The following is a 55,441-nucleotide window of genomic DNA, read 5'->3' as shown; positions in this document are numbered from 1 at the left end:
GGTCGCGGGTGCCGCGCGCGAGCATCCCTACATCCTCGCCTTCGGCCTGTTGCTGTCCGTCGCGATGATGGGGGTCGCCGCCGATCTGCTCGGCCGCGTGCTCCAGAAGCAGCGCTGGATCGCCTATGTCGGCCTCGCCATCATCATTTACGTCGCCTTCGAGATGATTTATCGGGGCTCGCTCGAGCTCGCGCCTGTCATCGCGAGTCTCTGAGGCGCATTCCTGTCTGCAATCCGGAGCGATCCATGACGTCTGAACCCAAGGCACCTTCGGCGCCGGCCGCGCCAAGGCCGCCGGTCGGCCTGCTACCGAAGCTGATCTTCGGCTCGCGCTGGCTGCAATTGCCGCTCTATGTCGGCCTCATCGTCGCGCAGGCGGTCTATGTGCTGTTGTTCCTGAAGGAGCTCTGGCACCTGGTCCTGCACTCGTTCGACGCCAGCGAGCAGCAGATCATGCTGGTCGTGCTCGGGCTGATCGACGTCGTCATGATCTCGAACCTTCTGATCATGGTGATCGTGGGCGGATACGAGACTTTCGTTTCCCGGCTGAACCTCAGCGGCCATCCCGACGAGCCGGAATGGCTCGGTCACGTCAATGCCAGCGTGCTCAAGATCAAGCTCGCGATGGCGATCATCGGCATCTCCTCGATCTCGCTGCTCAGGACCTTCATCGAGGCCGGTAATCTCGGCACCAACCGCAGCAATTTCACCGAGAGCGGCGTGATGTGGCAGGTCCTGATCCACATGACCTTCATCATCTCGGCGATCGGCATCGCCTGGGTCGACCGTCTCAGCGAGAGCGGCCATCGCAAGGAGGCCGGCCACGCCTGAGCCTTGCGAATGGGGCCGCGCCTTGAGGCGGCGGCCCCGCCACCGTATCGGCGGAGCCTCGCCGAACGTCGTCTTGTAGCTCCTCGCGAGGGATCACAAGCCGCCGATGAGCGGGTGATGTCTGCTTTGAACGACCATCCAGCCCTCTGACGGGAGGTGGCCGGCGGCCGTTCATGGTTTCTGTCCGCAGAGCTCGCGGGATGCCGTCGCCTCCGCTCTGTGGAGAGCGTATTCATTCCGCTGGACTGCCGACGACCGCACCCTGCCTGACGTCTTCGCGGGCGAGGATCAGCAGAAGGCCGACGATGATCAACTCGACCACCGCGAAGGCGACGAAAGCCCCGGTGAACGCGCCGGAAGAGGCGTTGACGATGGCTCCCATCATCCAGGGCGCCACGAAAGCCGACAAGATGCCGAACACCTCCGCATAGCCGATCGCCGCCGGTGCGAGCGCGTCGGAGTATTTTTCGCTGAGCAGCGCGAAGATCGCGCCGCCGCCGAGCAGCGCGACGCCGCTGAGGGCTGCGAACAGCACCAGCACACCGAACGGCATCGGCGTAACGACGCTCCAGAGGAACATCAGTGCGGTCAGGAAGGCGAGCCCCGCGGTGAGCTTGATCATGAACGGCTTGCCGAGCCGGTCGGACATGTAGCCGCCGATCACCAGGAACAGGACCTGCGAGAGCCCCATCACGGTGCCGATCACGGCGCCGGCTTCCGGCGGCATGTGCTGCACGGCGATAAAGGCGGGCACCACCCAGGTCGCCGTGCCGGCGATTGCGAAGGTACAAGCCACGATGCCGAAGCCACCGACTGCGATCCATTTCGAGCGGAAGATTTCGCCAAGCGGCAGGTGCTTCTGAGGCGTCTCATTCCCCCGGGTGAAGTCGGCGATGCCGATCTCGCTCGGGCTGTTGCGAACGACGAGCGCGTTAATCGCAGCGACGATCAGGGTGCCGAACGCCAGTACTGCGAAGAAGGTCCGCCATCCGGTCGCAATGGTCAGGGGAATGCCGAGTGCGAAATCCAGGGTGATGGCGAGGCTGTAGGCCGCAAGGATGATTCCGACCACCGACCCGCGCCGGCTCTGCGGAAACCAGCCGAAGATCAGCTTCATGTTGCCGATGAAAATGCCGGCATCGAAGAAGCCGATCAGGAGCCGCAGCAGCACAAGCTGGGTGTAGGTCTGGACGAACACCTGGAGCATCATCCCGAGACCGGTGCCGGCAAGTCCGATCAGCAGCATGTTGCGCGCCGTCATCGAGCGGCTCACCGGTGACCACACCATCATGCCGATGCCATAGGTCAATGCGAAGATGCCCTGCGCCAGACCGGCCTCGGCGGGATTGAGTTTCAGGCTCTCGGAGACGAAAGGCAGCACGGCCGCGAAGGCGTACCAGTCGGCCGCGAGGAATATCTCGCAGAAGATGGCGAGTGCCAGCATGCACTTTTGCCAGACGGCAATCCGTCGGCGCTCGCTCTCGGAAATGGTGGTCCAGTTGATCGTCATGATCGATCCTCGCGGTTTGAGCTTTCGGCGGGAGACGAGCATCAGGCCGGGGGCGGCAGGAAATTGACCTCGTGCTCGGCGGCACGCCGAACGACTTCCTGCGGATCGGGCAGGTTGTGGATGCGCTCGAACAGCTCCTTGAGCGATCGCGTCGGCGCAACCCAGAACAGGCTGGTCGCGGTTTCGCCGGACTTGTTGAAGATGCCGTGGGGAATGCCTTTGGGCATGCGCACGAGGTCCCCGGCGGTCGCCACCAGGTCCTTCCCGTCAAGCCAGAGATCGTAACGGCCGCTCAGTACGTAGACGAATTCGTCCTGGGTCGGATGAACGTGCGGCGGCACGAAGGTGCCGTCGGGAAACACGGCGTGCCAAGCCATCGACGCCTCGGAGTGCTGCTTCAGCGTGTACGTCTGGCCCAGAATGCTCCAGACGATGTTGCCAAAGCCGTCTTTGGCGGGGGTTACGCCCGGAGGCATCTCGATCATGGTGGTGTCCTTCTGTCTGAGCTACTCGGCTAGAAAATCGGTGACGTGATGCGCGGCGGAGGGCGTTTCCTCGAACACCAGATGTCCCGTGTCCGGCACCAGCGTCACGCGCGCGTGGGGCAGCCCGGCCTTCCAGGCCCCGGCCTGCGCCGTTGGGCGCAGGCGATCCGCGGCGCCCCACAAGACCAGCGTCGGCATCGTGATCCGGTGCAGCCAGTGCGCGAGCTTTGGATTGCCCTGCGGATCGCTGCGGATCAGCTTGGCGAAGCCCGTCACCTCGCGCCCGAGGCGGGCGTCGAACGCAGGATCTGGCGCCGTGGGAAAGTAACGCAGCGCGTTTGACGGATCGTGCGCGAGATAGGCCGGCAAATCCTGTGGCGCGATATCGAACAGGCCGGGGGCCGGTGCGCTCGCAACCACGAGGCCGGCGGGCGCGACCAGCACCAGCTTGCGGACGCGATGCGGCTGGCGGATGGCGAATTCGGCGGCGAGCCACCCGCCGAGCGAAAATCCGGCAAGATCGAACGTCGCGAGTCCCAGCTCGTCGAGCAAGTCCGTGGTCTGGAGGACATGATCCTCGATCGTATCGATCCAGACCGCATCGCCGGAGTCGCCGAAACCGGCCTGATAGGGAATGATGACGGTGTGCCGCTTCGCCCAGTCGCGCGCCATCTCAAAGCCGGTAAACGTTCCGGTACCGTGCAAGAACACCAGCGGGGGGCCGCTTCCGATGGTGTGAACGACGGTGCGCACGCCGTTGATGTCGTATTCCGCGCGAGCAAAGCCGGTGAGGTCGGGCGAGGGTTTGACGGTCTCAAGCATGATGGATGTCTCCGGTTGAAGGCAGCCTGTCTGGGCACCGCAGCGGAAGAGGGGTCATGCGGCCTTGGCTCGGCGGTCGCCGACAAGCGCTGCGAATTGTTCCACGGCGTTGGCAAGGCGAGCGGCAATCATCGGCGCCAAGGGGGCGCCCGGCGCCAGTTCGTCGCTGCTCGCATAGATCGCGGTCGACACCGTGCAGGCCTCGAAGAACCCGAACAACGGACGGAGCTGATGCTCGACCACCAGCGAGTGGCGCAGCCCGCCGCCGACCGCTGTCAGCAGCACCGGGCGATTGCGCAGCACGCCGGGCTTGATCAGGTCAAAGACATGCTTGAACAGGCCGGGATACGAGCCCTGGAACACCGGGCAACCGATCACCAGGCCATCGGCATGCTCGATCGCCTCGACGAGGTCGCGCGCGCGCTCGTCGAGCCCGTTGCGAGTAAACGCAGCGATGCCTTGGCCGGCATCGACGAGGTCGAGGATGTCGGTCTTGAGCGCGTGTTGTGCCAGGAGATCGGCCGCAACGGCTTCAACAAGCACGCGCGACTTTGCCGGGCGCCAGCTGCTGCCGCAGAAGCCAACGATGCGGGATCTGTTCACGCCGACCTCCTGCGCGCTCAGCCAGTCACCCCGAACACCGTCCATTGCGCGCCGGGCCCGGGAAGGCCGAGCAGCGCACGGCCGCATTCCTCGACGATCTGGTCGGCCATCAGGATGTGCTGGGTGCCTGAGTGGATGTCGCGATAGAAGCGCTGCATCGGCGTGTTGTGCAGCGAGGCACCTCGGGCTGCGCGGTGCGCGAAGGTCGAGACGTCGGACAGGACGTCGTGGATGTGCCGCAGCGACAGCTTGATCATTGTCATTTGCGCCAGCGAGGGACTTTCGCCGCCGGTGCAGGTCTCGGAGACCTCCTTCCAGGTTTCGTGCACCAGCGCACGTGCCGCGCGAAAACGAGCCTCGGCCTGCGCGAACTGGAACTTGAAGCTGGCGCTCTCGCACGACTTGCCGAAGGGATCCTGGCGCGGGACGATGACCTTCACGAGTTCGTCGAGCATGCGGCGGCCGACTCCGACCGCCCAGCTCGAGTGCGCCCAGGCGCTATAGCCCGCGAGCCCCAGCGCGCCCTGCACGCCGCCGCGACGTGGCGCGCCTATGTCGAAATCGTAGGTCATGTGTGTCGGCACGAACAGCTCGTCGCCCTCGCTGAGCGTGTAGTCGAAGCTTCCGGTGGCGCGCAGGCCGAGCACGTCCCAATTGCCCATCAGCTTGATGGTCGCCCGCGGATGGTGGGTGACGACGATCTTGGGCTGTCCGTTGGGACCGAACATCATGTCCTTGCCGGAGGCGTCGGTGACGAAGCAGCCGGAATGGACCCATTCGGCATGCTGGATGCCGCTGCCATAGGCCCAGTTGCCGCGGATCATGTAGCCGCCATCGACCGGACGGGCGAAGCCCCGCGGGACGCCGTTGCCGGCGATGGTGATGTCGGCGCCTTTTGCGAAGACCTTCTTGATGCCCTCGTCCTCGACGTAGATCGCGAGCGTCGTGCCTTCCATGTTGTTGCCGATCGCACACCATCCGGCGGACGCATGCGTGTAGGCAAGGCGCTCGATCACGGTCATGGCGTCGTAGGGCAGAAGTTCGGCGCCACCGACCTCGCGGGGAAACAGCATCGTGTAGATGCCGGCCTTGCGAAGCGCGGCGACGACGTCGTCGGTGAGATAGCCCTGCGCCTCGGCCTCGGCCGCGCGGGACTCGACCAGTGGCAGCACGGCGTCAAGGCGCGCGTGGAACTCGGCCGCTGATGGCGTCGTGGAGGGCCTGGCGGCGCGTTGCATGGAAAGGCTCATGGTCGGTATCTCCACGTCAAGCTGTTGCTCCGCCGTGCGATCGGCGGGGAGGATCGGGACCGGCGGGGACGGCGTCCGTCGGCAAGGCTCCGCCGTCGCGTGCCAAGGCTGTTGGCGCGCGGGTGAGCAGGCAATTCGCGATGGTGACGTGACCCCGTCGGAACCGCGTGATGTCGTCACGCGATCACGATGACCGAATGCTAGGGATGAAGTGGGCAGACCGGCAATCCCCCATCATGGGGGGATCGCCGTTGCTGCCGTGCCGTAAAGCTGAGCCGGAGAAGCACGGTTCTGCCGCTTCTTTTCGCTTGACCGGAGAACAGGCGAAGAAGAAATTTTAAGCCTATAACAAATCCCAATGGGCGCACGTCGCGCGAGGAGTGGCGGTGAGGGCCAAGCAGGAGCAGTTGGACGGTCTGCCCGAAGGCCGGCTGGCGGATCGTTTGATGTCGATCGCCGAGAGCCGTTCGGTGCGTGCGCTTGGCGTGGCCTGTTGCTCAGCAATCACCGAACTCACGGGATCGCCGACTGTCGGCCTCTACCTGCTAGACGGGCTCGAGCCTGCCCTGGTCTACAGCCGCTACGTCGCCGACGGCCTGCTCGACAATTACAAGGCCGGCTTCTGGAAGCATGACCCGGTGCTCGACTGCATCATGACCCGCGGCTGCGCGGTCGACGGCGAAACCGTGATCGGCCCGCAGCATTGGCGACATAGCCCGACCTTCGAGATGCTGCATGAATGGGGCTTCGCCTACAATATGGGCGGGCCATTGTGGTGTGGCCAGAAGATCATCGGCGTGCTCTTCACTGCGACGACGGAGACGGGCGCACCCTATACGCCGCGCGCACGACTGCGCATGGAGATGCTATGCCGCGCCGGCTCGCTGGCGCTGACCAACATGATGAATGCGGGCGAGATTGAAACCCACCGTAGCCCGAGCCGTCAGGCCGGGACGCTGTCGGCATCGCTGCCGCCGCGCTCGGCTGATGTCGCCATCAGGGTTTGCCGCGGCCAGACCAACAAGGAGATTGCCCGCGAAATGGGGATCTCCGACCAGACCGTGAAGGAGCACGTCGCCAATCTGTGCCGCCGCTTCGGCGTGCACAACCGGACCGAACTTGCGGCCTGCCTTCTGAGCGCGCGGCAGTAAACCCGCCGACTGCAGCGGGCGTTCGGCCTCCGGATCGATAAAATTGTCTGCAATCGGTTCAGCGGCGGCAAACCCAGCGGACAAGAACCGCGCAGCCTTAAACTTCGATTTTGGAACCGATCTGCATCCTGCCCGCAACAGGGCAGGGCATCGGCATGTCAATTCTCAGGGAGATCATCGCAGCGGTCGCGGGAGTCTACGCGCTCCTGTTCGTCTGCGACGCATTGTTCGGCGTCGGCGAGACTCGTTTCGACGACGCATATTACCGCGCCAGCTTCTACGCGCCGCGGCCGATGGAATTCCGCTTCGCCGGTGACACGCCGCCGGCGGTGCGCGTCAGCGACGCTTTTGCGCAGTTCGCGCCGGGCGAAGCCAAGCCGAACAGGCGCTACTCGTCTCTGACGACGATCATCCGTTGACGTCGCCTCATTCTCCCTGAATCCATTCCGCTACGCCGCGCCATAGCGTGTCGCGGTGATCGGGGCGGAAGAATCCGAAATGGCCGATCGCCTTGGCGCCGACGTCGGACGGCTTGACGTCGAGCACCTCCGGCTTGATCGCCGTGAATCCGCTCGCGAGCAGTTCGACCGCAGGCCGCGTGGCCCAGGGATCGTCGGAGAAGCACAGCGCGCGCAGCTCGCCCTTGAACCTGGTAAAATTCTCCAGCGCCGGCAGTTTGGAATCGAAGAGATAGCGGGGGCTTGAGACCCATTCGGCCCATTGCAGGAAGACGCCCTTGGGCAAATCCTCGCCGACGCCGGCCCAGCCCGGCGCGTAGCCCAGGGCGTGGGCCAGCGGTACCCCAATCAGGTTCATGAAGGCCACCACGCGGTATTTCTCCGGGGAGGTCATCAATCGCCACGTCGCAGCCTGCGAGGCCACGAACGCGGCGCGCGAGATTTCGCCGTTGTTCGCGATCAGTCCGAGCGCCTGGCCGCCGAAGGAATGGCCGACATAGGCAAGCGGCAGGGTGCTGTAGCGCTCGCGCATCCAGCTGACCGCGGCGGTAACGTCGAGTTCGGCCCAGTCGGACATCGAGGCCTTGAAGCCGACCAGCGATTTGGGCCGGTTGTAGCCGACCATCGCCGGAAGCCGGGAGTCGCCGATGCCGCGATAGTCGTAGGTCAGCACGGCGCAGCCGCGATGGGCGAGGTAGGAGGCAAAGCCTCGATAGATCTTGCGCGGCACGGCGGTCGCCGAATTGATCAGGACGGCATGGTGCTTGGCGCCGCGCGGCAGGAACAGGGTGCCGGTCAGCGCATAGCCGTCGGTCGCGGGGAAGCTGATCTCGTCGATGAAAACGTCGTCCAGTGCCGCGTCCATGGGCGGTCAGTGTCCTGCCAGTTTCCCTGCCTGCCCAAGCAAATGCGAATTCAGCTTTGGCCGCAAGGGTTTGCGCTGCGAACTGGATTTACAACTGGCGGCCGGAAGCCAGCCTGTGTATAAGGCGGCCCTCGCAACCCACAGATCAGGTTGTGCTTTTTGCTTCACGGAGAGATTGCGATGTCCGAGCGGTGGACGCCCGAGTCCTGGCGCAGCAAGCCGGTTCTACAGGTGCCCGAATATCCCGACGCCAAGGCCTTGGCCGACGTCGAGGCGCAGCTTGCGACCTTTCCGCCGCTGGTGTTCGCCGGCGAGGCGCGCAATCTGAAGAAGGCCCTGGGGCGCGTTGCGGCCGGCGACGCCTTCCTGCTCCAGGGCGGCGACTGTGCCGAGAGCTTCGCCGAGCACGGCGCCAACAACATCCGCGACTTCTTCCGCGTGCTGCTGCAGATGGCGGTGGTGCTGACCTATGCCGGCGCCGTCCCCGTGGTGAAGGTCGGTCGCATTGCCGGCCAATTCGCAAAACCGCGGTCATCGCCGACCGAGAAAGTCAACGGCGTCGAGCTGCCGAGCTATCGCGGCGACATCGTCAACGACATCGCCTTCACCAGGGAAGCGCGCGTGCCGGATCCGCAGCGCCAGCTGATGGCCTATCGCCAGTCGGCGGCGACGCTGAACCTGCTCCGCGCCTTCGCCACCGGCGGCTTTGCCAATCTCGGCAGCGTGCATCAATGGATGCTCGGCTTCCTCAAGGACTCGCCGCAGTCCCGTCGCTACAAGGAATTGGCCGACCGCATCTCGGACGCGCTCAACTTCATGCGCGCCTGTGGCCTCGATCTCGAAAGCCATCCCGAACTGCGTGCCACCGATTTCTACACCAGTCACGAGGCGCTGCTGCTCGGCTACGAGCAGGCCATGACCCGCGTCGATTCCACGACCGGCGACTGGTACGCGACCTCGGGCCACATGATCTGGATCGGCGACCGCACCCGTCAGCTCGATCACGGCCATGTCGAATATTTCCGCGGCATCAAGAACCCGATCGGGCTCAAATGCGGCCCCTCGCTGAAGCCCGACGAGCTCTTGAAGCTGATCGACGTGCTCAATCCCGACAACGAGCCGGGCCGGCTGACGCTGATCGGACGCTTCGGCTCGGACAAGATCGGCGAGCACCTGCCGAACATGATCCGCGCCGTGAAGCGCGAGGGCCGGGTCGTGGTCTGGTCGTGCGATCCCATGCACGGCAACACCATCACCTCCACGTCCGGCTACAAGACGCGGCCGTTCGACCGCATCCTGTCCGAGGTGAAGTCGTTCTTCGCGATCCACGCGGCCGAAGGCACGCACGCCGGCGGCGTGCATCTGGAGATGACCGGCCAGAACGTCACCGAGTGTCTCGGCGGCGCCCGCGCGATCACGGACGAGGACCTCAACGACCGCTACCACACGGTCTGCGATCCCCGTCTCAATGCCGAGCAATCCATCGACATGGCTTTCCTGATCGCGGAGCTCCTCAAGCAGGAGCGCGCCGGCAAGGCCCAGCCGATTCCGGTCGCAGCGGGGCTCTAAGACCTTGCTGCGGATCTGGAAGGCCACGATCAATTCCCGGAACGGTCTGGCCTTTGCGTTCCGATCGGAGCAGGCCGTCCGCGAAGAGATCTTTGCGCTCCTGCTGTCGGTGCCGCTCGCCTGGTTCATCGGCGCGACCGCGATGCGCGCGGTCGAGCTGGTCTGTTCCGTCGCCTTCGTTCTGGTCGTCGAGCTGCTCAACACCGCGATCGAGAAGCTCGCCGATCGGCTGACGATGGATCACGACAAGCAGATCGGCCGGGTCAAGGACATGGGCTCGGCCGCGGTCGGCGTTGCCTTGCTGATGGCCGGCGCGTTCTGGATCATCGCCATCATCGAGCGGCTGGGGTTCCTCTAGCCTGGGAATGGGAGCGCCATGACCGAACGTCTCAATGAATTCGCGGTCACGCTCGCCCAGCTCAACCCGACCATGGGCGACATCGAGGGCAATGCCGCCAAGGCGCGTGCCGCGCGTGCGCAGGCCAAGTCCGATGGCGCCGATCTCGTGCTGTTTCCGGAATTGTTCATCGCCGGCTATCCGCCGGAGGACCTGGTGCAGAAGCCGGCCTTCCAGGCCGCCTGCCGCGCCGCGATCGAAAGCCTCGCACGCGAGACCGCGGACGGTGGTCCGGCCATGCTGGTCGGCACGCCCTGGGTCGAGGAGGGTAGGCTCTACAATGCCTGCGCGCTGCTCGACGGCGGCCGCATCGCGAGCTTGCGCTACAAGTGCAACCTGCCGAACTACGGCGTGTTCGACGAGAAGCGACTGTTTGCGCGCGGCCCTGCCGCAGGGCCGGTGACCGTGCGTGGCGTGCGCATCGGCGTGCCGATCTGCGAGGACATCTGGCTGGAGGAGTCCGAGGATTACGAGAACGTGGTCGAGACGCTGGCGGAGACCGGCGCCGAGATCATCCTCGTGCCGAACGGCTCGCCTTATGCCCGGGACAAGAACGACGTGCGCCTGTCGGTCGCGGTGGCGCGCGTGACCGAGAGCGGCCTGCCGCTGGTCTATCTGAATCAGGTTTGCGGCCAGGACGAGCTGGTGTTCGACGGCGCCTCCTTTGCGCTCAACGGCGATCTCTCGCTTGCGGCGCAATTGCCGGCCTTCGAGGAAAGCATCGTCACGCTGCGCTTCACTCGTAACGGCGACGACTGGCGCTGCACGGGCCCGATCGCCGAATTGCCCGAGGGCGACCAGGCCGACTACGCCGCCTGCGTGCTGGGCTTGCGCGACTACGTCACCAAGAACGGCTTTCCCGGCGTGCTGCTCGGGATTTCCGGCGGCATCGATTCCGCTCTGTGCGCGGCGATCGCGGTCGACGCGCTCGGCGCCGACCAGGTGCATGGTGTGATGCTGCCTTATCGCTACACGGCCGCACACTCGATCGCCGATGCCGGCGAGCTCGCGGGCCATCTCGGCATCCGCTACGAGGTTTTGCCGATCGCCGAGGCTGTGAACGGCTTCGAGACCATCCTGTCCGGCATCTTCAAGAACCTGCCGCCCGACATCACCGAGGAAAACCTCCAGGCCCGCACGCGCGGCACGCTGCTGATGGCGATCTCCAACAAGACCGGCCTGATGGTGGTGACCACAGGCAACAAGTCGGAGATGTCGGTCGGCTACGCCACGCTCTATGGCGACATGAATGGCGGCTTCAACCCGATCAAGGACATCTACAAGACGCAGGTGTTTCGCCTGGCGGCGTTGCGCAACGGCTGGAAGCCGGAAGGCGCGCTCGGCCCTGCGGGCGAGGTCATTCCGCCCGACATCATCACGCGCCCGCCGACAGCGGAGCTGCGCGAGAACCAGACCGACCAGGACAGGCTGCCGCCCTATGACGTGCTCGACGCCATCCTGGAGCGCCTGGTCGAACGCGAGCAGCCGCTGGACCAGATCATTGCCGCCGGCTTCGACCGCGAGATCGTCACCCGCATCGACCATCTGCTCAACGTCGCCGAATACAAGCGCCGCCAGGCGGCGCCCGGCGTGAAGGTGACGGCGAGGAACTTCGGCCGCGACCGCCGCTATCCCATCACGAACCGGTTTCGCGACAAGGGCGAGGGGGTGTCCGCGCCTGACGAGACGTTGGTTTCGCGCGGCAGCCGGGCGTCGATCGACGCGTTCGAGGGGTGAGCTTTCAAAGATGCTTGCGGGGGCGAGGCAGGCGATCTCGCTACTCATTCCGCTGTCATCATCCGCCTTGTGCGCACTTGCGCACTGGGGCGGATGATCGAGTACTCCGCGGCGGACATTGTGAAAACCAACTTCCGCCGCGGAGTACTCGATGCCCCGCCTGCGCGGGGCATGACAGTTGAGATTGGAGCAGGCGCCTTACGCTACTTCTGCTGCTGCGGCAGGAAGGTCGGGCCGACCGAGCGGATCGGCTTGTTCTCTGAACTCGACGCAGGCGCGCCGGTATCCGCGGGCGGCGTAGCAGCCGGCGCATTCGCCGTCGTCGGCGCGGGAGCTGCGCCCTTCTTCGCATTCGCAGGCGTGCCCCTGTTGAGCCGCTGCTGCTGCATCTTCCTGGCGCTCTCTTCGGTGACGATGATGTCTCCCTGCTGCTCGGCCGCGGCCTTGTCGTCGGCCGATTTCAGCGCATCCGCCCAGGTCTGGCCCGCCGCCTTGCATGAGCAGGACGGGTTGAACTCGCTGCGGAATTTGAAGGCAGTCGGTAGCGCGGTGTAGGGCTGGCCGCCGATGGAGACCGCCGAATTCATGTCTTCACCGGGATTGCGATGGGTATAGAGCACGGCTTCGGCAGCCGGGCACAGCGTCTTGCAGGTCTTCTCGTCGTCGGGGAAGCGCGCCGGCACCGTCGCAAACGAGATCGGGAAATAGGCGCCGTCGCAGGTGCGTACGCACACGGTGCGGTAGGTGCCGGATTGCGGCCCGAGGTCGGAGGGCGGCACGGCTTGCGGATTGTTCGGGTTGTTGCCGCCGCCGAACAGATTGGTGAGGAAGTTGCCGCCGCCTTGTGACTGCGCGGCATTGGCATATTGCGGGCCGCAATTGTTCTGCGCCAGCGCCATCAGCACCGAGCGGCGCTGGTTGTCGCGCTCCGGGCTGGAGCCGCCGGGACCGCCGCCGCGCAGCCGCTCGAGATTGACGGTGATCTGGTCCAGATTGGCGCGCATCTGCTGGATCTGGGTGTTGACCGGGCCGCACTGCGCCGACTGGCCGTTGAACAGCGAGAAGAAGCCGGAGGAATCGCAGCCCATGCGCTTGGCCTGCATGGTGACGCGGTCGAGCTCGGCCTGCTGCTTGGCCTGGGAATCCTGGTAGCGGCGGATCTGCTCTTCGCGCGCGGGGTCACCGCCGCCGCCACGATCGAGCGCGGCGAGCTGGCCTTCCAGCCGCACGCACATTGGGTTCGGTCCCAGCCCGTTCTGGCCGGGCTGAGGCGGCGGGCCGGGTGGTCCGGCCTGCGCGAAAGCGCCGGAGGCAAGCACGACCGCGCTCAGGAGCACGGTGCAGGCAAGGAGGAAGCGGGCACGGGGCAGGGACAACAATTCAGGCATATCCGCCATTCTAGCGAGGTCACGGCCCAATGTGACGTTGGGGGCCGAAGCGCGCCCTCCAATAGCCGCTTCCTGCGGCATCGTCACGTCGTTTCAGGGGCCATAGACTGGGCCTAAGGTCCGCCAGCTCCGAGCGAATTCAGCGCTGGCAGGTGATTGCGACATATTCGTCGCAACGGCCATGAGAGCAGTTTGCGCCGGTTTTGGGGACAGAGCCGGTAATTTCGTCGGGATCGACCCGGCGATAGCTTGATGCCTGGGCAAAATCTCGTGACTGGCAATAGGTGCGCGCGACGGATGCACCGCATGTCTCGCCCTTGGCCAGGCACTGGCCATCCGCCTGATTGGCGATAATGAAGACGCGGGTCTCGGCGAGCGCGCTGGATGACGCGAGGATCGAGGCGCTGAAAATGAGCGCGAGTGCAGATCGCATGAAAATACCGGGGCAAAAAAGGAAGGAACCGCCGGTTCCAGAATGGCCTCAAATGGTTAGGGGATCATGAACCATCAGGGCGAGCCGCGCGCTTTGCGGAGATAAGACGGCGTTTTCGCGGCTCTCTTGACGTGGGGCCGCCTCATAGCCCATATGTCGCCTCATGAACGGTCTCCTCGCCATCTGCGCCATTTGCCGCGAGATTACGAGCTAGCGATTCGCTGGCTGGAGCCGTCTTTTCTCAAATGCATTGAGAGCCTTGGACGCCCGGCCGACAGGGATGGGTTGCCATGGAATTGCGTCTTTACGATACGCTGAGCCGGGAAAAGCGGACCTTTGTGCCGCTCGATGCGAACAACGTCCGCATGTATGTCTGCGGACCGACCGTCTATGATTTCGCCCATATCGGCAATGCGCGGCCGGTGATCGTGTTCGACGTGCTGTTTCGGCTGCTGCGCCACCTCTACGGCGAAGCGCATGTCAAATATGTCCGCAACATCACCGACGTCGACGACAAGATCAACGACCGCGCCGCGCGGGATTTCCCCGGCTTGCCGCTGAACGAGGCCATTCGCAAGGTCACCGAACAGACCGGCAAGCAGTTTCATGCCGACGTCGATGCGCTTGGCTGCTTGCGGCCGACCGTCGAGCCGCGTGCGACCGAGCATATCGGTGAGATGCGCGAGATCATCGAGAGGCTGGTCGCCGGTGGCTTTGCCTACGTCGCCGAGGACCATGTGCTGTTCTCGCCGCAGGCGATGAACGCCGCCAACTCGGTGCTGCCGCGCTACGGCGCGCTGTCGAACCGCTCGCTGGACGAGATGATCGCCGGCGCCCGCGTCGATGTCGCGCCTTACAAGAAGGACAACACCGACTTCGTGTTGTGGAAGCCGTCCAAACCGGGCGAGCCGTCGTGGCCGTCGCCGGCCGGCATTGCCGCGCAGGGACGGCCGGGCTGGCATATCGAGTGCTCGGCCATGGCCTGGAAGCATCTCGGCGAGCATTTCGACATTCATGGCGGCGGCATCGATCTCGTGTTTCCGCATCACGAGAACGAGGTGGCGCAGACCTGCTGCGCCTTCCACCGCGAGCGCATGGCGAACACCTGGATGCACAACGGCTTCCTCCAGGTCGAGGGTGAGAAGATGTCGAAGAGCCTCGGCAACTTCATCACCATCCATGAGCTGCTGGCGGACTGGCCGGGCGAGGTGCTTCGGCTGAACATGCTGAAGACGCAGTATCGTTCGCCGATCGACTGGACCATGAAGTCGCTGGAGGAGAGCGCCAAGACGCTCGATGACTGGTATCGCGTCGCGGCCGATGTCGCGCCCGGCAAGCCGGCCGCGTCCGTGATCGAGCCGCTGCTCGATGACCTCAACGCGCCGCAGGCGATCGCGGCGCTGCACGGCCTGCGTGGCGATGCCCCTGCATTGTCGGGCTCGTTGCGGCTGCTCGGATTCCTGTCCGAGAGCGCGGCGCAGTGGGAAGGGCGCAAGCAGCAGGCGAGCGGCGTCGATGCCACGGAAGTCGAGCGCCTGATTGCGGAGCGGACGGCCGCCCGTGGCCGCAAGGACTTCAGGGAATCCGACCGCATTCGCGATCTGCTCGCCACGATGGGCGTTGCGATCAAGGACTCCAAGGAAGGCACGACCTGGGAGATCGCGCGATGAAGCGGCCCGATACGCCTTTCCCGCGGCACTGGCTCTATTACATCGCGCTGAAGATCGCGCTGCTCGCCGGCGCTGTGGCGCTGGTGCTCAAGCTCTATGGGATGTGGTGAAGACGATGGGACAGAGTTTGCCAAAGCCCGCCCTGCGGCCCTTCCTGCCTGAAGACGTGCCGGTGCTCGCCGCGATCTTCGCTGCCAGCATCGAGGAGCTGACCGGCGACGACTATAGCGAGGCGCAGCAGGAAGCCTGGATGCAGGCGGCCGAAGACGAAGCGTTCGGCAAGCGGCTTGCGTCCGACCTGACGCTGATCGCGACGCTCGAGGGCTCGCCGGTCGGCTTCGCCTCGCTGCGCGGCAACGATCACATCCGCATGCTCTATGTCCATCCGGCCGTGGCCGGGCAGGGTATCGCGACCATGCTGGTCGACGCGCTGGAGAAGCTCGCAGGCAGCCGCGGCGCCGAGAGCCTCTCGGTCGATGCCAGCGACACCGCGCAGGGCTTCTTCGCCAAGCGCGGCTACACCGCCCAGCAGCGCAACAGCGTCACCATCAACGACGAATGGCTCGCCAACACGACCATGAAGAAGACCCTGGGAGCGCCGCAATGAGCAAGCAGCGTCTCTATCTGTTCGACACCACGCTGCGCGACGGCGCGCAGACCAACGGCGTCGATTTCACGCTGACCGACAAGCAGATCATCGCGGCGATGCTCGACGATCTCGGCATCGACTATGTCGAGGGCGGCTATCCCGGCGCCAATCCGCTCGACAGCGAATTCTTCGCGACCAGGCCGAAGCTCAGTCATGCGCGCTTCACTGCGTTCGGCATGACGCGGCGGGCGGGGCGCTCTGTTTCCAACGACCCCGGCGTCGCCGGGCTGCTGGAGGCGAAGGCGGACGCGATCTGCTTTGTGGCAAAATCCTCGGCCTATCAGGTGCGCGTCGCGCTGGAGACGACGAAGGAGGAGAACCTCGCCTCCATCCGCGACAGCGTCGCCGCCGCGAAGGCCGCCGGTCGCGAGGTGATGCTCGACTGCGAACACTTCTTTGACGGCTACAAGGAAGACCCGAGCTTCGCGCTGGCCTGCGCCAAGGCGGCCTATGAGGCGGGCGCGCGCTGGGTGGTGCTGTGCGACACCAACGGCGGCACTATGCCGAACGAGATCGAGACCATTGTCACCGAGGTGACGAAGCACATTCCCGGCGATCACATCGGCATCCACGCCCACAACGACACCGAGCAGGCGGTGGCCAATTCGCTGGCCGCGGTGCGCGCCGGCGCGCGGCAGATCCAGGGCACGCTGAACGGTCTCGGCGAGCGCTGCGGCAATGCCAATCTCTGCTCGCTGATCCCGACGCTGAAATTGAAGAAGGAGTTTTCCGACGCCTTCGAGATCGGCGTCACCGCGGAGAAGCTGGCAACGCTCGTCAAGGTCTCGCGCACGCTCGACGACATGCTCAACCGCGTGCCGAACCGGCATGCCGCCTATGTCGGCGAGAGCGCCTTCGTCACCAAGACCGGCATCCATGCCTCCGCCGTGCTGAAGGATCCGCAGACTTACGAGCATGTATCGCCGGAGCTGGTCGGCAACCACCGCAAGGTGCTGGTGTCCGATCAGGCCGGCCGCTCCAATGTCATCGCCGAGCTCGACCGCGCCGGCATCCCTTACGAGAAGAGCGATCCGAAGCTGACGCGCCTCGTCGAGGAGTTGAAGGCGCGCGAGGCGGCGGGCTACGCCTACGAGTCCGCCAATGCTTCGTTCGAGCTCCTGGCGCGCCGCACGCTCGGCAAGGTGCCGCATTATTTCGAGGTCGAGCAGTTCGACGTCAATGTCGAGCAGCGCTACAACGCGCTGGGCGAGCGGGTCACCGTGGCGCTCGCGGTGGTCAAGGTCGACGTCGCCGGCGAGCATCTGATCTCGGCGGCCGAAGGCAACGGCCCCGTCAATGCGCTCGACGTCGCCCTGCGCAAGGACCTCGGCAAATACCAGAAATACATCGAGGGTCTGACGCTGATCGACTATCGCGTCCGTATCCTCAACGGCGGCACCGGCGCGGTCACGCGCGTCCTGATCGAGAGCGAGGACGAGAGCGGCGACCGCTGGACCACGGTCGGCGTCTCCCCGAATATCATCGACGCCTCTTTCCAGGCATTGATGGATTCGGTGATCTACAAGCTCGTGAAATCGGGGGCGCCGGCGTAAGCAAGATGTAGCCCGGATGAGCGAAGCGATATCCGGGGCGGTATACGACGCACCGATAGACTTTCCCGGATGTCTCTTCGCTCATCCGGGCTACGGACAATGGGGGAGGGGCAGAAGTATGATCGACCACATCTCCGTCGGGGTCAGCGATCTCGAACGCGCCGCAAAGTTCTACGAGGCGACGCTTGCCGCGCTCGGCCTCACGCGTCTCGTCGCGCGGCCGCGCACGGTCGGCTTCGGCAAGGCCTATCCGGAATTCTGGATCAATCTGCGCGAAGGCATGCGGCGTGTGGCCCCGGAGAGCGGCGTGCACATCTGCCTGCGCGCGAAGACCGCAAGCGAGGTCGATGCGTTTCACGTCGCCGCGCTGTCCGCCGGCGGTGCCTCCGACGGCGCGCCGGGCATCCGCCCGCACGACCGCGTGCGCTACTACGCGGCCTTCGTCACCGATCCCGACGGCAACCGGATTGAGGCGGTGACGTTTCCGGCGGAATAGAGCGTGACGGTGAATTGGCTAACTGTCACCGCGAAGGAGGTACGCTCCCTCTACCGCTTGCGGGAGAGGGTTGGGGAGAGGGTGTCTCCGCAGAGAGATTCCCAACGAGGCGAGAACCCTCATCCGCCGCTGTGCGGCGACCTCTCGCGCAAGCGGGAGAGGTGACGGAGCCCGTGGCCAAATCGAGCGAACCAACCGTCAGAGCTTGCGCGCGACTTCCGGGGCGAGCTGCTTTTCAGCCTCGGCGAGCTGGGCCACCGCGGCCTTCAGCTTCGGCAAGATCTCGTCGACGCGATCGGCCTTGAGGATGTCGACCGACAGGCCGGCGCGGATGAACTCCGTTTGGCGCATGTGCGACAGCAGCGAGAACAGCGGCTCCCAGAAATTGTCGATATTGGCGAGCAGCACCGGCTTGGCGTGACGGCCGAGCTGTTTCCAGGTCAACTGCTCGACCAGTTCCTCCAGCGTGCCGACGCCGCCCGGCAGCGCCACGAAGGCGTCGGAGCGTTCGAACATCAAGCGCTTGCGCTCGTGCATGTCGGGGGTGACGATCATCTCCTGCACGCGCGTCAGCGCATTCTCGCGCTTGCGCAGGAATTCGGGGATGATGCCCGTGACGGTGCCGCCGTGATCGAGCACGGAGGTCGCGACCGCGCCCATCAGGCCGAGCGATCCGCCGCCATAGACCAGGCGGACGTTGTTCTCGGCGAGCGCCTTGCCAAACGCCTTGGCGCCTTCGGTGAAGCGGGGATTGGTTCCAGGGCCGGAGCCGCAATAGACACAGACGGTTTTGATCGTGCTCATTGGTGCCATGATGCATTGCAGCGAAGAGGCGTCAAGCCCAATCGGTGATTCGATACTCCCGGAAATCTACCGGTAAATGACGATAAACAATCAAAGATTCGCCATCTGGCGGGGTGCGCGGACATCGGGAAGGCTCTATATGACGGACGAAAATCGTCAATCGCAGTTGCGCCCGCATCCGGCGGGCTTTCAGGTTTCTTGATGGACCAACCTCAATCGCTCGACGGCGCCGACGTTCCTGATCCTTCCGCCGGGGGACCGCTGGAGCGGGCCACGCTGATGGGCACGCTGGCGCATCTGTGGCCCTATATCTGGCCGGGCGATCGCGTCGATCTGAAGATGCGGGTGGTCTGGTCCCTGGTGCTGCTGCTCGCCGCCAAGCTGATCACGCTGGCCGTGCCGTTCAGCTTCAAATGGGCGACGGATGCGCTGACCGGCGCCAACACCGCGCCGGTCGCGGCCGACAACTGGCACCTCTGGGTGATCGCCTCGCCGCTGCTGCTCACCGCGAGCTACGGCGCGATGCGCATTCTGATGGCGGTGCTGACGCAATGGCGCGACGGCATCTTCGCCCGCGTCGCCATGCATGCGGTGCGCAAGCTCGCCACCATCACCTTCATTCACATGCACGAGCTGTCGCTGCGCTTTCACCTCGAGCGCAAGACCGGCGGCCTGACGCGCGTGCTCGAGCGCGGCCGCGAGGGCATCGAGGTCATCGTGCGCATGGTGATCCTGCAGCTGATCCCGACCATCGTCGAGGTCTCGCTCTTGATGGCGGTGCTGCTCTGGCAGTTCGACTGGCGTTACGTGGTCGTTACCCTGATCACGGTCACGCTCTACATGTACTACACCTACATCGCGACCGAGTGGCGGATCGGCATCCGCCGCAAGATGAACGATTCCGACACCGAGGCGAACACCAAGGCGATCGACTCGCTGCTCAATTACGAGACCGTCAAATATTTCAGTGCCGAGGCGCGCGAGGCGCAGCGCTACGACAGATCGGTGGAGCGCTACGAGGAGGCGAGCGTCCGCAGCTACACTTCGCTCGCGGTGCTCAACACCGGGCAGGCCGTGATCTTCACGCTGGGCCTGACCGCGACCATGCTGATGTGCGCGATCGGCGTACGCAATGGCACCAACACCGTCGGCGATTTCGTGCTGGTCAACGCCATGATGATCCAGCTCTACCAGCCCCTGAACTTCATGGGCATGGTCTACCGCGAGATCAAGCAGGCGATCATCGACATCGAGAAGATGTTCAATGTGCTGGGCCGCGAGGCCGAGATCAAGGATGCGCCTGGCGCGAAGCCGCTGGTCATCTCCGCCGGCATCGTGCGTTTCGAGGACGTGCGCTTTGCCTATGAGCCGACGCGCCCGATCCTGAAGGGCATCAGCTTCGAGGTGCCGGCCGGCAAGACCGTTGCCATCGTCGGCCCGTCGGGCGCAGGCAAGTCGACCATCTCGCGGCTGCTGTTCCGCCTGTATGACGTCTCCGGCGGCAAGATCCTGATCGACGGCCAGGACATCCGCGACGTCACGCAGGCGAGCTTGCGTGCATCGATCGGCATGGTGCCGCAGGACACCGTGCTGTTCAACGACACCATCCGCTACAACATCCGCTATGGCCGCTGGGACGCGACTGATACCGAGGTCGAGGAGGCGGCGCGGCTGGCGCAGATCGACCACTTCATCCGCATGGCGCCGAAGGGCTACGACACCCAGGTCGGCGAGCGCGGCCTGAAGCTGTCGGGCGGCGAGAAGCAGCGCGTCGCGATCGCGCGTACGGTTCTCAAGGCGCCGCCGATCCTGGTGCTGGACGAGGCGACCTCGGCGCTCGACACCCACACCGAGCACGAGATCCAGGGTGCGCTCGACCGCGTGGCGAAGAACCGCACCTCGCTGGTGATCGCGCACCGGCTTTCGACCATCGTCGGCGCCGACGAGATCATCGTGCTGGACCAGGGCCGCATCGCCGAGCGCGGTACCCACGCGACACTGCTCGCGCACGGCGGCCTCTATGCCAGCATGTGGAACAGGCAGCGCGAGGCCGAGGCGGCACGCGAGAAACTGGCCAAGATGGCCGACACCAGCGCGGCGCCCAACCGGGAGCCGCCGCCGGTCGATGACGTCCTGACGACGCCTGCGGCGGTCGACTGACCTTGTCTCCGGTCCCAACTCTGGCCTAAACAACTCCACCGCGCGGGGGCAACCCGCGCCGTCAACCCCTCCAGCGGCAGATAGCGATGTCCATTCTCGATTCGATCCAGCGCCAGATCCCGCCGATCCACAAGGAGGGCTATCCGTTCATCGGCGGTTTTGCGCTGGCAAGCCTGATCCTGTTCTGGCTGTGGTCGCCGTTGGGGTGGATCGGCACGATCCTGACCGTCTGGTGCGCGCTGTTCTTCCGCGACCCCGTCCGCGTGACACCCGTGCGTGAGGGGCTGGTTGTGTCGCCGGCCGACGGCCGCGTCTCGATGATCACCATGGCACTGCCCCCGGCCGAGCTCGGGCTTGGCGACCGGCCGCTGCCGCGCATCTCGGTGTTCATGAGCGTGTTCAACTGCCACGTGAACCGCGCGCCCGTGGCGGGCAGGGTGGATCGCATCGCCTATCGGCCCGGTCTCTTCATCAACGCCGAGCTCGACAAGGCGAGCGAGGACAATGAGCGCAACTCGCTGGTCATCACGACGCCGACGGCGCGGATCGGCGTCGTCCAGATCGCCGGCCTCGTCGCCAAGCGCATCGTCTGCTTCGTCAAGGAAGGGCAGGCGATCGGTGCCGGCGAGCGCTTCGGCCTGATCCGCTTTGGCTCCCGCCTCGACGTCTATTTGCCCGTGGGCACCAAGGCGCTGGTCTCGGAAGGGCAGACCGCGATCGCCGGAGAGACGATCCTGGCCGACCTTGCCGGCGAGGATCCGAGCCGCGCCTACCGCGCCAATTGACCAATAGTCGTGCTTGTGGGCCTTCCGCCGCAATGGCGGAGGGGGGCGCGGCTTGCTATATCTCGCCTCGAGGTGAGCAATGACGCCCTATGACTTCAAAGATCCCGATGTGCGCCGCCGGCGGTTTCGACCGATCCCGGTGCGGATGCTGGTGCCCAACGTCATCACGCTGCTGGCGATCTGCGCCGGCCTGACCTCGATCCGGCTGTCGATCGAGGGGCGGATGACGCTCGCCGTCTACGCCATCGTATTCGCGGCCGCGCTCGACGGCATCGACGGCCGCATCGCGCGCATGATCAAGGGCCAGTCCAAGTTCGGTGCCGAGCTCGACAGCCTCGCCGATTTCGTCAATTTCGGGGTGGCGCCTGGCCTGATGCTGTACTTCTGGCAGCTGCACGAGCTCGGCAATGCCGGCTGGATCGCCGCGATGGTGTTCGCGATCTCCGGCGGCCTGCGGCTGGCGCGCTTCAACGCCACCATGGATGATCCGAACAAGCCGGCCTTCGCGGCCAATTTCTTCACCGGCGTGCCGGCGCCCGCCGGCGCCATCACGGTGCTGCTGCCGATCTACATCGCGTTCCTCGAGCTCGGCCGCACCCCTGCGGCGGTGACGGCGGCCTATACGCTTCTGATCGCGTTTCTGATGGTGTCGCGCCTGCCGGTGTTCTCCGGCAAGACCAAACGCATGCGCGTGCCGCCGGAGCTGGTGCTGCCGGCGTTCGTCGCCGTGATCGTCTTCATCGCGCTCTTGATCGCCTATCCCTGGCACGTGCTGTCGATCGGCACGGTGCTCTATCTGCTCTTCCTGCCGCTCGGCTACAAATCCTATCGCGACCAGGCGCGCGCGATGCAAGCCGCCGCGCCGGCGGGAGGCGAGGTCTCGTCACCGACTTCGGCGCCGACGCTGTCGAATCCGTCGGAGCCGCCGCACGATGACGACCGGCCCGGACGTCTGCACTGAGCGCTCCTCGCGGATATCTGCCATGAGGCCTGCCTGAGTTGGGTCGAGGCCAGATCTCGGCTATATCGCCCGTGTGACGGCGGCATCGCGCAATCAACCGCCGCCAATCTGGGAGAGAACGCCGTGACCAATTCCGCGACCGGGCCGCTGCCCGCTTCCGTCCTCGAGGCGCTGGGCCGCTACGACACACCGACGATCTGCAATGCCATGGAGATCGTGGCGCCCGAGCGGCGTCTGATCGGCTACACCACAAAGCCGCTGGTCTGTCCGTTTCCCGACCTGCCGCCGATCGTCGGCTACGCCCGCACGGTTGCGATCCGCTCGGTGCTGAGATCATCGCTCCCGGCCGAGGAACAGTCCAAGCGTCGCATCGACTATTACGAGTATGTCGGCACCGGCCATGGCCCGCGCATCTCGGTGATCCAGGACATCGACGGCCCCGATGTCGGCTACGGTGCATTCTGGGGCGAGGTGCAGAGCAACGTGCACAAGGCGCTCGGCTGCCTCGGCGTCATCACCGACGGCTCGATCCGCGACATCCCGCAATGGGCCCCGGGCTTCCAGGCGCTGGCCGGCTCGATCGGCCCGTCGCATGCCTGGGTGCATGCGGAAAGCTTTGGCGGCGAAGTGCGCGTCGCCGGCATGACCGTGAAGTCCGATGATCTGATCCACGCCGACCGGCACGGTGCCATCGTCATCCCGCTCGACGTCGCCGCAAAGCTGCCGGAAGCCGCCGAACTGTGCGGCCGCCGCGAGACGCCGATTCTGGAGATCGCCCGCAGCCCCGATTTCTCGCTGGAGAAGCTGAAGGCCGCGCTGAAGCGCTCGGCGGAGATTCACTAAAGCGCGATGCGATCAGGATGAATCGTCATCGCGCTTTGGGCTGTTGTTCAAGCATGATCTTTTCGGAAAACCGCTGCGGCGATCGAACGACCTACGGCCGCGACGCCGGCCGTGGGTCGCCTTGTTCCGTCAGAAACAGGACCGCCTGATCCGGCTCGCCGAACACTGCGGCGGCGCATCCGATCAGGGTGAAGCCGCCGGCAAGGTCCCATAGCGTGATGTCCTCCGCATTGTCCGGGAGGTGAATCAAGCGCGCTGCCATCACCGCGAAGGCGGCCTCGGCAAAGAGCACGAGGCTGAAAGCCGGCAGGACGAGCTCCGGCTCCAGCAGGTGGAGCGCCAGCACCGCGGGCAGCGCGGTGAGAAGACTGAACAGCGTCAACATCGCGATGGCTCCCGCGATCGAGCATGCCGCACGGCCATAGAATACCGCATGATGCCCTGTCGCGGATGTGGCGCAGGGCCGCAGTTGGAGTGTCATTCCGGCGGCGCCGGTCATGGTTAGCGAATGATTGAAATTCGTTCCGCTGGAGGGCGATCGCGGCTCGCAGCAGCGGCCCGGCGTACTGTCCGGACTTAACCTTTACGCGGCTTTAAGGGCGGGCCTCTAGGGTTTCCAACGCGGTTCGGGGTCGGGCCGCACCAGCGGCCAGGACGGCCGTTGTCGCGTACGCGTTGGAGTCGATAATGGATATAGCAACACTCGTCGGCCTTGCCGCGGGCGCCACTGTTGTGTCGACGCTGATCCTGATGGGCGGCAGCTTCGGGATGTTCTACGACATCCACGCCGTGATCGTCATCTTCGGCGGCTCGTTCGCCGCAACGATGATCCGCTTTCCATTGTCGGCCATGGTGCACGGCTTGCCGCTGGGCGCAAAGTTTGCCTTCACCCTAAGCCGCCTTTCGGCCCACGACCTCGTCGACGAACTCGCCCGCATCGCCGAAATCGCTCGCAAGCAGGGTCCGGTCGGGCTGGAGAAGGTCGAGACTGACGAGCCGTTCCTTGCCAAGGGCATCCGCTACGTCGCCGACGGCTACGACCTCGACTTCATTCGCGACAATCTGGAGCGCGACCGCGACAACTTCCTGATGCATCTCGACGAAGGCAGCAAGATCTATCGCGCCGTCGGCGACTGCGCCCCGGCCTTCGGCATGATCGGCACGCTGCTCGGCATGGTGCAGATGTTCTCCAATATGTCGGACCCCTCCAAGCTCGGCCCGTTCATGGCCACCGCGCTGCTAGCGACGCTGTATGGCGCGGTTGTCGCCAACCTGATCTGTTTGCCGATTGCCGACAAGCTGCATGGCAAGCTGCTCGACGAAGAAACGAACCGTACCTTGATCATCGACGGCATCCTGATGATCCGCGATTCCAAGAGCCCGACGCTCGTGCGCGAAATGCTGCTGGCCTATCTGCCGGAGAAGCATCGTCACACCGAGGGAGAGCCGGTGCCGGCGTAAGGCCGCCCGCCGGGATTTGAGAGATGGCCAAGAAGAAGCGCGGCAATGCTCACGGCGGCGGCCACGGCTGGTTCGTGACCTTCGCCGACCTGATGGCGCTGCTGCTGGCGTTTTTCGTGATGCTGGTTGCGTTCTCCACGCAGGACGCCAACAAGCTGAAGATCGTCGCGGGCTCGATGCGCGAGGCGTTCGGCGTTCAGAGCGAAGCGCGCTACTCCGGAATCGTCGAATCCGACGGCCTGCCGACCCGTCCGCGGCTGAAGAACGTCGACCACATCCAGCCCGAGGATGCCTCCAACACGCCGACGCCGGACCAGGAAGACCGCGACAAGACGTCCGGCGCGAAGATCAAGGTCGACCGTAATTTCGCGCTGGCCGCGGCCTCGCTGCGCCAAGCGTTGCAGGACATGCCGGAACTGACCGAGATGTCCAAGCACATCATGTTCGAGGAGACCAAGCAGGGCCTCAACCTGGAGATCGTCGACCAGGACGGCCGCTCGATGTTCGCCGACGGCTCCAAGGTGCCCTATGACCGTACCCGGCGCCTGGTCGAGAAGCTTGCGATTCCGCTCAAGGCCACGCCGCTGCGCGTATCTATCGCCGGCCACACCGCGGCAGGATTTGTACCGACCCGCAGCGACTACGGCGCCTTCGATCTGTCGGCCGACCGCGCCAACGCCGTGCGCCAGATCCTCGAACGCGAAGGTCTGCCGCCGTCGCATATTTTCGCCGTCTCGGGCAAGGCGGATACCCAGCCGCTGTTTCCGGACGATCCCTCGCTCGCGGCCAACCGTCGGGTGACCATCACCCTGATGCGTGAAGATCCGCCGCTGCCGCCGAATCTGAAGCCGTAACCCCCCCCCTTGCGCTACCGTTTTACCTGAGGCATGTCGTCGCGCTGACGATGAACGTTGCTGCGGCGTCACAGCTTCTGTTCCGGCGCCTGCTATGGTGCCGGGCCGATTGACAGGCGCGACGGAAGCGTCAATAGGCGCCGGATCAAATTCAGGGACGAAGCGTTTCTCACCCCCATGACGGCGAGCATCACATCGACCGAGACTCAGGACGGGCAGCCGGTCACATCAGGCTTTTGGGCCCTTACGCTCGGGAGCATCGGCGTCGTCTTCGGGGATATCGGCACCTCGCCGCTTTACGCATTTCACGAGGCCGTCAAGGGCGCGGCCCACGGCGAGCCGGTCTCGCGGGTCATCGTGCTGGGCGTGCTCTCGCTGATCCTGTGGGCGCTGCTGATCGTCGTCACCGCCAAATACGTCCTGCTGCTGCTGCGCGCCGACAACAACGGGGAGGGCGGCACGCTCTCGCTGATGGCCCTCGGCCAGCGCGCGCTCGGGCGGCGAAGCTGGGTCCTGCTCGCGCTCGGTGTGGTCGGCGCCTCCATGTTCATCGGCGATTCCATGATCACGCCGGCGATCTCGGTCCTCTCGGCGGTCCAGGGCCTCAAGCTCGCGACGCCCGCGCTCGAGCACTATGTCGTGCCGCTCACCGTCCTCATTCTGGTGCTGCTGTTTGCTGTCCAGAGCAAGGGAACCGCATTGGTCGCCTCGGCCTTCGGGCCGGTGATGGTGGTCTGGTTCGCTGTCATTGCCGTGATGGGGGCCGTCCACATCGTCGACGACCCCACCGTTCTGGCGGCAATCAATCCCTATTACGCGGTGCAGTTCGTGCTGTCGCACGGCGTGATCGGCCTCGTGACGCTCGGCGCCGTGTTCCTGGCGGTCACGGGCGGCGAGGCGCTTTATGCCGATCTCGGCCATTTCGGCCGCAAGCCGATCCAGTCGGCCTGGATGTTTTTCGTGCTGCCCGCGCTCCTGATCAACTATTTCGGGCAGGGTGCGCTGGTGCTGTCCGATCCCAGCGCGATCGAGCACTCCTTCTATCGCATGGTGCCCGAGAGCCTGGTGCTGCCCCTGGTCGGACTTGCGACTGCCGCAACCGTGATCGCGAGCCAGGCGGTGATCACCGGCGCCTATTCGCTGGTCTACCAGGCCGTACAACTCGGGCTTCTGCCGCGTTTCGAGGTGCGCTACACCTCCGAATCCCACGCGGGCCAGATCTATCTGCCCCGCGTGAACCGCCTATTGCTGATCGGTGTGATGCTGCTGGTGCTGCTGTTCCACACCCCCAGCAATCTGGCCTCGGCCTACGGCATTGCGGTCTCCACCACCATGGTCGCCGATGGCATCATGGGCTTCGTCGTGATCTGGAAGTTGTGGAACTGGCGCGCGGCGACGGCTGCGGCCGTGATCGTCCCCTTCGTCATCGTCGATTTGAGCTTCTTCAGCGCCAACCTGCTCAAGCTGCTCGAAGGCGCCTGGGTGCCGCTGCTGTTCGGCGTCCTCATGGCGGGGACGATCTGGACCTGGCGCAAGGGCTCTGCAATCCTGATCCAGAAGACGCGACGGATCGAGGTGCCGCTGGACGATCTGATCCGGAGCCTGGAGAAGCGGCCGCCGCACATCGTCAAGGGCACGGCGGTGTTCCTCACCAGCGATCCGGCCTTCGTGCCGACCGCGCTGCTGCACAATCTCAAGCACAACAAGGTGCTGCATGAGCACAACGTGATCCTGACCATCGAGACCGCGCATACGCCGCGGGTCGATCTGTCGGAGCGGTTCAGGATGGAGAAGATCAGCGACAAGTTCTCCAAGGTCCGTCTGCGCTTCGGCTATATGGAGCAGCCGAACGTGCCGAAGGCGCTCGCCATCGCGCGCAAACAGGGCTGGCAGTTCGACATCATGTCGACGTCGTTCTTCGTGTCGCGGAGATCGCTGAAGGCCTCGGCGCAGTCGGGCATGCCGCTGTGGCAGGACCATTTGTTCATCGCGCTCAGCCGGTCAGCCAATGACGCCACCGACTATTTCCAGATTCCCACCGGGCGGGTGGTTGAAGTCGGAACCCAAGTCACTATTTGAACGCAACTGGCAAACCCATGCAAAATTGGCATGGCTATGGTCCGGAATCGGCCTAGGCTATGCCGGCAGCGCAGGCCTATAAGCCGCGCGCTCTTCCGCCGTTGTGCCGTGAAGCATTGTAGAGGCCATTGGGCTCTTCCATGACCAGTGACGTAGTAGTTCCCGCCCCGGAAACGGCGGCGGTCAATGGGCATGGTGAGGCCCACACCACCGCTGGTTTCGGTGCGCTGACGCTCGGCAGCATCGGCGTCGTCTATGGCGATATCGGCACCAGCCCGCTCTACGCGTTCCGCGAGGCGGTGACGGCGGCTTCGGGGCACGAGGGCCTGCCGACGGCTGCGGCCGTGCTCGGCGTGCTCTCGCTGATCCTGTGGGCGCTCATCATCGTGGTGACCCTCAAATATGTCGTGATCCTGCTCCGCGCCGACAACAACGGCGAGGGCGGCACGCTGGCGCTGATGGCGCTGGCCCAGCGCGCGGTGGGCACCGGCGGGTCCGCCATCGTCCTGCTCGGCATCATCTCCGGTGCCCTGTTCTACGGCGACGCCGTGATCACGCCGGCGCTCTCGGTGCTGTCGGCGATCGAAGGCATGAAGGACGTCACCCTCAAGTTCGAGCCATACATCGTCCCGCTGACCGTCGTGATCCTGGTCTGCCTGTTCGCAGTGCAGTCACGCGGCACGGCGCGCGTTGCCGCCTTCTTCGGTCCGATCATGTGCGTCTGGTTCGCCGTGTTGGCGATCGCCGCGATCCATCCGATCATCATGCAGCCGCAGGTGCTGCTCGCGCTGAACCCGCTCTATGCCGTGTCCTTCATGCTTAACCACGGCCTGATCGGCTTCGTGACGCTGGGCGCGGTGTTCCTGGCGGTCACCGGCGCCGAGGCGCTGTACGCCGACCTCGGCCATTTCGGCAAGCGGCCGATCCAGTTCGCCTGGCTCTCTATCGTGCTGCCCTCGCTGGCGCTGAACTATCTCGGGCAGGGAGCGCTTGTCCTCAGCGACCCCGGCGCGATCGTGAGCCCGTTCTTCCAGCTCTTCCCGCAAGGTCTTATCCGCGGCAGCATGGTCGTGCTGGCCACTGCCGCCACCGTCATCGCAAGCCAGGCGGTCATCACCGGCGCCTATTCGCTGACGCGGCAGGCGATCCAGCTCGGTCTGCTGCCGCGCTTTGAAATTCGCCATACGTCAGAAGCACATTCCGGCCAGATCTTCATCCCGCGCATCAACCAGTTGCTGCTGGTCGCGGTGGTGCTGCTGGTGCTTATGTTCCGCTCCTCCAGTGCCCTGGCCTCGGCCTACGGCATCTCGGTCACCGGCACCATGGTGGTCACGGCCATGATGGGCTTTGTCGTGATCTGGAAGGTCTGGCGGTGGTCGCCCTTCGCCGCCGCCGCTCTCATTGCGCCATTCCTGTTCCTCGACCTCACGTTCCTCTCCGCCAACCTGCTCAAGGTCTTCGAGGGCGGCTGGGTGCCGCTGGCGCTCGGCGCGCTCATGATCATCCTGATGTACACGTGGCGGCGCGGCAGCCGGCTCTTGTTCGAGAAGTCGCGCAAGCTCGAGTTCCCGCTCGCCGACCTCGTGGCCATGCTGGAGAAGCGGCCGCCCCAGCGCGTGCCTGGAACCGCGGTGTTCCTGACCTCGGACCCAATCAGCGCGCCGACCGCGCTGATGCATAGTCTGAAGCACTACAAGGTGCTGCACGAGAAGAACGTCATTCTCACCATCGAGACCGCGCAGACCCCGCGCATCGATCCGTCCGAGCGCGTCAGGCTGGAGCAGATCTCACCGACCTTCTCCAAGGTGACGCTGAAGTTCGGCTTCATGGAATCGCCAAACGTGCCGAAGGCGCTGGCGATCGCCCGCAAGCTGGGCTGGCAGTTCGACATCATGTCGACCTCGTTCTTCCTGTCGCGCCGTGCGCTGAAGCCCGCCGTCCATTCCGGCATGCCGCGGTGGCAGGACCGGCTGTTCATCTCGCTCAGCCGCTCCGCCAACGACGCCACCGACTATTTCCAGATCCCCTCCGGCCGCGTGGTCGAGGTCGGCACGCAGGTGACGATCTAAGGCGGGGATTCGCAGCGGACTTCAAGTCGCTGCGATTTAGCTTTAACTTGCGCCGGGCGGCTCAAGCCTTTGCAGCGCTTGATTTTCGCCTCCCGAGAGGCGAGGTTGCCGCCCGGCGGGGTCGCCCCGGCATGCGCCTGCGACGTTGGAGGATGATGTGGCAAATCAAGTACAGGATCTGACCCCGGACGAGGTTTCCAAGGGTGTCGCGGAAGGGCGCTATCTGCTCGTCGACGTTCGCGAGCCGAACGAGGTTCAGGCCGAGGCCTATCCCTACGGTGTCGTGGTGCCGCTCTCGACTTTCGATCCCAAGGCGATTCCCGATCCCGCCGGCAAGGAGGTCGTGTTCGCCTGCCGCTCGGGAAAACGCTCCGTGACGGCCTCGCTGGCGGCGCAGGCGGCGGGCCTTCCTTACAACAAGCATCTGGCCGGCGGCATGCTGGGCTGGAAGGCGGCGGGGCTCCCCAGCAAGGTCGGTGGCTGATCGGCTCGATGTCCAATTCTTCCTTGAACAAGGTCTTTGCCGACCTTCCCGTCACCATCTTCGAGGCGATGTCGCAGGCCGCCCGCGACAACAATGCCATCAATCTCGGCCAGGGCTTTCCCGACGATCCCGGCCCTGAGGACATCCGCCGCGCCGCGGCCGAGGTCTCGCTGAACGGCTACAACCAGTACCCGTCGATGATGGGCTTGCCGGAGCTGCGCCAGGCAATCGCGACCCATTATGGCCACTGGCACGGCCTCACGCTCGATCCGATGAGCGAAGTGATGGTCACCTCGGGCGGCACAGAGGCGCTGACCTCGGCGATCCTCGCGGTGGTCCAGCCCGGCGACGAGGTGGTCTGCTTCCAGCCGGTCTATGATTCCTATCTGCCCATCATCCGCCAGGCGGGCGGCATTCCGCGCCTGGTCCGTCTCGAGCCGCCGCACTGGCGGCTGAATGAGGACATGCTGAAAAGCGTCTTCAATTCAAAGACCAAGGCGGTGCTGTTCAACAATCCCTTGAATCCGTCCGCGGTGGTCTATCCGCGCGAGGACCTCGAGCTGCTGGCGCGCTATTGCCAGGAGTTCGACGTCATCGCGATCTGCGACGAGGTCTGGGAGCACGTCACCTTCGACGAGCACAAGCACGTCCCGCTCATCACCATTCCCGGCATGCGCGAGCGCACCATCAAGGTCGGCTCGGCCGGCAAGATCTTCTCGCTGACCGGGTGGAAGATCGGCTTCGTCTGCGCGGCACCGCCCTTGCTGCGCGTCGCCGCCAAGGTGCACCAGTTCCTGACCTTCACCACCGCGCCGAACCTGCAGGCCGCCGTCGCCTACGGCCTCGGCAAGTCCGACGACTACTTCCTGTCGATGCGCAAGAATCTGACGCGGAGCAGGGACCGCCTGACCAGGGGGCTGGAGAGCCTCGGGTTCCCCGTACTGAAGTCGCAAGGCACCTACTTCCTCACCGTGGACCTGTCACCGCTCGGGCTGAACGAGAGCGACACGGAATTCTGCTGGCGCATCGTGAAAGACTACAAGGTTGCGGCGATCCCGGTCTCGGCCTTCTACGAGCAGGACCCCGTAACCTCGGTGGTGCGGTTCTGCTTCGCCAAGAAGGACGAGACGCTCGACACCGCGCTGGAGCGGCTGTCCGACGCGGTGCGCGGGCGCAAGAGGTAGACGAGAGATGACGAGCGTCAGCCGCTCCGGGTTTCGCCTCGGTGTTGCAATCGCCGCGGCGCTGACGTTGCTTTCGCCCCCGGCAGGGGCCGAGGAGCGCGTCGTCAACTTCTACAACTGGTCCAACTACATGGCGCCGGATGTCCTGGAGGCTTTCACCAGGGAGACCGGCATCAAGGTGGTCTACGACACCTTCGATGCCAACGAGACCCTGGAGACGCGCCTGATGGCCGGCAAGTCCGGCTACGACGTCGTGGTGCCCACGGCGTACTTCCTCCAGCGCCAGATCAAGGCCAACATCTTCCAGAAGCTCGACAAGTCGAAGCTGCCGAACCTCAGCAATGCCTGGCCGGTGGTGACGCAGCGTCTCGGCATCTACGATCCCGGCAACGTCTACGCCGCCAACTACATGTGGGGCACGACGGGCATCGGCTACAACGTCGCCAAGGTGAAGCAGATCCTCGGACCGGACGCGAAGATCGACAGCTGGGACATCGTCTTCAAGCCGGAGAACCTCGCCAAGTTCAAAGACTGCGGCGTGCACATGCTCGACTCCGCCGACGACATCTTTCCGGCGGCGCTGAACTATCTCGGGCTCGATCCGAACTCGACCAAGCAGGCGGACCTGGAGAAGGCCGCCGATGCCGTGGCGAAAGTCCGTCCCTTCGTGCGCAAGTTCCACTCCTCCGAATACCTGAGCGCGCTCGCCACCGGCGAGATCTGCTTCGTGGTCGGCTGGTCCGGCGACATCATGCAGGCCCGTGCCCGCGCGGCCGAAGCCAAGAGCGGCATCGAGATCGGCTACGCGATTCCCAAAGAGGGCGCGCAGATGTTCTTTGACAATCTCGCGATCCCCGCCGACGCCAAGAACGTCGCTGAAGCCTACGCGCTGATCAATTATCTCTACCGCCCTGATGTCGCCGCCAAGAACTCGGACTTCCTGTCCTACGCCAATGGCAACCTTGCCAGCCAGAAGCTGGTCGATCCGAAGATCCTTGGCGACAAGAACATCTATCCGGACGAGGCGACGCTCTCGAAGCTGTTCGTCATCACGGCGCGCGAGCCGGCGACGCAGCGGATCATCAACCGGCTCTGGACCAAGGTGAAGACGGGGCGCTGAGCGGCTGAGACGGAGCAGACGCTCCCTTGCTCAGCTGTCATGCCCGGGCTTGTCCCGGGCATCCACGTCTTTCCTGCCGCGTGGCGATGCGTGGATGGCCGGGACGGGCCCGGCCAAGACGGCAGGAGTTGCGCCGGCTACCGCCACCTTCGGTGCAGCCACAGCCACTGCTCCGGATGCTCGCGCACCCAGCTCTCCACCACGCTGGTGATCGCCTGCGTCGTGCCCTGGATGTCGATCTTGCCGTCCGCATCGCGCACCGGCTTGATCTCTTCGGTCAGCTCGCCGCGGAAGCGGCCGCCGGGCAGGCGGATGATGCGCACGCCATGGATCGGGCATTCGACCTGGCGGAGCAGGCGCGCCAGCATCGGATTGGCGCGGGTCTTGCGACCGAAGAACGTGACCTCGACGCCGGCGGTGAGGTACTGGTCGATCAGCATGGCGACGTGCTTGCCGTCCTTGAGCGCCTGCGCGAGCCGCAGGGGCGCGTCGCGGCCGGCCGGGATCAGTGTGCCCATGTTGACCTGACGCATCTCCTGGATGATGCGATCGGCCGAGGCGATGTTCGGCCGGCGATAGAGGATCGCGGTATCCAGTCCATGGGCGACGGCGGCGAGCGCCGGCAATTCCCAATTGGCCAGATGCGCGGCGAAGATCAGCGCCGGCCTGCCGTCATCGCGGATCTGATCGAACAGCTCGATGCTGCGCTCGGACAATTCGATCCGGCTCTTCTCCGGATGGTCGCGATCGTAGTCCCAGACGCGGTCCATATGGGCGAATTCGGCGCCGACGCGGCCGAGATTCTCCCAGACGCCCATCAGGATCTGTTCGATCTCCTCCGGCGATTTCTCCGGAAAGGCGGCGGAGAGATTGGCGCGGCCGATGCGGTGCTCGCGCAGGCGCGGGCCGATCAGCTTTACGGCGCGCGCGAAAAAGTCCGAGGTCTTGACCGGATCGAAATAGCGCGTGGTGCGCAGCATCGCGACCGTCGCCGCGCCGATCAGGCTTCCGCCGAGCGATTTGGCAGCCCCCCGCGCGCGGGCCTTCATGCTCGCAGGAAGCAGCGACATGCGTCCGGTCAGGCCGGTTCGCGGGTCAGGATCAGCGAGGCGTTCTGACCGCCGAAGCCGAACGAATTCGACATCACCGCGGTCACGCGGGCGTCGCGCGCCTTGTTGCCGACGACGTTGAACAGGATCGCGGGATCAGGAATGTCGTAGTTGATCGTTGGCGGAATGCGCTGATGCTCGAGCGTCAGCAGCGAGAAGATCGCCTCCACCCCGCCGGCGGCCGAGATGGTGTGGCCGACCATGGACTTGTTGGAGGTGACCGGAATCTTCTGCGCGAGCTCGCCGAACACCGCCGATGTCGTGTTGAACTCCATCTTGTCGTTTTCGGGTGTCGAGGTGCCGTGCGCGTTGATGTGGTCGATCTGGTCCGGCGTCATGCCGGCATCGGCCAGCGTCTTGTTCATGCAGCCGATGATCGGCTTGCCGTCGGGCGAGGAGCGGGTGCGATGGAAGGAATCGGTGAGCTCGCCGCATCCGGCAATCACGCCGAGGATCTTCGCGCCGCGCGCAGTCGCCGCCTCGTAGCTTTCGAGCACCAGTGCGCCGGCGCCTTCGGCCATCACAAAACCATCGCGGTTCTTGGAGAAGGGGCGGGAGGCCGCCTGCGGCGGATTGTTCTGGGTCGACAGCGCCGAAAGCAGCGAGAAGCGCACCAGCGCTTCCGGGTTCACGGTGCCGTCGGTGGCGACGCACAGCGCGGCATCGGTCTCTCCGCGGCGGATCGCCTCGACGCCGAGCTGGATCGAGGTCGCACCCGAGGCGCAGGCCGTGGACAGCGAGATCGGCGAACCCTTGGTGCCGAACGTCTCGGCGAGAGATGCGGCGACCGAGCCGAACATGAAGCGATGATGGTAGGCGCTGTACTTGCCGCCGCCGGAAATGCGCAACAAGTCGTCATAGTTGATGTCGAGCTGGCCGACGGCGCGACCCAGTTCGCGACGTTGCGGCCATTCGACCTCGACCGGCGCAACGGCAAGAAAAAGGGGACCCGGGAAATCGGCCTTGGCGCCAATGCCGGCCTGCTCCAGCGCTTCCTGGGTCGCGATCTCGGCCATCCGCTCGGACAGGGCGGTGGAGGAGAACGGATCGACGCTGACGAAATCGACCGTGCCCGCCATCGTGGTCTTCAGGCCGTCGATCGGAAAACGCGTGATGGTGCGGATGCCGGATTCGCCGGCGACGAGCTTCGCCCAATTGTCGGTCTTGCCGGCACCGAGCGACGTCAAGATGCCCATGCCGGTGACGACGACGACGGGGCGCCCGAATTTGTCGCGTGCTGCACTCATGTCGATCCCCGCTTGAGCTAACTAAACTGCCTCGACCAGCGCCATGCCTTCGCCGCGCCAGTGTCCAGCTCCCACCACCACAATCTGGGTTGGTGCCCCCTGCATTTCAATCTCGGTGCCGGTCGAATCGTTCGGCGGGAACAGCGCACTGCGCGAGATCGACAGCGCGGCGAGCGCAATTCCGAGCGGGAATTGCGTCTCCATGGCGTGGCCGAACACCGTGCCGGTCGAGCGCACCGGAAAGTCGGCATGGCTCTTCAGGAAGCCGCGCTCTTCCGAGGTCGCGGGCTCGGCGCCGGTCGCTCCGGTGATGATGGCGCCCTTGCCCTCGCGCTTCGGCAGCTTGGCCCACAGCTTCTCCAGCGTCGCGGCCATGTCGCCGGGCCGCTTACGTTTGGCGAGGTCCGCGACGACGCTCGACAATTTTGCGAACGGCTTTGCGCCGCGTGCTTCCGCATGCGCCTTCGATTCCAGCACCAGGAAGGCGCCGGCGGAGCCGAGCGCGAAGCCGGCGTGGTCCTTGCGTGCCCACACGGGAGCGAACTTGTTCTTGAGGTTGAAGTCGCCGAATTCGTAGAGGACCAACAGGTCCTTGCGCTCGCCATTGTGCGAGCCGCCGACCAGCGCGATGTCGCTCTCGCCCGAGGCGATGCGCGCAAGCGCAATGCGGACGGCATCGGCGCCGGCGACCTCTTCGCCCATGAAAGTGCGCGAAGTGCCCCCCAAGCCGTGCACGATGGCGATGTTGCCGGCGAGCAGGTTGGAGAGCTGGGCCAAAAACAGCGTCGGCCTGAGATCGCTCATCAAGCGCTCGTTGAGGAAGCCGGGCGCGTTGGCGCCCTTGGCCTCGGCCGTCAGCACGCCGCTGTCGACGTTGAGATCGCGCTCTCCGCCGCCGGCGGCGACGACCATGTCGATCTTCGACAGGATGTCCTTGTTGCCCTTGATGCCGGCGGAATCGAGCGCAAGACCTGCGGCGTAGGTGCCGATGCGCTGCCAGGCTTCCATCTGGCGCTGGTCGCCCTTCTTCGGGATCTGGCTGTCGAAGGCAACGGGCATCAGCGGATGCACGATGTAGGGTGCAAAGCCCTTCTCGTCGACATTGATTCGCTTCTCTTGAAGCGCGGCCCAGTTGGCGTCGAGACCCTCGCCGAGCGAGGTGGCCAACCCAATGCCGGTGATCCAGACCTCGGTCTGGCCAGGCTTCGAAGCGGGAGTGTCAATCATGTCGATACGGCCTGTAGCGGAAATCCGACGCGCTTGGCGATCGCGTCCATGTGCGAGCGCATATCCGCATTGGGGAAGGGGATCAGCGTGAAGGTGAGCGCCGAATTGGCGCGCAGCTTGCCGCCGACGCTGATCTTGGCTTCGGTCATCGCATAGCCGGAGCCTTCATGGGTCAGGCGCGCCTCGATGCTCATGAGATCGCCGGGGAAGACCGAGCCGCGGACCTTGGCCTCCTTCACGGCGGCCAGGATCGGCATACGCTCGAACTTGAACACGCCGAGTTGAAGCCAGCCCGAGGCCTGCGCCATCGATTCGATCAGAAGCACGCCGGGCATCAACGGATAGCCCGGGAAGTGCCCCTCGAAGATGGTGCTTTCCTTCGGGACCTGCGCTTCGACGACGATCGTCTTCTCGTCGACCTTGAGGTCGACGATGCGATCGATCATGTGGAAGTATTCGAGTTGCATGACTGCGCCCTTAGGCGCTCGCGCCCTTGGCCGCAACCAGTTCGTCGATGCGGGCGCACAGGTTCTTCAGCACGAAATACTGCTCGGTGGTCGCCTTGCCGTCGTTGACCTCCTGAGTCCACTTCTCCAGCGGCAGCTTGATGCCGAACTGCTTGTCGATCGCGAACGCGATGTCCAGAAAATCGAGGCTGTCGATGCCGAGGTCATCGATGGCATGGCTATCCGGCGTGATCGTGTCGCGGGGGATGTCGCAGGTTTCAGCGATGATCGTGGCGACCTGATCGAATGTGGAAGACATCACTAAGCCTTTGATATATTGCGGGTATTTGTCAGATTGTCCAGAGTGGCACGGTGGGTGGGCATCGCGCCCCGAATGACGCCCTCAAACCCCCCTCTGGCCGGGTCGAAAGCCCGTATATCGGAGCGCCGCCCTGAGTTCAATGGAGCCGGGCAGGCCAAGGGGATCGCAAAGGGACAGGCTGGGGACGCCCACCGGGACCCTTCCGCCGGGCGGCCAGCGGCGGGCCGGTCCCTAAATATGCGGCGTTGTGATCTTGACGCAGTCGCGGCGTCCCATCAGCACGCAATCCTGGGTCCGGCGCAGGTCGGCGATGCTGACCGCGAGCCAGATCCCGATCGCGGTCAGCGCGATGGTGAAGGCCAGCGCAGCGATGTTGGCAAGCATGCGCTGGCGGAAATTGTCGGGTTCGGCCCGGGGCCGCTCGTAGCGCGACAGGTCCAGCCGCTCGGGAGCGACGCGCAACGGTTGTACGGTGCCGCTGCCGCGCTGGGCCGCCGTGGACGGCGAGGTGCGCGGCCTGAACTGGAGCACCCGGTGCTCGTCATCCGAGCTTATGGGCCGCTGGTTGTTCATGGGGCGGGGATCACTCCGAAGCAGCGATTCAGATAGCATACGTGACGAGCGCGTTGCAGAAAATCTTCTCAATGCTCGCGTGCATTTGTGCATTTGCACTATTTCTGCATGGGCCGGTTTGGAGCCGTCCGGGAACCGGCCGTCGCGGCCGTGCGCGGGCTGCGCCGCAACGACAGGGATCACAACGGCCACGGAGTTCGGCCCTTCGTCCCGCCAGTACCGACTTGTGATCTCAACGCCCTTTCCGAACGCATTTTGGCGCCGCGGGGCCCATGGCATAGTCGCGGGAAGCCGGGGCCATCTGAGGACCTATCGATCATGACCAATACGCGCGAGCCGCGAGTGCATCCTGTCCCGATCCTGTCGCTGCGGCCGACGCAGATGACGGTCGGCATGCGGGAGGTCAGGGAGAAGCGCAAGCGCTGGCGCGAGCGCGACGAGGAGAAGCAGGCTGATCTGCTCGGCAAGCACATGATCCCCGTCGTCTGCGGCCCCGACTCGCGCTACTACGTGATTGATCATCATCATCTCGGCCGCGCGCTGCACGATGAAGGCGTCAAGGAGGTGTTGGTGACCATCGTCGGCGACCTCAGGATGGTCGAGCGCGAGGCCTTCTGGGGCGTCATGGACAACAAGCGCTGGGTCTACCCCTACGACGCCAAGGGCGAGCGGCGATCGTTCCGCGACCTGCCGAAATCGGTCGCCGACCTCAAGGACGATCCGTTTCGCAGCCTTGCCGGCGAATTGCGCCGCATGGGCGGCTTCGCCAAAGACACCACGCCGTTCTCCGAATTTCTGTGGGCCGATTTCCTGCGCCGACAGGTCTCGCGCAAGGTGGTGGAGTCCGATTTCGACAGGGCGATCGAGAAGGCGATGGCCGCTGCCAGAAGCAAGAATGCCATCTATCTGCCCGGCTGGTGCGGTCCGGAGGACGATGACTAGGGCCGTGGCGCCCTTCGGCACCACCAATCGCACCACAATCACGGTCGCTTGAGCGAAATCACTTTCCCGTCTCCATGAAGCGGTCCTGAAACAGGGGCACCCCATCTCTTTGGGGTATCGAGCTTACACAGGAGGCCGGAATGCGCCGTCTGGTTCTTGCCATTGCCTTGCTCGCCGTCGCCTCAGCAGGGATTTCGGCATCGTTTGCCGCAGTTCACCACGCCAAGACATTGACATTTGCCGAGCGTTTTGCCCCGGCGCTCGAGTTGATGACAAAGCGCTAGCGGCCTGGCGGTCCGGGCAGGCTTGATCTTCCGCAAAATTGCGGCGGCGGCCGGCGGCTATGGTCCGCCTGCATGATTGCCGAAGCAGCGTTGCGTCCCGATGTCGTGGGCGAGGTGGGCTCCAGGTCATGCTGACCGGAGACATGGCCATGAGCATCATCTTTCGCATCCTCTTCGTCATCGCGGGCGCGGTCACCGCGCTGTTCGTTGCGCGCGATGCCCTGAACTTCACGATCATCCAGACCTTCGTTGCGATTCTGCTCGTGACCGCCATTCTGGGCGCTGGAAGTCTCTGGAGCCTGCGGCGGAAGACGTGAGCGAGGCCACCTGGACGATCTGATGATCGCTAGCCGCTATTGCGGGGACCCGCAGACGGCGGGCTCTGCGGCCGGTGCGGATCCTCCTTGCCGCCGAGGGCGCGATGCAGCCAGCGCTCGATGCGGCGGCCGATCGTGAGCAGTACGAAGGCGACAGCCAGCGCGACCAGGACGATCTTCCATTGCCCGGCGCCGCAGGCAATGCCGAGACAGGCGGCGAGAAAGGTGCAGGCCGCGCTGGTCAGGCCTCGCACGCGAAAGCGGTCGCTCTCGTGGACGATGACTCCGGCACCGAGAAAGCCGATGCCGGTCAGGATGCCCTGGATCACACGGCTCGCCGCGTCGGTCATCTTGCCGGGCTCGGCGAACTGGACTGTGAGCAGCACGACGGTTGCGGTGGAGAGCCCGACGATGCCGAGCGTCTTCAGCCCGATCGGCTTGCTGTGCAGGTCGCGGTTGAGGCCGATCGCGCCGCCGGCGAGCGTCGCTGCGCCGAGGCGAAGCAGGATTTCGGGCCAGTCCAGCTCGGTCATGTCTTGCCCGTCACCTCTTCGGCAGTCGTCCCATCAGGTAGAACTCCTCATTCGGGCGCATGCCGGTGAAATTCGCCAGCCGGTTCGACAGTGCGAAGAAGGCGGCGATCGCGGCGATGTCCCAGACGTCGTCGTCGCTGAAGCCGTGCGGTTGGAGCACGGCGAAATCGTCCTCGGAAATCCGCTGCGCGTCAGTCGAGACCTTCATCGCGAAGTCGAGCATTGCCTTCTGCCGCGGCGTGATGTCGGCCTTACGGTAGTTCACCGCGACCTGATCGGCAATCAGCGGGTTCTTGGCGCGGATGCGCAGGATCGCACCGTGGGCGATCACGCAATATTGGCACTGGTTCGCCGCCGAAGTCGCCACCACGATCATCTCGCGCTCGGCCTTGGTGAGGCCGCCGTCCTTCTCCATCAGCGCGTCGTGATAGGCGAAGAAGGCGCGGAACTCGTCTGGACGATAGGCCAGCGTCAAGAACACGTTCGGCACGAAGCCGCTCTTCTCCTGCACGGCGAGAAGCCGCGTGCGGATGTCCTCGGGCAGCGTTTCGAGGGCGGGTGCGGGGAAGCGTTGCGTGGCTTTTGTCATGGGCATGGTTCCGGCTTCGGGCCGGCAACCATAGTCGATGCGGGTGGCAGGCTCAATCTGGCGGGCCGAGTTGGCCGCGACGGAAGCGCCAGCCATGAACGACGCCAGATCTTCCGTCGCAATGGCGATGTGGATGGAGCGAAGCTTACCGCAGCGGCTTCTTCAACAGCGAGAAGCGGTCCGGATCGAGCCCCATCGATGGTTGCAGCATCGGGGCATCGACGCTGGACATCATCTTTGCCGGCGGCGCCGAGAACACCGGGTCGTTCGGCACGTCGCGCTGCGAGGTGGCGCCGCGCCAGCGCTCGAGCACGGCGCTGACGAAGTGCATGTCGTGGCCGGAGGTGACGGACGGCACGCTGCTGATGGTGGCCTCGCCGCGCGGCAATTGGTGCGGAGGCACCTCCTTGAAGCGCAGGCGCGTCGGCAGCGCAACGCCTTCGCCGAAGGCCAGCACTTCACGCGTGCCGAGCGACGGCACGAAGGAGAGCAGGTTTGCGGCGGCGTCCGACACTGCGGCGCGCAGCAGCGCCTGGTCGCGGTCGTTGGCGAGGCGCATCGTGAACAGCGTATTGCACTGGGAGATGATGGTGGCGTCGAGCTCTGCGGGGCGCTGGGTGATGAGGCCGAGATAGACGCCGTATTTGCGACCCTCCTTGGCGATGCGCGACACCGCTTTGCGGGTCGGCCCGAAGCCGACGTTGCGGTCGGCGGAGGCATAGCGGTGGGCTTCCTCGCAGACGAACAGCAGCGGCGAGACGCCGTCGCTCCACAGGCCGAAGTCGAAGGCCATGCGGCACAGCACCGAGACGACGGAATCGATGACTTCGGCCGGGAAGCCGGCGAGTTGCATCACCGTCATCGGCTTGCCGTTGGCCGGCAGGCGGAACAGATGGCTGATCACCTCGGCCATGGTGTCGCCGCCGACATTGGCGTTGTCGAACATGAAGGCGTAGCGCGGGTCGTTGCGCACGGCCTCGATGCGCGAGATCAGCTTGTGATAGATGATGCGCGAGGAGCGGTTTTCGAGCTTGCCCATGCGCTCGTCGATCAGCGACAACAGGTCGACCAGGCGATAGGGCACCGGGGTGTCGACCGTGTAGCCGATCTGCTTGGGATCGATGCGCTTGAGGCCGATGCGGTCGGCGTTCTGGTACTGGGTGTAGACGCCCTTGGCGAGCGGGATCACCTCGGCGAGGATGTCGAGCTCCTCCGGCACGCCGGCGCGGCCGCCGAACAGCACGTCGACGATCTCCTCGAAGTTGAACAGCCAGAACGGCAGCTTCAGGTTTCGGGGGTTGAGCACCAGCGCGCGGTCGCCGAAGCAGCGGCCATATTCGTTGTGCACGTCGAGCAGGAAGATGCGCAGGTTGGGCCGCGCCTTCAGGATCTCGTTGAGTAGGAGCGAGACGCCAGTCGATTTGCCGACGCCGGTCGAGCCCAGCACGGCAAAATGCTTGGACAGCATCTCCTCGACATCGACATAGGCGACGACGGAGCGGTCCTGCTGGAGGAAACCCACATTGATCTGATCCGACCCGGTCGGCGCGTAGATCGTGCGCAGCTCCTGGCTGGTGATCAGGTCGACGGCATCGCCGATGGTCGGATAGTTGGTGACGCCGCGCTGGAATTTGGCCTTGTCCGCGGCGTTGAGGATCTCGCCGAGCAGGTCGACCGAGGCGATGGCGATGTAGCCGTCGGAGCTCGACAGATTCTCGCAGGAGACCTCGGTGATCATCGCAACGATGACCGAGCTGGCGCAGCGAATGCTGACGAAACGGCCGACGGTCGCCCGAACCTCCGAGATCGGCATCTGGCTTGTCGCCAATAGCCCGACCCGGGCGAGCGACCCGCGAACCGAAATCACGCGTCCAAAGGATGTCACGATGAATGAACCCGGCAAGAGCAAGGGATTTGCACCGGACTATGCGCGGCCGTCGCTGGACAAAGGGTTAAACGCCGGGCGCGCCCGCTCCGTTAAATCCGCGGCAATTCGGCCAATGGGTTTGGTCCTGATGCATACTTATGGGCGGAATCGCCGGGAAACTGCTGCTTTTCCGGGCCGATGCGTCGGGCCGGCCTTAAGGAAGACTTTACCATTCAGGCGGGCGACCGCCCGTTTGGAAGACCCGCCGGTCCCGGCCGGGCCGTCATTTGCAGGGGGCGCGGTAGCTTGATTTGTTGACGAGACCTAATCATTTGTACATTAGTACAAATAAATTCGCTGCCACCGGCGCCTTGCGGGGCGTCGTTGCGCCCCGCGTTCAATCGCGCCGTCCGGTGAGGCGGATCGTAGCGACGTCCCTGGAGGAAATCATGCAGCCCGAACCAATCCTCGATCTCGCCCATCTTGGCCACATGGAGCTGTTGACCCCGAAGCCCGACGAGAGCCTGAAATTCTTCGTCGATGTCATGGGCATGACCGTCAGCGGACGACAAGGCGAGTCGGTCTACTTGCGCGGCTGGGACGACTACGAGCGCTATTCGCTCAAGCTCACGGCGTCGAAGACCTCGGGCATGGGTCACATGGCGCTGCGCGCGCGCAGCCAGCAGGCGCTGGAGCGCCGCGTTGCCGCGCTGAAAGGATCCGGCTTCGACATCGGCTGGATCGACGGCGACATGGGGCAGGGGCCGACCTTCCGCTGCCGCGATCCCGACGGCCACATCGTCGAGCTCTATTACGAGACCGAATGGTATCAGGCGCCGCCGGAACTCAAGCCCGCGCTGAAGAACCAGGCGCAGCGCTTTCCGGCCCGCGGCGTCAATGTCCGCCGTCTCGACCATCTCAACTGCCTCGCCGTCGACATCAAGGCGAATCGCGAGTTCTTCGAGACTTATCTCGGTTGCCGTCTCACCGAGCAGATCGTGCTCAATGACGGCCGCGAGGCTGCGATGTGGCTGACGATGTCGAACAAGAGCTACGACTTCGCCTATTCGCTCGACCATTCCGGCGTGCCGGGCCGCTTCCACCACGTCACCTATGCGCTCGACAGCCGCGAGGAGATTCTGCGCGCTGCCGACATCTTCCTGGAGAACGGCGTGCACATCGAGACCGGCCCCCACAAGCACGCGATCCAGCAGACTTTCTTTCTCTATGTTTACGAGCCCGGCGGCAATCGCGTCGAAGTCGCCAATGCCGGCGCGCGCCTCATCCTCGCGCCGGATTGGAAGCCGATCGTGTGGACCGAGGAGGAGCGCAAGAAGGGCCAGGCCTGGGGATTGAAGACGATCGAGTCGTTCCACACCCATGGCACGCCGCCGGTGGAGGTGAAGAAGCACGGCTAGTGTTACACTTCTCTAGTGTTACACTTCTCTAGTGTTACACTTCTGACGTTCCACTCACACGGTGTCATTCCGGGGCGACGCGAAGCGGCGAGCCCGGAATCTATAACCCCGTTTCGTGATTATGGATTCCGGGCTCCCTCGGAATGACGGTCATATCGTCAATGCGCTGGCGCCCGCACGCGCGCGATCGTCTCGCGCAGGTTGGTCCATGCCGGCTTGTCAGGTGCAAACTGCCTACGGAGGAACGTGACGAGCTCCTCGACCTGCGTGTCGCTCATGCTGTTCTTGAAGGCGGGCATGAAGCCGAGATCGCTTGTGACCGGTTCGGCGATCCCATGCAGGATCACCTGGACCAGATTGTCCGCCGTCGCGCTGTGCAGGTTGCTGTTCAGCGCGAGCGAGGGGCGAGTGCCGAACAGCGGCAGGCCGCCGACCTCGTGGCAGACGGCGCATGCGCCCTGGTAGAGGCGCCCGCCGGTGGAGGACGCGACGGTGACCCGTGTCGCGTTCTCAAGCCTGGTGGCGAGTGCTTCCTGTGCCTGCCGGTCGGTCGCGGCGTCGTTGAACGAGTTGAGGTAGACCGCCATCGCACGGATGTCCTGGTCGGGCAGGGCCTTGAGGTCCCGGACGATCGGTGCCATCGGACCGGCCGCCACGCCGTGATAGCGCGAATGGCCAGTGCGGAGATAGGCGAAAAGCTCATCCTCGCTCCACGGGATCGGTGCCTGCGAGACTGAGGTCAGCGCCGGTGCCTCCCAGCCCTCGGCAAAGCCGCCGGCGAGATAGGCTGCGCGCTGCTCGGCGCCGAGCGCGTTGCGCGGCGAATGGCAGGCGCTGCAATGGCCGAGGCTCTCGACCAGGTAGGCGCCGCGATTCCAGAGCTCGGACCGGTCGGGATCGGGCTTGAACTCGCGCCTTTGGTGGAACAGCGCGTTCCAGCCCGCGAGCAGCGGGCGAAGATTGAATGGGAATGTTAGCGCATTCGCTGGCGCCGTCGCGCGCACCGCAGGCTGCGCCATCAGGTAAGCGTAGAGCGCCTGCATGTCGGCGTCGCTGGTCTTGGCGAAATGCGTGTAGGGAAAGGCGGGATAGAGCTGCCGCCCATCACGGTGCAACCCGTCACGCATGGCGCGCTCGAAGGCGGGATAGGACCAGGCGCCGATGCCGGTCTCGACGTCGGACGTGATGTTGGTCGCGTAGATCGTGCCGAACGGCGTTTCAAGCGCGCGGCCGCCCGCGTTGAGCGCGCCGCCGGCCGAGGTGTGGCACTCCGCGCAATTGCCGAGCGCTGCGAGCAGCTCTCCGCGCGCGATCGTCGCCGCGGAATAGACTGACGCGTCGGGGCGCGCGATGGGTGCAATCGCACGCCCGGGCAGCAGCGCCGCGCCGACGCCGATTGCAGCTGTGCAGAGAGCCGCAATGGTCGCGAAGACGCCGGCGCGTTTTGCGAACGGGTTTTGCCAGATGCGGGCCGGCTGCGACGCCGCGGGAGCGGGCAGGGCCTGTGGTGTCGCCGGTGCATCGCCGTGCAGCCCTTTCAGGATGCGCTCGGGCGTGAATGGCGGCTCGCGAAAGCGCACGCCGGTGGCATCGAAGATCGCGTTGGCGATCGCCGCCGCGCTCGGCACCGAGGCGGATTCGCCGACGCCGAGCGGTGGCTGATCCTGACGCGGCAGCATCAGGACGTCGATCCTGGGCACGTCGGGGAAGGGGATGATGGGATAGGCGCCCCATTCGCGCGCCGCCACCGCGCCGCGCTCGAACGAAACCTCCTCCATCAGCGCGCGGCTGGTGGACTGGATGACGTTGCCATGGATCTGGTGGCGCACGCCGTCCGGATTGATCATCAGGCCGGAGTCCTGGCCCGCGACGACGCGCGTGACGCTGACATCGCCGGTCGTCTTGTTCACCGCGACGTCGGCGACCCAGGCCGACCACGCCGCGCCATAGCCGGGAAACTTGCTGTGGACATAAAGCGCGTAGGCAAAGCCGCGCCCGTGCACGACCTCGCCGTCCTTCTCCTCGCGGACCGGCCGCGGCGTCCACCCCGCACGTTCGGCCACTGCATTGACCAGGTCGATCGCGCGCTGGTCCTTGAGATAGCGCAGCCGATATTCGATCGGATCGACGCCGGCCTCGGTTGCGGCCTCGTCGATGTAGGATTCATGCGCAAAGGTGTTCGGCAGTGCCGAGACGCCGCGGAACCAGGAGGCGCGCACGATCGGCGGCATGTCATGGGCGACGACGCGCATGTGGTCGTAGTCGTAGGGCGGGATCGCTGTGCGGTCGCCCATCTGAAGCACGGCCGGATCGGGCGAGATGCGGCCGGTCAGCAGCAGCGCCAGAGTCGGCGCGGCGTTCGAGGGATAGCGCGTTGCGAGATCGTAACCGGCAATGCCGCCGTCGGCATCGAGCCCGCCGTTGACGTCGATGAGCTGCGCGGTGCCTTTGGGTTCCCAGGCGTGCTCCTGCTCGCGTGTCAATTGCACGCGCACGGGCCGGCCGACCGCGCGTGACAGCAGCAGCGCGTCGGCGGTGACGTCGTCGGCACAGTTGCGGCCGTAGCAGCCGGCGGCTTCCAGCCGGATCACCTCGATCTCGCTCTCGGGACGTTCGATCAGGAACGCAAGATCGCCGCGCAGCACGTGCGGGTTCTGCGTGCCCGACCAGACGCGGATATTGCCGTCCCTGTAGTCGGCGACGGCACAGGACGGGCCGATCGAGGCGTGCATCTGATATGGCCAGACATAAGTGCGCTGCATCGGCCTGGCAGCGCCCGATATCGCCTTGTCGACGTCGCCCTTGTCGATCAGCGTGCGCGGCGTCGATGGATTGGCGCGCAGCGCGGTTTCGACGTCGGCAAGGTCGGTGAGGGTTGGCGTCGGCTTCCAGCTCACCTCGAGCCGCTCTGCCGCGCGGATCGCATTCTCCTCGCGCTCGGCGACAATGCCGACAAAATCGCCGATGCGAACCACGGCTATGAGGCCGGGAATGTCGCCCACCGAAGATTCATCGACATCGAGTAGGCTGGTGCCGACGAACGGTCCGGCATCGACGCCGGCATAGGGCGGCCGCACCACGCGGCCGTGCAGCATGCCGGGCACGCGGATGTCGTGCACGAAGGTGAGCTCGCCCGTGGCCTTGGCGGGCATATCCACGCGCGGCATCGACTGGCCGACGATCGCGTAGTCGCCGACAGGTTTGACCGCGACATCGTCGGCAAGCTCGAGCCGGATCTCTTCGCCGCCGATCAGCTCGCCATAACTGACGCTGCGGTTGTCGTGCCCGCGCACGAGGCCGTCCTCGATCCGCAACTCAGAGGCCGGCAGCTCCAGCCGCTCGGCCGCGCGCGCGATCAGGAAGTGCCTCGCCTGCGCCGCGGCCTTGCGCAGGGGCACGGCTGTGATCTGGATGGTTTCGCTGGCGATCGTCGGACCCTGGTTCGGCACCACCGACGTGTCGCCGAGCACGACCACGACGCGCGCAAAGGAAACGTCGAGCTCTTCGGCGACGATCTGGCCAAGGGCGGTGCGGATGCCGGTGCCGAGATCGACATGGCCGTTATAGGCCGTGACCGCCCCGTCCGCGGTGATGCGGACGAAGGTCTCGGATGTGACCTCGTCCACGGTGCGGGCGACGACGAGCGAACCCGATGGCCGCTCAGCTCCGTTCGAAACAGGGGAGGCCATCAGTCCGCGGCCTCGGCGAGCTGGCCGGATGCGCGCATCACCGCGCGCAGGATCTCGACATGGGTGCCGCAGCGGCAGAGATTGTAGCGCAGCGCCGCCAGCGCCTCCTGTTCGGTCGGCCGCGGATTGATCGCGAGCAGCGCCTTGGTGGTCATGATCATGCCGTTGAGGCAATAGCCGCATTGTGCGGCCTGCTCGTCGATGAAGGCCTGTTGCACCACATCAGGCTTGTCGCGGGTGCCAAGTCCTTCGAGCGTCACGATGTCGCGGCCGGCGCAGCCGCTCACCGGAATCACACAGGAGCGTGCCGCCGCGCCGTCGATCAGGACAGTACAGGTGCCGCATTCGCCGAGGCCGCAACCATATTTTGGGCCATTGAGCGCGAGCTCGTTGCGCAACACATAGAGCAGCGGCGTCTGGCGCTCCGCCGTGACTTCGTGGATCCTGCCGTTCACGGTGAGGCGGATCGGTGTCTGCGTCATCCTCGTTCCCAAGCGCGCGTAAAACTCTACGTGGCGACGATACCGTTTGTACACAAACGTGCAAGCGGTGCATGCCGCACTGCAGCGCGGTTGCCTTCTTTGTGGACAGGGCCGATAGGCAAATGAGGTTTTATGCGGCAGCCGCATCTTTTGCGTTGCACCGCCGCTTGACAGCGCCAGGGGACCGCGCGCAACATTGTTCGTGTACGAATGATAACCGCAGTGGCCGCCGGCTCCGACATGGTGACTGAAACGACGAGCGCCGTCATCGACAAGATCCGCTGCGATGCTTGTCCGGTGATGTGCTACATCAAGCCGGGCGCCGCGGGTGCCTGTGACCGCTACGCCAATCACGACGGCAAGCTCGTCCGTGTCGATCCGCATGTGATCCTGGAGCGCACGGTCTCGCATGGCGGCAAGCTGGTCCCATTCAGCCGCACCGAAGACTGGGACGGCAAGATCGTCCACGAACCCTCGACCTTCGTGACCGCGATCGGCGCGGGCACGACCTATCCCGACTACAAGCCGGCGCCGTTCATCGTTTCCGCGGAAGTCGACGGCGTCGACATGGTGACTGTCGTCACCGAGGGCATCTTCTCCTATTGCGGCGTCAAGGTGAAGATCGACACCGATCGCTATCTCGGCCCTGAAGCCGCGACCGTCCGCGCGCAGGGCGAGGCGGTTGGCCATGTCACGACCAGCGAATATGGCTCGCAGATGCTGTCGCTCGGCGGCGTGCATCATCTCACCGGTGGTTCCAAGAAGGAAGGCCGCGTCACCTGCGACACGCTGATGGATCTCGCCAATTGCAAGGCGGTCGAGCTGACCATTGACGGTGGCGCCACCGTGGTGGTGCAGGCCGGCCAGCCGCCGATCGTCAACGGCATGAAGGAAGAGCGCATGCGCGTCGGCTGCGGCTCGGCGACGATCGGCATGTTCGCCAAGCAATGGCACGGCAAGGTCGATGAGGTTGTCGTGGTCGACGACCACATCACCGGTGTGCTCTCGGAGCATCAGGCCGGCAAGCTTCTCGACATCGCCGACACCGGCATCAAGATGAAGGGCCGGCGCTCGACGCCCGGCCGCTATTTCCAGGTCGCCGATCCCGGCACGGGCTGGGGCGGCACCAACATTTCCGATCCCTTGTCGATCCTCGGGCCGTTCGATGCCAAGGAAGCGAAGCCCGGCCTGACCATGCTGATGGTCTCCACCACGGGCGAGCATTCGTCGTACTACGTGCTCGACGAAGCCTTGAAGCCGATCGAGACCGAGATGCCGGCCGAGTTGAGATTCTCGGTCGAGCGGATCCAGGAAAACTGCGAGCCCGCGCTGTGCACCGTGCTGTTCATGGCCGGCGCCGGCGGCTCGCTGCGTGCCGGTGTCACCGACAATCCGGTGCGACTGACGCGTTCGGTGAAGGATGCGCTGACGCGCGTCACCAGCGGCGGCGCGCCGGTCTATGTCTGGCCCGGTGGCGGCATCACCTACATGGTCGACGTGACGCAGATGCCGTCAGGCGCGTTCGGTTATGTGCCGACGCCGGCGCTGGTCGCGCCGATCGAGTTCACGATGAAGCTGTCCGACTACGCCGCGCTCGGCGGCCACATGGATTATGTGAAGCCGCTCTCCGAGGTGCAGAACGGCGACGATGTCCGCCAGTTGCCCTGGCATCACCCGATTCCGGGGCGCCGGACATGACGAGGCGCCCGCAAATCGCATTGCTGTCTGATGGCCGGCGGCTGCATTTGCAGGATGGACCGATTGATCTGATCGTGGAGGCGAGGGGGCGTGCGGACGAGGTGCGCGCGGCCTATGAGGCTGCGGCGCGCCGGTTCACCGGGCTTCTCGACGAGCTATGCGCGGAATTGACTGAACTGCGTGCGGATGCTGCGACGAGAACTTCGCTGACCGGCGCCGTCGCGCGTCGTATGCATGCCGCTGTCGCGCCCTATGCTGCCGATTGCTTCATCACGCCGATGGCGGCTGTTGCCGGCAGCGTGGCCGAGGAGATTCTGGACGCGATGCTGCGCGCTGCGGCGCTTGACCGGGCTTACGTCAACAATGGTGGCGACATCGCGCTTCATCTCGCTGAAGGCACGCATTTTTCGGTCGGCCTGATGGATCGGCCCGACCGCAACGGCGTGATGCGGACGATGAGGATCGATGCAGATGACCCGGTGCGCGGCGTCGCGACCAGCGGACGCCACGGCCGCAGCTTTTCGCTCGGCATCGCCGACGCGGTGACGGTGCTGGCGGCGACCGCATCGCGAGCCGACGCGGCAGCGACGATCATCGCCAATGCCGTCGATCTGCCTGGGCATCCCGCCATCATCCGCAGACCCGCGAACGAGCTTCAACCCGACAGCGATCTGGGCGCGCGCCTCGTCACCCGCGATGTCGGCGAACTGTCTCACGATGAGATCGCCGCCGCGCTCGAATCTGGCGCGGAATGTGCACGGCATTTATTCGATCGTCGACTGATCGAGGGTGCCGTGTTGCAGCTTTGTGGTGATATGCTTGTCATCGGACCGAAAGATATTGAACGGCAAGAAGCGCGCCCGCTCACGCTGGAGAACGCGGTTCATGCCTGAACAGGGAAGAGCTTGAGGACGCAATCATGAGCGCGATCATCCGCAAGATCGTCACAGTCGTCGAAGAGACGCAAATGGAGATGGGCCGGCAGGTCTCGCCGCCGACCCGGCGCGCGGCTGCGATTGCCGTCATCGAGAATCCGTTTGCCGGAAAATACGTCGAGGATTTGTCGCCGCTGATCGCGATCGGCGAGGAACTGGGCGAGCTCTTGTCGAAGCGTGCGGTGGCCGCGCTCGGCATCGATGGCGCCAAGGCGCAGAGCTATGGCAAGGCCGCCGCCGTCGGCGAGAACGGCGAGTTGGAGCATGCCGCCGCCATCCTCCACCCCAAGATGGGCGCGCCGGTGCGTAAAGTGCTGGGCAAGGGCGCCGCTCTGATCCCTTCTTCGAAGAAGCGTAGCGGCCCGGGCACGACGCTGGACATTCCGCTCGGGCACAAGGATGCTGCCTTCGTGCGCAGTCACTTCGACGGCATGGAAGTGCAGATCAACGACGCGCCGCGCGCCAACGAGATCATGGTCGCGGTCGCCGTCACCGACAGCGGCCGTCCGCTGCCGCGCGTCGGCGGGCTGACGGTCGCGGAGATCAAGGGCGAAGACGGTCTGAGATAGAGCATGATCCGGAAAAGTGGAAACCGGTTTTCCGATGAGATCATGCTCAAGAAGTAGATTTCAAACTGGAGGTTGGGATGCGAGCAAGAAATACTATCGTCGGCGCGGCCTTCGCGCTTCTGGCGAGCGGCATGGCTCATTCGGCCCTGGCGCAGGACATCAAGATCGGCGAGATCAACAGCTACTCGCTGCTGCCGGCGTTCACCGAGCCCTATCGCAAGGGCTGGCAGCTTGCGGTCGAGGAGATCAATGCGGCAGGCGGCATCAACGGCAAGAAGCTTGTCGTCATTTCCAAGGATGATGGCGGCAAGCCGGCCGACGCGCAGACCGCGGCCAACGAGCTCGTCTCGAGCGAAGGCGTTGCGATGCTCGCAGGCACCTTCCTGTCCAACATCGGCCTCGCGGTCAGCGACTTCGCCAACCAGAAGAAGGTGTTCTTCCTCGCGGCCGAGCCGCTGACGGACGCCATCACCTGGTCCAAGGGCAACAAGTACACCTTCCGCCTGCGTCCCTCCAACTACATGCAGGCGGCGATGCTGGTCGAGGCGGCTGCGAAGCTGCCGGCCAAGCGCTGGGCCACGATCGCGCCGAACTACGAATACGGCCAGTCGGCGGTCGCCGTGTTCAAGAAGCTGATGTCGGAGAAGCGTCCCGACATCCAGTGGGTCGACGAACAGTGGCCGCCGCAGGGCAAGATCGACGCAGGTCCCGTGGTGCAGGCGGTGGCCGCCGCCAATCCCGAAGCGATCCTCAACGTCACCTTCGGCGCCGACCTCGTGAAGCTCGTGCGCGAAGGCAACACCCGCGGCCTGTTCAAGGGGCGCGAGGTCGTCTCGTTCCTCACGGGCGAGCCCGAATATCTCGATCCGCTCAAGGACGAGACGCCGGAGGGCTGGATCGTCACCGGCTATCCCTGGTACTCGATCAAGACGCCCGAGCATGACGCGTTCCTCAAGGCCTATCAGGCCAAGTACAATGACTATCCGCGTCTCGGTTCGATCGTCGGCTACCAGACCATCAAGTCGGCCGCCGCCATTCTCGCGAAGGCCGGCTCGACCGATCCGGAGAAGCTGATTGCCGCGGCGGAAGGGCTGTCCATGCCGTCGCCGTTCGGCGAGATCACGTTCCGCAAGATCGACCACCAGTCGACGCTCGGCGCCTTTGTCGGCAAGACCGCGCTGAAGGATGGCAAGGGCGTGATGGTGGACTCGTCTTACAAGAAGGGCGCGGACTATCTGCCGAGCGACGCCGAAGTCGCGAAGCTGCGCCCGAAAGATTGATGCAAGAGAGACCGGGGCCTCCATGGTTCGAGACGCGCGGCGTCGCCGCGCTACTCACCATGAGGGTCCCGGACCTCATCCTGAGGAGGCGCGGAGCGCCGTCTCGAAGGATGAAGCCCAGCACTGAGATCCAACCAACCCGGACCGCCGATGGCCTTTTATGTCGTACAGTTTCTGACCGGTCTCGCCAGCGCAGCGTCGCTGTTCCTGGTGGCCTCGGGCCTGTCGATCATCTTCGGCGTGACCCGGATCGTGAATTTCGCGCATGGCGCCTTCTACATGATCGGCGCCTACATCGCCTTCACGCTCACCGAGCGGCTTTCGGGTGCGTTTGGGTTCTGGGGCAGCATCGTGCTGGCCGCGCTGGCCGTGGCGATGATCGGCGTGATCGTCGAGATGGTGCTGCTCCGTCGCATCTATCACGCGCCCGAATTGTTCCAGCTGCTGGCGACCTTCGGCCTGACCTTGATGGTCGAGGATCTCGTGGTCCTGATCTGGGGGCCCGACGATCTCGTTGGCCGCCGCGCGCCGGGCTTCAGGGGCGCCATCGATTTCTTTGGCCAGAACATTCCGAGCTATGATCTGTTTCTGATCGTGCTGGGACCCGTGGTGCTCGGCATTCTCTGGCTGCTGTTCCAGCGCACGCGCTGGGGCGTGCTCGTGCGCGCGGCGACGCAAGACCGCGACATGGTTGCCGCGCTCGGCGTCAATCAAAAGTGGCTCTTCACCTCCGTGTTCGCGGTCGGCGTCTTCCTCGCAGCCCTCGGCGGCGCGCTTCAGATCCCGCGCGATGCCGTGCATCACGCCATGGATCTGCGCATCATCGTCGAGGTGTTCGTCGTGGTCGTGATTGGCGGCCTCGGCAGCATCGTCGGTGCCTTCGTCGCTGCCGTGCTGGTCTCGGAGCTGAATGCCTTCGGCATCCTGATCTTTCCGAAGATCTCCATCATTCTGGTCTTCCTGGTGATGGCGGTGGTGCTGATCGTGCGGCCCTGGGGCCTGTTCGGCAAGCCGGAGGCGGCCGCGCGCAAGACGCCTGGCCTCACCGTCAATCCCTGGCGGCCGCTGACGTCGAACGAACGCTTGGCAGCGGTTGCGGCGCTCGTCGTCGCAGCGATGCTGCCGCTGTTCGCGGGCAATTATCTGCTCACCGTGGGCTCGGAGATCGCGATCTTCGTGATCTTCGCTGTCAGCCTGCACTTCCTGATGTCGGTCGGCGGCCTCGCGTCCTTCGGCCATGCCGCCTATTTCGGGCTCGGCGCCTATGGCATCGCCTTCCTCGCCAAGATGGCGGGGCTGCCGATGATCGTGTGTCTGTTGCTCGGCCCGCTGCTCGGCTGCATGGGCGCCGCCGTGTTCGGCTTCTTCGCAGTGCAGCTCTCGGGCGTCTATTTCGCGATGCTCACGCTCGCCTTCGCGCAGATCGTGTGGTCGATCGCGTTCCAATGGGTGAGCGTGACCGGTGGCGACAACGGCATCCTCGGTCTCTGGCCGTCGAGCTGGGCGGCGAGCCCGTCGCATTTCTACTGGCTTGCGCTCGGCGTCGCGGCGCTGGTGACTGTCGCGTTGCGGGCCATGGTGTTCTCGCCGTTCGGTTACGCGCTCCGTGCAACGCGCGACTCGCTTCTTCGCAGCGAAGCGATCGGCATCGATGCCAAGCGGATCCAGTGGACCGCTTTCGTGATTGCCGGCACGACCGCCGGCATCGGCGGCGCGCTGTTCGCCTACCTCAAGGGCAGCGTCTTTCCCGACAATCTCGGCATCTCGCTGTCTGTCGACGCGCTGGTCATGGTGCTGCTCGGCGGTGTCGAGACGGTGTCCGGCGCGGTGATCGGCGCCATCGTCTACAAGGCCTTGAACATCTGGCTGGTGAGCCAGACCGATCTGTCGAAGCTCGTGCTCGGCGGCTTCATCATGCTGATCGTCGTCGTCTTCCCCAAGGGCATCGTCGGCATGCTCGAGTTGCTGGCGCAGCGCCGGCGAAAGTCCTCGCCGCCGGGCTCTCCCTTGCTTGCCAAGCCGATCGAGTCTGCCGAATGAGCGTTGCACCCCCACTTCTCGCGGTTGAAGGGCTGACCAAATCCTATGGCGGCATCCATGCGGTGCGCGGCGTCTCGTTCTCGCTGCGCGCGGGCGAGATCCTGGCGCTGATCGGCCCTAACGGCGCCGGCAAGAGCACCTGCTTCGACATGCTCAACGGTCAGAACCAGCCGGATACCGGCCATGTCCGCCTGCTCGGCGAAGAGATCACAGGCAGGAAGCCGCGTGAGGTCTGGCGGCTCGGCGTCGGGCGCACGTTCCAGATCACCGCGACCTTCGCCACCATGACCGTGCGTGAGAACGTCCAAGTCGCGCTGATTTCGCATGGGAAGCAGCTCTACAACCTCTGGGGCTCGGCGCCGAAGTTCGACCGCGGCGAGGCCGGCCGTCTGCTCGAGTTGGTCGGCATGGGCGGCTACGCGGACCGTCCTTGCGGCGAGCTGGCCTATGGCGATCTCAAGCGGCTCGAGCTTGCGGTCGCGCTCGCCAACCAGCCGAAGCTGCTGTTGATGGACGAGCCGACTGCAGGCATGGCGCCGCGCGAGCGCGTCGATCTGATGCGGCTGACCGCGAGCATCGCGCGGGAGAAGTCGATCGGCGTGCTCTTCACCGAGCACGACATGGACGTGGTGTTCGAGCATGCCGACCGCATCATCGTGCTCAACCGCGGGACGTTGATCGCCGAAGGCTCGCCGGCGGAGGTGCGCGGCAATCCGCAGGTGCAGGCGGTCTATCTCGGCGAGGGCCTCGTCTACGATGCCCGCCACCGCGAGGGAACCTCGGCATGAAGCTCACGGTGCAAGACCTCAACAGCCATTACGGTCCGGCCCATATCCTGTTCGACATCGGCTTCGAGGTCGGTGAGGGTGAGGTGGTGGCATTGCTCGGGCGCAACGGCGCGGGCAAGTCGACGACGTTCCGCTCGATCGTCGGCCTCGTCGCGCAGCGCTCCGGCCGCATCACATTCGAGGGCAAGGACGTCTCGGCGAAGCCGACACATGAGATCGTGCGCGAGGGGCTCGGCTACGTTCCGGAGGAGCGGCGCATCTTCACTGACCTGACAGTCGAGGAAAACCTCGAAGTCGGCCGCCAGCCGAAGCGCCCGAACGCGCCGCACTGGACGCGCGAGAAACTGTTCGCGCTGTTTCCAAATCTGGGCGAGATGAAGAACCGTCCCGGCGGCCGCATGAGCGGCGGCGAGCA

Annotated in this window: 54 protein-coding genes (2 of these 54 cut by a window edge); 33 read left to right on the top strand and 21 right to left on the bottom strand. The window is 65.0% G+C overall.

Annotated features, from left to right (window positions below; genetic code table 11):
• Both ACM42_RS17725 and ACM42_RS17720 read left to right on the top strand, forming a co-directional pair.
• Nucleotides 1-214, top strand: partial view of a TerC family protein gene (locus tag ACM42_RS17725; RefSeq protein ID WP_028181517.1) — the 3' portion only. The gene continues 425 nt to the left of window position 1, outside the view; only the last 214 of its 639 coding nucleotides appear in the window; the start codon falls outside the window, past its left edge; it ends in the stop codon at nt 212-214.
• 32 nt (nt 215-246) lie between these two features.
• Entirely contained in the window at nt 247-831 is a 585-nt protein-coding gene (locus tag ACM42_RS17720) for a TIGR00645 family protein (RefSeq protein WP_271529153.1), read from the top strand.
• A 232-nt stretch (nt 832-1,063) separates the two neighbouring features.
• On the opposite strand, the gene ACM42_RS17715 is transcribed toward ACM42_RS17720, so the two are convergent.
• Genes ACM42_RS17715 through ACM42_RS17695 form a run of 5 tightly spaced genes read right to left on the bottom strand, consistent with a single transcriptional unit; the run spans nt 1,064 to nt 5,501 of the window.
• Nucleotides 1,064-2,341, bottom strand: coding sequence for an MFS transporter (locus ACM42_RS17715; protein ID WP_271529152.1), 1,278 nt, complete (start codon nt 2,339-2,341; stop codon nt 1,064-1,066).
• Nucleotides 2,342-2,382: 41 nt separating this feature from the next.
• Nucleotides 2,383-2,826, bottom strand: coding sequence for a cupin domain-containing protein (locus ACM42_RS17710; RefSeq protein ID WP_028179953.1), 444 nt, complete (start codon nt 2,824-2,826; stop codon nt 2,383-2,385).
• Nucleotides 2,827-2,847: 21 nt separating this feature from the next.
• Nucleotides 2,848-3,648: an alpha/beta fold hydrolase gene (locus ACM42_RS17705; RefSeq protein WP_271529151.1), complete on the bottom strand. Its 801-nt coding sequence runs from the start codon at nt 3,646-3,648 to the stop codon at nt 2,848-2,850.
• 54 nt (nt 3,649-3,702) lie between these two features.
• Complete coding sequence (locus tag ACM42_RS17700) at nt 3,703-4,251, bottom strand: NAD(P)H-dependent oxidoreductase (RefSeq protein WP_271529150.1); 549 nt, start codon at nt 4,249-4,251, stop codon at nt 3,703-3,705.
• A 17-nt stretch (nt 4,252-4,268) separates the two neighbouring features.
• The gene (locus ACM42_RS17695; protein ID WP_271529149.1) at nt 4,269-5,501 is read right to left on the bottom strand and encodes an acyl-CoA dehydrogenase family protein; all 1,233 of its coding nucleotides are present in this window, start codon (nt 5,499-5,501) and stop codon (nt 4,269-4,271) included.
• A gap of 386 nt (nt 5,502-5,887) precedes the next feature.
• On the opposite strand from ACM42_RS17695, the gene ACM42_RS17690 reads away from it, so the two are divergent.
• Complete coding sequence (locus ACM42_RS17690) at nt 5,888-6,652, top strand: helix-turn-helix transcriptional regulator (RefSeq protein ID WP_155251935.1); 765 nt, start codon at nt 5,888-5,890, stop codon at nt 6,650-6,652.
• Between the two features lie 155 nt (nt 6,653-6,807).
• The gene (locus tag ACM42_RS17685) at nt 6,808-7,071 is read left to right on the top strand and encodes a hypothetical protein (protein ID WP_194387920.1); all 264 of its coding nucleotides are present in this window, start codon (nt 6,808-6,810) and stop codon (nt 7,069-7,071) included.
• Between the two features lie 7 nt (nt 7,072-7,078).
• Here ACM42_RS17685 and ACM42_RS17680 read toward each other — a convergent pair whose 3' ends face one another.
• The gene (locus ACM42_RS17680; protein WP_271529148.1) at nt 7,079-7,975 is read right to left on the bottom strand and encodes an alpha/beta hydrolase family protein; all 897 of its coding nucleotides are present in this window, start codon (nt 7,973-7,975) and stop codon (nt 7,079-7,081) included.
• 180 nt (nt 7,976-8,155) lie between these two features.
• Between ACM42_RS17680 and ACM42_RS17675 the strand changes: the two genes are divergently transcribed.
• From ACM42_RS17675 to ACM42_RS17665, 3 genes are read left to right on the top strand one after another with little or no spacing between them, the layout of a single operon-like run.
• Complete coding sequence (locus ACM42_RS17675) at nt 8,156-9,544, top strand: class II 3-deoxy-7-phosphoheptulonate synthase (protein WP_271529147.1); 1,389 nt, start codon at nt 8,156-8,158, stop codon at nt 9,542-9,544.
• Nucleotides 9,545-9,548: 4 nt separating this feature from the next.
• On the top strand, nt 9,549-9,902 hold the full coding sequence (locus tag ACM42_RS17670) for a diacylglycerol kinase (protein WP_028179961.1): 354 nt from the start codon (nt 9,549-9,551) through the stop codon (nt 9,900-9,902).
• An 18-nt stretch (nt 9,903-9,920) separates the two neighbouring features.
• Nucleotides 9,921-11,678 (top strand): NAD+ synthase, encoded by a 1,758-nt coding sequence (locus ACM42_RS17665; RefSeq protein WP_271529146.1) that lies wholly within the window; start codon nt 9,921-9,923, stop codon nt 11,676-11,678.
• A 203-nt stretch (nt 11,679-11,881) separates the two neighbouring features.
• Here ACM42_RS17665 and ACM42_RS17660 read toward each other — a convergent pair whose 3' ends face one another.
• Together ACM42_RS17660 and ACM42_RS17655 are read right to left on the bottom strand one after the other, a co-directional pair.
• Nucleotides 11,882-13,075, bottom strand: a complete 1,194-nt coding sequence (locus ACM42_RS17660; RefSeq protein ID WP_271529145.1) for a DUF2865 domain-containing protein — start codon at nt 13,073-13,075, stop codon at nt 11,882-11,884.
• A gap of 130 nt (nt 13,076-13,205) precedes the next feature.
• Nucleotides 13,206-13,499 carry a hypothetical protein gene (locus tag ACM42_RS17655; protein WP_271529144.1) on the bottom strand — a complete coding sequence of 98 codons (294 nt, stop codon included), beginning with the start codon at nt 13,497-13,499 and terminating at the stop codon, nt 13,206-13,208.
• Nucleotides 13,500-13,789: 290 nt separating this feature from the next.
• Here ACM42_RS17655 and cysS point away from each other — a divergent pair, with 290 nt between their 5' ends.
• The 4 genes from cysS (at nt 13,790) to ACM42_RS17635 (ending at nt 17,867) form a co-directional block, all read left to right on the top strand.
• Nucleotides 13,790-15,169 (top strand): cysteine--tRNA ligase, encoded by a 1,380-nt coding sequence (gene cysS / locus ACM42_RS17650; RefSeq protein ID WP_271529143.1) that lies wholly within the window; start codon nt 13,790-13,792, stop codon nt 15,167-15,169.
• Nucleotides 15,170-15,284: 115 nt separating this feature from the next.
• Nucleotides 15,285-15,776: a GNAT family N-acetyltransferase gene (locus ACM42_RS17645; protein WP_271529142.1), complete on the top strand. Its 492-nt coding sequence runs from the start codon at nt 15,285-15,287 to the stop codon at nt 15,774-15,776.
• Nucleotides 15,773-17,371, top strand: coding sequence for a citramalate synthase (gene cimA / locus ACM42_RS17640; RefSeq protein WP_271529141.1), 1,599 nt, complete (start codon nt 15,773-15,775; stop codon nt 17,369-17,371). The genes ACM42_RS17645 and cimA overlap by 4 nt, the downstream gene beginning before the upstream one ends.
• Nucleotides 17,372-17,489: 118 nt before the next feature.
• Entirely contained in the window at nt 17,490-17,867 is a 378-nt protein-coding gene (locus ACM42_RS17635) for a VOC family protein (RefSeq protein WP_271529140.1), read from the top strand.
• 198 nt (nt 17,868-18,065) lie between these two features.
• Here ACM42_RS17635 and ACM42_RS17630 read toward each other — a convergent pair whose 3' ends face one another.
• Nucleotides 18,066-18,671: a TIGR00730 family Rossman fold protein gene (locus tag ACM42_RS17630; RefSeq protein WP_271529139.1), complete on the bottom strand. Its 606-nt coding sequence runs from the start codon at nt 18,669-18,671 to the stop codon at nt 18,066-18,068.
• 201 nt (nt 18,672-18,872) lie between these two features.
• Between ACM42_RS17630 and ACM42_RS17625 the strand changes: the two genes are divergently transcribed.
• The 4 genes from ACM42_RS17625 to ACM42_RS17610 all read left to right on the top strand — a co-directional run bounded on the left by ACM42_RS17625 (nt 18,873) and on the right by ACM42_RS17610 (nt 23,420).
• Nucleotides 18,873-20,831 carry an ABCB family ABC transporter ATP-binding protein/permease gene (locus ACM42_RS17625; protein WP_271529138.1) on the top strand — a complete coding sequence of 653 codons (1,959 nt, stop codon included), beginning with the start codon at nt 18,873-18,875 and terminating at the stop codon, nt 20,829-20,831.
• A gap of 80 nt (nt 20,832-20,911) precedes the next feature.
• The gene (locus ACM42_RS17620) at nt 20,912-21,616 is read left to right on the top strand and encodes a phosphatidylserine decarboxylase (RefSeq protein ID WP_271529275.1); all 705 of its coding nucleotides are present in this window, start codon (nt 20,912-20,914) and stop codon (nt 21,614-21,616) included.
• A 79-nt stretch (nt 21,617-21,695) separates the two neighbouring features.
• Entirely contained in the window at nt 21,696-22,577 is an 882-nt protein-coding gene (locus tag ACM42_RS17615; protein WP_271529137.1) for a CDP-alcohol phosphatidyltransferase family protein, read from the top strand.
• 123 nt (nt 22,578-22,700) lie between these two features.
• Nucleotides 22,701-23,420: an RraA family protein gene (locus tag ACM42_RS17610; RefSeq protein WP_271529136.1), complete on the top strand. Its 720-nt coding sequence runs from the start codon at nt 22,701-22,703 to the stop codon at nt 23,418-23,420.
• Nucleotides 23,421-23,511: 91 nt separating this feature from the next.
• Here ACM42_RS17610 and ACM42_RS17605 read toward each other — a convergent pair whose 3' ends face one another.
• A complete protein-coding gene (locus ACM42_RS17605) occupies nt 23,512-23,805 on the bottom strand; it encodes a hypothetical protein (protein ID WP_271529135.1) in 294 nt (97 codons plus the stop codon).
• Between the two features lie 302 nt (nt 23,806-24,107).
• Here ACM42_RS17605 and ACM42_RS17600 point away from each other — a divergent pair, with 302 nt between their 5' ends.
• The 7 genes from ACM42_RS17600 (at nt 24,108) to ACM42_RS17570 (ending at nt 32,671) form a co-directional block, all read left to right on the top strand.
• Nucleotides 24,108-24,881, top strand: a complete 774-nt coding sequence (locus ACM42_RS17600) for a motility protein A (RefSeq protein WP_271529134.1) — start codon at nt 24,108-24,110, stop codon at nt 24,879-24,881.
• A 23-nt stretch (nt 24,882-24,904) separates the two neighbouring features.
• Nucleotides 24,905-25,735 carry an OmpA/MotB family protein gene (locus ACM42_RS17595; RefSeq protein WP_061877699.1) on the top strand — a complete coding sequence of 277 codons (831 nt, stop codon included), beginning with the start codon at nt 24,905-24,907 and terminating at the stop codon, nt 25,733-25,735.
• A 177-nt stretch (nt 25,736-25,912) separates the two neighbouring features.
• Nucleotides 25,913-27,814, top strand: coding sequence for a potassium transporter Kup (locus tag ACM42_RS17590; RefSeq protein WP_271529133.1), 1,902 nt, complete (start codon nt 25,913-25,915; stop codon nt 27,812-27,814).
• Between the two features lie 140 nt (nt 27,815-27,954).
• The gene (locus ACM42_RS17585) at nt 27,955-29,883 is read left to right on the top strand and encodes a potassium transporter Kup (RefSeq protein ID WP_271529132.1); all 1,929 of its coding nucleotides are present in this window, start codon (nt 27,955-27,957) and stop codon (nt 29,881-29,883) included.
• Nucleotides 29,884-30,040: 157 nt separating this feature from the next.
• The gene (locus ACM42_RS17580) at nt 30,041-30,367 is read left to right on the top strand and encodes a rhodanese-like domain-containing protein (protein WP_028178566.1); all 327 of its coding nucleotides are present in this window, start codon (nt 30,041-30,043) and stop codon (nt 30,365-30,367) included.
• Between the two features lie 8 nt (nt 30,368-30,375).
• Nucleotides 30,376-31,551, top strand: coding sequence for an aminotransferase (locus ACM42_RS17575; protein ID WP_271529131.1), 1,176 nt, complete (start codon nt 30,376-30,378; stop codon nt 31,549-31,551).
• Nucleotides 31,552-31,558: 7 nt separating this feature from the next.
• Entirely contained in the window at nt 31,559-32,671 is a 1,113-nt protein-coding gene (locus ACM42_RS17570; protein WP_271529130.1) for a polyamine ABC transporter substrate-binding protein, read from the top strand.
• 137 nt (nt 32,672-32,808) lie between these two features.
• On the opposite strand, the gene ACM42_RS17565 is transcribed toward ACM42_RS17570, so the two are convergent.
• The 6 genes from ACM42_RS17565 to ACM42_RS17540 form a co-directional block, all read right to left on the bottom strand.
• A complete protein-coding gene (locus tag ACM42_RS17565) occupies nt 32,809-33,741 on the bottom strand; it encodes a lipid A biosynthesis lauroyl acyltransferase (protein ID WP_271529129.1) in 933 nt (310 codons plus the stop codon).
• A gap of 8 nt (nt 33,742-33,749) precedes the next feature.
• Nucleotides 33,750-35,027, bottom strand: a complete 1,278-nt coding sequence (locus ACM42_RS17560; RefSeq protein ID WP_271529128.1) for a beta-ketoacyl-ACP synthase — start codon at nt 35,025-35,027, stop codon at nt 33,750-33,752.
• A gap of 21 nt (nt 35,028-35,048) precedes the next feature.
• Entirely contained in the window at nt 35,049-36,254 is a 1,206-nt protein-coding gene (locus ACM42_RS17555) for a beta-ketoacyl-ACP synthase (protein WP_271529127.1), read from the bottom strand.
• Nucleotides 36,251-36,721: a 3-hydroxyacyl-ACP dehydratase FabZ family protein gene (locus tag ACM42_RS17550; RefSeq protein WP_271529126.1), complete on the bottom strand. Its 471-nt coding sequence runs from the start codon at nt 36,719-36,721 to the stop codon at nt 36,251-36,253. The genes ACM42_RS17555 and ACM42_RS17550 overlap by 4 nt, the downstream gene beginning before the upstream one ends.
• Before the next feature lie 10 nt (nt 36,722-36,731).
• Nucleotides 36,732-37,019 carry an acyl carrier protein gene (locus ACM42_RS17545; protein ID WP_007592476.1) on the bottom strand — a complete coding sequence of 96 codons (288 nt, stop codon included), beginning with the start codon at nt 37,017-37,019 and terminating at the stop codon, nt 36,732-36,734.
• 234 nt (nt 37,020-37,253) lie between these two features.
• Nucleotides 37,254-37,595: a hypothetical protein gene (locus tag ACM42_RS17540; RefSeq protein WP_271529125.1), complete on the bottom strand. Its 342-nt coding sequence runs from the start codon at nt 37,593-37,595 to the stop codon at nt 37,254-37,256.
• Nucleotides 37,596-37,913: 318 nt separating this feature from the next.
• On the opposite strand from ACM42_RS17540, the gene ACM42_RS17535 reads away from it, so the two are divergent.
• The 3 genes from ACM42_RS17535 to ACM42_RS17525 all read left to right on the top strand — a co-directional run bounded on the left by ACM42_RS17535 (nt 37,914) and on the right by ACM42_RS17525 (nt 39,138).
• Complete coding sequence (locus ACM42_RS17535) at nt 37,914-38,537, top strand: ParB-like protein (protein WP_271529124.1); 624 nt, start codon at nt 37,914-37,916, stop codon at nt 38,535-38,537.
• 140 nt (nt 38,538-38,677) lie between these two features.
• The gene (locus tag ACM42_RS17530) at nt 38,678-38,821 is read left to right on the top strand and encodes a hypothetical protein (protein ID WP_162832029.1); all 144 of its coding nucleotides are present in this window, start codon (nt 38,678-38,680) and stop codon (nt 38,819-38,821) included.
• A 149-nt stretch (nt 38,822-38,970) separates the two neighbouring features.
• On the top strand, nt 38,971-39,138 hold the full coding sequence (locus ACM42_RS17525; RefSeq protein WP_165936397.1) for a hypothetical protein: 168 nt from the start codon (nt 38,971-38,973) through the stop codon (nt 39,136-39,138).
• Nucleotides 39,139-39,167: 29 nt separating this feature from the next.
• On the opposite strand, the gene ACM42_RS17520 is transcribed toward ACM42_RS17525, so the two are convergent.
• The 3 genes from ACM42_RS17520 to ACM42_RS17510 all read right to left on the bottom strand — a co-directional run bounded on the left by ACM42_RS17520 (nt 39,168) and on the right by ACM42_RS17510 (nt 42,145).
• Entirely contained in the window at nt 39,168-39,671 is a 504-nt protein-coding gene (locus ACM42_RS17520) for an MgtC/SapB family protein (RefSeq protein ID WP_271529123.1), read from the bottom strand.
• 10 nt (nt 39,672-39,681) lie between these two features.
• Nucleotides 39,682-40,260 (bottom strand): peroxidase-related enzyme, encoded by a 579-nt coding sequence (locus ACM42_RS17515; protein ID WP_271529122.1) that lies wholly within the window; start codon nt 40,258-40,260, stop codon nt 39,682-39,684.
• A 145-nt stretch (nt 40,261-40,405) separates the two neighbouring features.
• Nucleotides 40,406-42,145, bottom strand: a complete 1,740-nt coding sequence (locus ACM42_RS17510) for an ATP-binding protein (protein ID WP_271529121.1) — start codon at nt 42,143-42,145, stop codon at nt 40,406-40,408.
• 431 nt (nt 42,146-42,576) lie between these two features.
• Here ACM42_RS17510 and ACM42_RS17505 point away from each other — a divergent pair, with 431 nt between their 5' ends.
• Nucleotides 42,577-43,545: a catechol 2,3-dioxygenase gene (locus ACM42_RS17505; RefSeq protein WP_271529120.1), complete on the top strand. Its 969-nt coding sequence runs from the start codon at nt 42,577-42,579 to the stop codon at nt 43,543-43,545.
• A 158-nt stretch (nt 43,546-43,703) separates the two neighbouring features.
• Here the strand turns inward: ACM42_RS17505 and ACM42_RS17500 are convergent, their stop codons facing one another.
• Nucleotides 43,704-47,234, bottom strand: coding sequence for a molybdopterin cofactor-binding domain-containing protein (locus tag ACM42_RS17500; protein WP_271529119.1), 3,531 nt, complete (start codon nt 47,232-47,234; stop codon nt 43,704-43,706).
• The gene (locus ACM42_RS17495; protein ID WP_271529118.1) at nt 47,234-47,716 is read right to left on the bottom strand and encodes a (2Fe-2S)-binding protein; all 483 of its coding nucleotides are present in this window, start codon (nt 47,714-47,716) and stop codon (nt 47,234-47,236) included. The genes ACM42_RS17500 and ACM42_RS17495 overlap by 1 nt, the downstream gene beginning before the upstream one ends.
• 240 nt (nt 47,717-47,956) lie before the next feature.
• Here ACM42_RS17495 and ACM42_RS17490 point away from each other — a divergent pair, with 240 nt between their 5' ends.
• The 7 genes from ACM42_RS17490 to ACM42_RS17460 form a co-directional block, all read left to right on the top strand.
• Entirely contained in the window at nt 47,957-49,414 is a 1,458-nt protein-coding gene (locus ACM42_RS17490) for a 6-hydroxynicotinate reductase (RefSeq protein WP_271529274.1), read from the top strand.
• Nucleotides 49,411-50,307: a UPF0280 family protein gene (locus tag ACM42_RS17485; RefSeq protein ID WP_271529117.1), complete on the top strand. Its 897-nt coding sequence runs from the start codon at nt 49,411-49,413 to the stop codon at nt 50,305-50,307. The genes ACM42_RS17490 and ACM42_RS17485 overlap by 4 nt, the downstream gene beginning before the upstream one ends.
• A 26-nt stretch (nt 50,308-50,333) precedes the next feature.
• Complete coding sequence (locus ACM42_RS17480) at nt 50,334-50,918, top strand: amino acid synthesis family protein (RefSeq protein ID WP_024338309.1); 585 nt, start codon at nt 50,334-50,336, stop codon at nt 50,916-50,918.
• A 77-nt stretch (nt 50,919-50,995) separates the two neighbouring features.
• Nucleotides 50,996-52,198, top strand: coding sequence for an ABC transporter substrate-binding protein (locus tag ACM42_RS17475; RefSeq protein ID WP_271529116.1), 1,203 nt, complete (start codon nt 50,996-50,998; stop codon nt 52,196-52,198).
• A 150-nt stretch (nt 52,199-52,348) separates the two neighbouring features.
• Nucleotides 52,349-54,238 (top strand): ABC transporter permease, encoded by a 1,890-nt coding sequence (locus ACM42_RS17470; RefSeq protein ID WP_271529115.1) that lies wholly within the window; start codon nt 52,349-52,351, stop codon nt 54,236-54,238.
• Complete coding sequence (locus tag ACM42_RS17465; protein WP_271529114.1) at nt 54,235-55,026, top strand: ABC transporter ATP-binding protein; 792 nt, start codon at nt 54,235-54,237, stop codon at nt 55,024-55,026. The genes ACM42_RS17470 and ACM42_RS17465 overlap by 4 nt, the downstream gene beginning before the upstream one ends.
• Nucleotides 55,023-55,441, top strand: partial view of an ABC transporter ATP-binding protein gene (locus ACM42_RS17460; protein WP_028178546.1) — the 5' portion only. 286 nt of this gene lie beyond the right edge of the window; only the first 419 of its 705 coding nucleotides appear in the window; its start codon is at nt 55,023-55,025; the stop codon falls past the right edge of the window. Before ACM42_RS17465 ends, ACM42_RS17460 begins: the two co-directional genes overlap by 4 nt.

It is taken from the genome of Bradyrhizobium sp. CCBAU 25338 (genome assembly GCF_028128965.1).
Taxonomy (GTDB): Bacteria; Pseudomonadota; Alphaproteobacteria; order Rhizobiales; family Xanthobacteraceae; genus Bradyrhizobium; species Bradyrhizobium liaoningense.
Note: the sequence above shows the minus strand (reverse complement) of the source record. Positions and strands in the feature narration are given on the sequence as shown.

Excerpts from the sequence above, each read along its gene's own strand:
- ACM42_RS17695 (WP_271529149.1), bottom strand. The coding sequence starts at position 5,501 with ATGAGCCTTTCCATGCAACGCGCCGCCAGGCCCTCCACGACGCCATCA.
- ACM42_RS17555 (WP_271529127.1), bottom strand. The coding sequence starts at position 36,254 with ATGATTGACACTCCCGCTTCGAAGCCTGGCCAGACCGAGGTCTGGATC.
- ACM42_RS17590 (WP_271529133.1), top strand. The coding sequence starts at position 25,913 with ATGACGGCGAGCATCACATCGACCGAGACTCAGGACGGGCAGCCGGTC.
- ACM42_RS17515 (WP_271529122.1), bottom strand. The coding sequence starts at position 40,260 with ATGACAAAAGCCACGCAACGCTTCCCCGCACCCGCCCTCGAAACGCTG.
- ACM42_RS17540 (WP_271529125.1), bottom strand. The coding sequence starts at position 37,595 with ATGAACAACCAGCGGCCCATAAGCTCGGATGACGAGCACCGGGTGCTC.
- ACM42_RS17705 (WP_271529151.1), bottom strand. The coding sequence starts at position 3,648 with ATGCTTGAGACCGTCAAACCCTCGCCCGACCTCACCGGCTTTGCTCGC.
- ACM42_RS17505 (WP_271529120.1), top strand. The coding sequence starts at position 42,577 with ATGCAGCCCGAACCAATCCTCGATCTCGCCCATCTTGGCCACATGGAG.
- ACM42_RS17645 (WP_271529142.1), top strand. The coding sequence starts at position 15,285 with ATGGGACAGAGTTTGCCAAAGCCCGCCCTGCGGCCCTTCCTGCCTGAA.
- ACM42_RS17560 (WP_271529128.1), bottom strand. The coding sequence starts at position 35,027 with ATGAGTGCAGCACGCGACAAATTCGGGCGCCCCGTCGTCGTCGTCACC.
- ACM42_RS17630 (WP_271529139.1), bottom strand. The coding sequence starts at position 18,671 with ATGAGCACGATCAAAACCGTCTGTGTCTATTGCGGCTCCGGCCCTGGA.
- ACM42_RS17525 (WP_165936397.1), top strand. The coding sequence starts at position 38,971 with ATGAGCATCATCTTTCGCATCCTCTTCGTCATCGCGGGCGCGGTCACC.
- ACM42_RS17520 (WP_271529123.1), bottom strand. The coding sequence starts at position 39,671 with ATGACCGAGCTGGACTGGCCCGAAATCCTGCTTCGCCTCGGCGCAGCG.
- ACM42_RS17475 (WP_271529116.1), top strand. The coding sequence starts at position 50,996 with ATGCGAGCAAGAAATACTATCGTCGGCGCGGCCTTCGCGCTTCTGGCG.
- ACM42_RS17675 (WP_271529147.1), top strand. The coding sequence starts at position 8,156 with ATGTCCGAGCGGTGGACGCCCGAGTCCTGGCGCAGCAAGCCGGTTCTA.
- ACM42_RS17530 (WP_162832029.1), top strand. The coding sequence starts at position 38,678 with ATGCGCCGTCTGGTTCTTGCCATTGCCTTGCTCGCCGTCGCCTCAGCA.
- ACM42_RS17490 (WP_271529274.1), top strand. The coding sequence starts at position 47,957 with ATGGTGACTGAAACGACGAGCGCCGTCATCGACAAGATCCGCTGCGAT.
- ACM42_RS17595 (WP_061877699.1), top strand. The coding sequence starts at position 24,905 with ATGGCCAAGAAGAAGCGCGGCAATGCTCACGGCGGCGGCCACGGCTGG.
- ACM42_RS17550 (WP_271529126.1), bottom strand. The coding sequence starts at position 36,721 with ATGCAACTCGAATACTTCCACATGATCGATCGCATCGTCGACCTCAAG.
- ACM42_RS17485 (WP_271529117.1), top strand. The coding sequence starts at position 49,411 with ATGACGAGGCGCCCGCAAATCGCATTGCTGTCTGATGGCCGGCGGCTG.
- ACM42_RS17710 (WP_028179953.1), bottom strand. The coding sequence starts at position 2,826 with ATGATCGAGATGCCTCCGGGCGTAACCCCCGCCAAAGACGGCTTTGGC.
- ACM42_RS17660 (WP_271529145.1), bottom strand. The coding sequence starts at position 13,075 with ATGGCGGATATGCCTGAATTGTTGTCCCTGCCCCGTGCCCGCTTCCTC.
- cimA (WP_271529141.1), top strand. The coding sequence starts at position 15,773 with ATGAGCAAGCAGCGTCTCTATCTGTTCGACACCACGCTGCGCGACGGC.
- ACM42_RS17575 (WP_271529131.1), top strand. The coding sequence starts at position 30,376 with ATGTCCAATTCTTCCTTGAACAAGGTCTTTGCCGACCTTCCCGTCACC.
- ACM42_RS17500 (WP_271529119.1), bottom strand. The coding sequence starts at position 47,234 with ATGGCCTCCCCTGTTTCGAACGGAGCTGAGCGGCCATCGGGTTCGCTC.
- ACM42_RS17685 (WP_194387920.1), top strand. The coding sequence starts at position 6,808 with ATGTCAATTCTCAGGGAGATCATCGCAGCGGTCGCGGGAGTCTACGCG.
- ACM42_RS17585 (WP_271529132.1), top strand. The coding sequence starts at position 27,955 with ATGACCAGTGACGTAGTAGTTCCCGCCCCGGAAACGGCGGCGGTCAAT.
- ACM42_RS17680 (WP_271529148.1), bottom strand. The coding sequence starts at position 7,975 with ATGGACGCGGCACTGGACGACGTTTTCATCGACGAGATCAGCTTCCCC.
- ACM42_RS17625 (WP_271529138.1), top strand. The coding sequence starts at position 18,873 with ATGGACCAACCTCAATCGCTCGACGGCGCCGACGTTCCTGATCCTTCC.
- ACM42_RS17655 (WP_271529144.1), bottom strand. The coding sequence starts at position 13,499 with ATGCGATCTGCACTCGCGCTCATTTTCAGCGCCTCGATCCTCGCGTCA.
- ACM42_RS17480 (WP_024338309.1), top strand. The coding sequence starts at position 50,334 with ATGAGCGCGATCATCCGCAAGATCGTCACAGTCGTCGAAGAGACGCAA.
- ACM42_RS17470 (WP_271529115.1), top strand. The coding sequence starts at position 52,349 with ATGGCCTTTTATGTCGTACAGTTTCTGACCGGTCTCGCCAGCGCAGCG.
- ACM42_RS17600 (WP_271529134.1), top strand. The coding sequence starts at position 24,108 with ATGGATATAGCAACACTCGTCGGCCTTGCCGCGGGCGCCACTGTTGTG.
- ACM42_RS17665 (WP_271529146.1), top strand. The coding sequence starts at position 9,921 with ATGACCGAACGTCTCAATGAATTCGCGGTCACGCTCGCCCAGCTCAAC.
- ACM42_RS17615 (WP_271529137.1), top strand. The coding sequence starts at position 21,696 with ATGACGCCCTATGACTTCAAAGATCCCGATGTGCGCCGCCGGCGGTTT.
- ACM42_RS17545 (WP_007592476.1), bottom strand. The coding sequence starts at position 37,019 with ATGTCTTCCACATTCGATCAGGTCGCCACGATCATCGCTGAAACCTGC.
- ACM42_RS17465 (WP_271529114.1), top strand. The coding sequence starts at position 54,235 with ATGAGCGTTGCACCCCCACTTCTCGCGGTTGAAGGGCTGACCAAATCC.
- ACM42_RS17720 (WP_271529153.1), top strand. The coding sequence starts at position 247 with ATGACGTCTGAACCCAAGGCACCTTCGGCGCCGGCCGCGCCAAGGCCG.
- ACM42_RS17715 (WP_271529152.1), bottom strand. The coding sequence starts at position 2,341 with ATGACGATCAACTGGACCACCATTTCCGAGAGCGAGCGCCGACGGATT.
- ACM42_RS17635 (WP_271529140.1), top strand. The coding sequence starts at position 17,490 with ATGATCGACCACATCTCCGTCGGGGTCAGCGATCTCGAACGCGCCGCA.
- cysS (WP_271529143.1), top strand. The coding sequence starts at position 13,790 with ATGGAATTGCGTCTTTACGATACGCTGAGCCGGGAAAAGCGGACCTTT.
- ACM42_RS17495 (WP_271529118.1), bottom strand. The coding sequence starts at position 47,716 with ATGACGCAGACACCGATCCGCCTCACCGTGAACGGCAGGATCCACGAA.
- ACM42_RS17565 (WP_271529129.1), bottom strand. The coding sequence starts at position 33,741 with ATGTCGCTGCTTCCTGCGAGCATGAAGGCCCGCGCGCGGGGGGCTGCC.
- ACM42_RS17605 (WP_271529135.1), bottom strand. The coding sequence starts at position 23,805 with ATGTTGACGCTGTTCAGTCTTCTCACCGCGCTGCCCGCGGTGCTGGCG.
- ACM42_RS17535 (WP_271529124.1), top strand. The coding sequence starts at position 37,914 with ATGACCAATACGCGCGAGCCGCGAGTGCATCCTGTCCCGATCCTGTCG.
- ACM42_RS17570 (WP_271529130.1), top strand. The coding sequence starts at position 31,559 with ATGACGAGCGTCAGCCGCTCCGGGTTTCGCCTCGGTGTTGCAATCGCC.